This is a genomic window from Streptomyces sp. NPDC058678 (genome assembly GCF_042714835.1).
GTDB lineage: Bacteria > Actinomycetota > Actinomycetes > Streptomycetales > Streptomycetaceae > Streptomyces.
The window spans coordinates 1-56,861 of sequence record NZ_JBHXSG010000038.1; the positions used below are offsets into that span (position 1 = coordinate 1).

General features: G+C 70.2%; 50 protein-coding genes and 3 pseudogenes (1 of these 53 running past the window's edge). 16 read left to right on the top strand and 37 right to left on the bottom strand.

Annotated elements, in window-relative coordinates:
- Positions 1-196: 196 nt before the first annotated feature.
- Entirely contained in the window at positions 197-1,630 is a 1,434-nt protein-coding gene (locus tag ACFWWR_RS29655) for a sensor histidine kinase (RefSeq protein WP_384306316.1), read from the bottom strand.
- A complete protein-coding gene (locus ACFWWR_RS29660; RefSeq protein WP_383875439.1) occupies positions 1,627-2,352 on the bottom strand; it encodes a response regulator transcription factor in 726 nt (241 codons plus the stop codon). Before ACFWWR_RS29660 ends, ACFWWR_RS29655 begins: the two co-directional genes overlap by 4 nt.
- Positions 2,353-2,606: 254 nt before the next feature.
- Here ACFWWR_RS29660 and ACFWWR_RS29665 point away from each other — a divergent pair.
- Positions 2,607-4,224: pseudogene (locus ACFWWR_RS29665) on the top strand (IS200/IS605 family accessory protein TnpB-related protein); the annotation flags it as partial.
- A 101-nt stretch (positions 4,225-4,325) separates the two neighbouring features.
- On the top strand, positions 4,326-5,000 hold the full coding sequence (locus tag ACFWWR_RS29670; protein ID WP_383866880.1) for a PepSY domain-containing protein: 675 nt from the start codon (positions 4,326-4,328) through the stop codon (positions 4,998-5,000).
- 94 nt (positions 5,001-5,094) lie between these two features.
- Here ACFWWR_RS29670 and ACFWWR_RS29675 read toward each other — a convergent pair whose 3' ends face one another.
- The 3 genes from ACFWWR_RS29675 to ACFWWR_RS29685 form a co-directional block, all read right to left on the bottom strand.
- On the bottom strand, positions 5,095-6,303 hold the full coding sequence (locus ACFWWR_RS29675) for an MFS transporter (RefSeq protein ID WP_383866882.1): 1,209 nt from the start codon (positions 6,301-6,303) through the stop codon (positions 5,095-5,097).
- Between the two features lie 160 nt (positions 6,304-6,463).
- Complete coding sequence (gene meaB, locus ACFWWR_RS29680; RefSeq protein ID WP_383866884.1) at positions 6,464-7,420, bottom strand: methylmalonyl Co-A mutase-associated GTPase MeaB; 957 nt, start codon at positions 7,418-7,420, stop codon at positions 6,464-6,466.
- Between the two features lie 54 nt (positions 7,421-7,474).
- Entirely contained in the window at positions 7,475-8,677 is a 1,203-nt protein-coding gene (locus tag ACFWWR_RS29685) for an acetyl-CoA C-acetyltransferase (RefSeq protein WP_384306319.1), read from the bottom strand.
- A gap of 151 nt (positions 8,678-8,828) precedes the next feature.
- Between ACFWWR_RS29685 and mce the strand changes: the two genes are divergently transcribed.
- From mce to ACFWWR_RS29720, 7 genes are all read left to right on the top strand, one after another.
- On the top strand, positions 8,829-9,269 hold the full coding sequence (gene mce, locus ACFWWR_RS29690; protein ID WP_217239327.1) for a methylmalonyl-CoA epimerase: 441 nt from the start codon (positions 8,829-8,831) through the stop codon (positions 9,267-9,269).
- 234 nt (positions 9,270-9,503) lie between these two features.
- Complete coding sequence (gene scy / locus ACFWWR_RS29695) at positions 9,504-13,415, top strand: polarized growth protein Scy (protein ID WP_383866889.1); 3,912 nt, start codon at positions 9,504-9,506, stop codon at positions 13,413-13,415.
- Between the two features lie 183 nt (positions 13,416-13,598).
- Positions 13,599-14,534, top strand: a complete 936-nt coding sequence (locus ACFWWR_RS29700; RefSeq protein WP_383866891.1) for a cellulose-binding protein — start codon at positions 13,599-13,601, stop codon at positions 14,532-14,534.
- Between the two features lie 163 nt (positions 14,535-14,697).
- Positions 14,698-15,654: an ABC transporter ATP-binding protein gene (locus tag ACFWWR_RS29705; protein WP_383866893.1), complete on the top strand. Its 957-nt coding sequence runs from the start codon at positions 14,698-14,700 to the stop codon at positions 15,652-15,654.
- Between the two features lie 2 nt (positions 15,655-15,656).
- Positions 15,657-16,427: an ABC transporter permease gene (locus ACFWWR_RS29710; RefSeq protein WP_383866895.1), complete on the top strand. Its 771-nt coding sequence runs from the start codon at positions 15,657-15,659 to the stop codon at positions 16,425-16,427.
- A 131-nt stretch (positions 16,428-16,558) separates the two neighbouring features.
- The gene (locus tag ACFWWR_RS29715; RefSeq protein ID WP_384306322.1) at positions 16,559-17,830 is read left to right on the top strand and encodes an ABC transporter ATP-binding protein; all 1,272 of its coding nucleotides are present in this window, start codon (positions 16,559-16,561) and stop codon (positions 17,828-17,830) included.
- Complete coding sequence (locus ACFWWR_RS29720) at positions 17,827-18,696, top strand: ABC transporter permease subunit (protein WP_384306324.1); 870 nt, start codon at positions 17,827-17,829, stop codon at positions 18,694-18,696. The genes ACFWWR_RS29715 and ACFWWR_RS29720 overlap by 4 nt, the downstream gene beginning before the upstream one ends.
- A 32-nt stretch (positions 18,697-18,728) precedes the next feature.
- Here ACFWWR_RS29720 and ACFWWR_RS29725 read toward each other — a convergent pair whose 3' ends face one another.
- Positions 18,729-19,070, bottom strand: a complete 342-nt coding sequence (locus tag ACFWWR_RS29725) for an ATP/GTP-binding protein (protein ID WP_383866901.1) — start codon at positions 19,068-19,070, stop codon at positions 18,729-18,731.
- A gap of 219 nt (positions 19,071-19,289) precedes the next feature.
- On the opposite strand from ACFWWR_RS29725, the gene ACFWWR_RS29730 reads away from it, so the two are divergent.
- Entirely contained in the window at positions 19,290-20,318 is a 1,029-nt protein-coding gene (locus ACFWWR_RS29730) for an LLM class flavin-dependent oxidoreductase (RefSeq protein WP_383866903.1), read from the top strand.
- An 83-nt stretch (positions 20,319-20,401) separates the two neighbouring features.
- On the opposite strand, the gene ACFWWR_RS29735 is transcribed toward ACFWWR_RS29730, so the two are convergent.
- A complete protein-coding gene (locus tag ACFWWR_RS29735; protein ID WP_383866905.1) occupies positions 20,402-20,794 on the bottom strand; it encodes an SCO5389 family protein in 393 nt (130 codons plus the stop codon).
- Between the two features lie 245 nt (positions 20,795-21,039).
- Between ACFWWR_RS29735 and nucS the strand changes: the two genes are divergently transcribed.
- Positions 21,040-21,711 (top strand): endonuclease NucS, encoded by a 672-nt coding sequence (gene nucS, locus ACFWWR_RS29740; RefSeq protein WP_053753246.1) that lies wholly within the window; start codon positions 21,040-21,042, stop codon positions 21,709-21,711.
- 85 nt (positions 21,712-21,796) lie between these two features.
- Here nucS and ACFWWR_RS29745 read toward each other — a convergent pair whose 3' ends face one another.
- The 4 genes and pseudogenes from ACFWWR_RS29745 to ACFWWR_RS29760 form a co-directional block, all read right to left on the bottom strand.
- Positions 21,797-24,367, bottom strand: a complete 2,571-nt coding sequence (locus ACFWWR_RS29745; protein WP_384306327.1) for an ATP-binding protein — start codon at positions 24,365-24,367, stop codon at positions 21,797-21,799.
- A 255-nt stretch (positions 24,368-24,622) separates the two neighbouring features.
- Positions 24,623-24,946: an STAS domain-containing protein gene (locus ACFWWR_RS29750; RefSeq protein ID WP_053753244.1), complete on the bottom strand. Its 324-nt coding sequence runs from the start codon at positions 24,944-24,946 to the stop codon at positions 24,623-24,625.
- A gap of 171 nt (positions 24,947-25,117) precedes the next feature.
- Positions 25,118-25,966, bottom strand: a complete 849-nt coding sequence (locus tag ACFWWR_RS29755) for a 3-hydroxyacyl-CoA dehydrogenase family protein (RefSeq protein ID WP_383866909.1) — start codon at positions 25,964-25,966, stop codon at positions 25,118-25,120.
- Between the two features lie 149 nt (positions 25,967-26,115).
- A pseudogene (locus ACFWWR_RS29760) lies at positions 26,116-26,338 on the bottom strand (TetR/AcrR family transcriptional regulator); the annotation flags it as partial.
- Between the two features lie 8 nt (positions 26,339-26,346).
- On the opposite strand from ACFWWR_RS29760, the pseudogene ACFWWR_RS29765 reads away from it, so the two are divergent.
- Both ACFWWR_RS29765 and ACFWWR_RS29770 read left to right on the top strand, forming a co-directional pair.
- Positions 26,347-26,548 (top strand): annotated as a pseudogene (locus tag ACFWWR_RS29765) (ABC transporter permease); the annotation flags it as partial.
- Positions 26,549-26,561: 13 nt separating this feature from the next.
- Complete coding sequence (locus tag ACFWWR_RS29770; RefSeq protein WP_383866911.1) at positions 26,562-27,134, top strand: cob(I)yrinic acid a,c-diamide adenosyltransferase; 573 nt, start codon at positions 26,562-26,564, stop codon at positions 27,132-27,134.
- 2 nt (positions 27,135-27,136) lie between these two features.
- Here the strand turns inward: ACFWWR_RS29770 and ACFWWR_RS29775 are convergent, their stop codons facing one another.
- Together ACFWWR_RS29775 and ACFWWR_RS29780 are read right to left on the bottom strand one after the other, a co-directional pair.
- On the bottom strand, positions 27,137-27,331 hold the full coding sequence (locus tag ACFWWR_RS29775; protein ID WP_383866913.1) for a DUF5708 family protein: 195 nt from the start codon (positions 27,329-27,331) through the stop codon (positions 27,137-27,139).
- Entirely contained in the window at positions 27,328-27,915 is a 588-nt protein-coding gene (locus ACFWWR_RS29780; RefSeq protein WP_384306330.1) for a hypothetical protein, read from the bottom strand. Before ACFWWR_RS29780 ends, ACFWWR_RS29775 begins: the two co-directional genes overlap by 4 nt.
- 152 nt (positions 27,916-28,067) lie before the next feature.
- Between ACFWWR_RS29780 and ACFWWR_RS29785 the strand changes: the two genes are divergently transcribed.
- The 3 genes from ACFWWR_RS29785 (at position 28,068) to ACFWWR_RS29795 (ending at position 31,811) form a co-directional block, all read left to right on the top strand.
- Positions 28,068-29,225 (top strand): sensor histidine kinase, encoded by a 1,158-nt coding sequence (locus tag ACFWWR_RS29785; protein ID WP_383866917.1) that lies wholly within the window; start codon positions 28,068-28,070, stop codon positions 29,223-29,225.
- Complete coding sequence (locus ACFWWR_RS29790; protein ID WP_383866919.1) at positions 29,222-29,872, top strand: response regulator; 651 nt, start codon at positions 29,222-29,224, stop codon at positions 29,870-29,872. Before ACFWWR_RS29785 ends, ACFWWR_RS29790 begins: the two co-directional genes overlap by 4 nt.
- Positions 29,873-29,987: 115 nt before the next feature.
- Positions 29,988-31,811 carry a glycosyl hydrolase family 18 protein gene (locus tag ACFWWR_RS29795; RefSeq protein ID WP_383866921.1) on the top strand — a complete coding sequence of 608 codons (1,824 nt, stop codon included), beginning with the start codon at positions 29,988-29,990 and terminating at the stop codon, positions 31,809-31,811.
- A 9-nt stretch (positions 31,812-31,820) separates the two neighbouring features.
- On the opposite strand, the gene ACFWWR_RS29800 is transcribed toward ACFWWR_RS29795, so the two are convergent.
- The 24 genes from ACFWWR_RS29800 to lysA form a co-directional block, all read right to left on the bottom strand.
- The gene (locus tag ACFWWR_RS29800; protein WP_383866923.1) at positions 31,821-32,267 is read right to left on the bottom strand and encodes a DUF2550 domain-containing protein; all 447 of its coding nucleotides are present in this window, start codon (positions 32,265-32,267) and stop codon (positions 31,821-31,823) included.
- Positions 32,268-32,409: 142 nt separating this feature from the next.
- Positions 32,410-32,784 carry a F0F1 ATP synthase subunit epsilon gene (locus ACFWWR_RS29805; RefSeq protein ID WP_266433771.1) on the bottom strand — a complete coding sequence of 125 codons (375 nt, stop codon included), beginning with the start codon at positions 32,782-32,784 and terminating at the stop codon, positions 32,410-32,412.
- Between the two features lie 131 nt (positions 32,785-32,915).
- Positions 32,916-34,352 carry a F0F1 ATP synthase subunit beta gene (atpD, locus tag ACFWWR_RS29810; protein WP_383866925.1) on the bottom strand — a complete coding sequence of 479 codons (1,437 nt, stop codon included), beginning with the start codon at positions 34,350-34,352 and terminating at the stop codon, positions 32,916-32,918.
- The gene (locus ACFWWR_RS29815) at positions 34,352-35,266 is read right to left on the bottom strand and encodes a F0F1 ATP synthase subunit gamma (RefSeq protein ID WP_383866927.1); all 915 of its coding nucleotides are present in this window, start codon (positions 35,264-35,266) and stop codon (positions 34,352-34,354) included. Before ACFWWR_RS29815 ends, atpD begins: the two co-directional genes overlap by 1 nt.
- A gap of 21 nt (positions 35,267-35,287) precedes the next feature.
- A complete protein-coding gene (gene atpA / locus ACFWWR_RS29820; protein ID WP_383866929.1) occupies positions 35,288-36,883 on the bottom strand; it encodes a F0F1 ATP synthase subunit alpha in 1,596 nt (531 codons plus the stop codon).
- 123 nt (positions 36,884-37,006) lie between these two features.
- Entirely contained in the window at positions 37,007-37,822 is an 816-nt protein-coding gene (locus tag ACFWWR_RS29825) for a F0F1 ATP synthase subunit delta (protein WP_383866930.1), read from the bottom strand.
- Positions 37,819-38,379 (bottom strand): F0F1 ATP synthase subunit B, encoded by a 561-nt coding sequence (locus tag ACFWWR_RS29830; protein ID WP_383866932.1) that lies wholly within the window; start codon positions 38,377-38,379, stop codon positions 37,819-37,821. The genes ACFWWR_RS29825 and ACFWWR_RS29830 overlap by 4 nt, the downstream gene beginning before the upstream one ends.
- A gap of 42 nt (positions 38,380-38,421) precedes the next feature.
- Complete coding sequence (gene atpE, locus ACFWWR_RS29835; RefSeq protein ID WP_004925497.1) at positions 38,422-38,643, bottom strand: ATP synthase F0 subunit C; 222 nt, start codon at positions 38,641-38,643, stop codon at positions 38,422-38,424.
- Between the two features lie 75 nt (positions 38,644-38,718).
- On the bottom strand, positions 38,719-39,543 hold the full coding sequence (gene atpB, locus ACFWWR_RS29840; protein WP_345560838.1) for a F0F1 ATP synthase subunit A: 825 nt from the start codon (positions 39,541-39,543) through the stop codon (positions 38,719-38,721).
- A 225-nt stretch (positions 39,544-39,768) separates the two neighbouring features.
- Positions 39,769-40,203: a hypothetical protein gene (locus tag ACFWWR_RS29845; protein WP_383866935.1), complete on the bottom strand. Its 435-nt coding sequence runs from the start codon at positions 40,201-40,203 to the stop codon at positions 39,769-39,771.
- Between the two features lie 312 nt (positions 40,204-40,515).
- Positions 40,516-41,826 (bottom strand): MraY family glycosyltransferase, encoded by a 1,311-nt coding sequence (locus ACFWWR_RS29850; protein ID WP_383866937.1) that lies wholly within the window; start codon positions 41,824-41,826, stop codon positions 40,516-40,518.
- 129 nt (positions 41,827-41,955) lie between these two features.
- Entirely contained in the window at positions 41,956-43,197 is a 1,242-nt protein-coding gene (gene glyA / locus ACFWWR_RS29855; RefSeq protein ID WP_383866939.1) for a serine hydroxymethyltransferase, read from the bottom strand.
- Between the two features lie 68 nt (positions 43,198-43,265).
- A complete protein-coding gene (locus ACFWWR_RS29860) occupies positions 43,266-43,943 on the bottom strand; it encodes a protein-tyrosine-phosphatase (RefSeq protein WP_383866941.1) in 678 nt (225 codons plus the stop codon).
- On the bottom strand, positions 43,940-44,587 hold the full coding sequence (locus ACFWWR_RS29865) for an L-threonylcarbamoyladenylate synthase (protein WP_030596966.1): 648 nt from the start codon (positions 44,585-44,587) through the stop codon (positions 43,940-43,942). Before ACFWWR_RS29865 ends, ACFWWR_RS29860 begins: the two co-directional genes overlap by 4 nt.
- Before the next feature lie 64 nt (positions 44,588-44,651).
- Positions 44,652-45,497, bottom strand: a complete 846-nt coding sequence (prmC, locus tag ACFWWR_RS29870) for a peptide chain release factor N(5)-glutamine methyltransferase (RefSeq protein WP_217239356.1) — start codon at positions 45,495-45,497, stop codon at positions 44,652-44,654.
- A 46-nt stretch (positions 45,498-45,543) separates the two neighbouring features.
- Positions 45,544-46,620: a peptide chain release factor 1 gene (prfA, locus tag ACFWWR_RS29875; protein WP_383866943.1), complete on the bottom strand. Its 1,077-nt coding sequence runs from the start codon at positions 46,618-46,620 to the stop codon at positions 45,544-45,546.
- Between the two features lie 109 nt (positions 46,621-46,729).
- Positions 46,730-46,951, bottom strand: coding sequence for a 50S ribosomal protein L31 (gene rpmE, locus ACFWWR_RS29880; protein WP_383866945.1), 222 nt, complete (start codon positions 46,949-46,951; stop codon positions 46,730-46,732).
- Positions 46,952-47,109: 158 nt separating this feature from the next.
- Positions 47,110-48,246, bottom strand: coding sequence for an LCP family protein (locus ACFWWR_RS29885; RefSeq protein WP_384306333.1), 1,137 nt, complete (start codon positions 48,244-48,246; stop codon positions 47,110-47,112).
- A gap of 206 nt (positions 48,247-48,452) precedes the next feature.
- Positions 48,453-50,258: a trypsin-like serine protease gene (locus tag ACFWWR_RS29890; RefSeq protein ID WP_384306442.1), complete on the bottom strand. Its 1,806-nt coding sequence runs from the start codon at positions 50,256-50,258 to the stop codon at positions 48,453-48,455.
- A 137-nt stretch (positions 50,259-50,395) separates the two neighbouring features.
- Positions 50,396-52,498, bottom strand: a complete 2,103-nt coding sequence (gene rho, locus ACFWWR_RS29895) for a transcription termination factor Rho (RefSeq protein ID WP_384306335.1) — start codon at positions 52,496-52,498, stop codon at positions 50,396-50,398.
- A 408-nt stretch (positions 52,499-52,906) separates the two neighbouring features.
- Positions 52,907-53,836 carry a homoserine kinase gene (thrB, locus tag ACFWWR_RS29900; protein ID WP_383866951.1) on the bottom strand — a complete coding sequence of 310 codons (930 nt, stop codon included), beginning with the start codon at positions 53,834-53,836 and terminating at the stop codon, positions 52,907-52,909.
- 278 nt (positions 53,837-54,114) lie between these two features.
- The gene (thrC, locus tag ACFWWR_RS29905) at positions 54,115-55,173 is read right to left on the bottom strand and encodes a threonine synthase (protein ID WP_383866953.1); all 1,059 of its coding nucleotides are present in this window, start codon (positions 55,171-55,173) and stop codon (positions 54,115-54,117) included.
- 6 nt (positions 55,174-55,179) lie between these two features.
- Entirely contained in the window at positions 55,180-56,472 is a 1,293-nt protein-coding gene (locus ACFWWR_RS29910) for a homoserine dehydrogenase (protein WP_383866955.1), read from the bottom strand.
- Between the two features lie 148 nt (positions 56,473-56,620).
- Positions 56,621-56,861, bottom strand: the 3' end of a protein-coding gene (gene lysA, locus ACFWWR_RS29915; protein WP_383866957.1) for a diaminopimelate decarboxylase. Its footprint extends 1,151 nt past the window's final position; the window shows 241 of its 1,392 coding nt (coding positions 1,152-1,392); its start codon lies off the right edge, out of view; it ends in the stop codon at positions 56,621-56,623.

A 56,861-nucleotide genomic window follows, 5' to 3' on the forward strand; every position in this document is an offset into this window, starting at 1 on the left:
GTGCGGTGAAGATTCGACACCTCCACCACACACGGAGGCCTTCGCCATGTTCAAGCCCGGTCAGCGTTAACAACGCTCGTGATCAATACACCTAGGGCCTGTCCGGCGGATCATGCCGCAGACGCGGGGCCTGGCACGCCGATCTGCGGCGATGAGGCGCCGCGGATTTCCTGCGACTTGATCCGCCGGACAGGCCCTAGGCGAGTGGCAGACGGAGCTCGAACAGGGCTCCGCCTGTCGGCGCCGCACGGACCGTGAGCGTGCCGCCGTGTCGTGCGGCCACGTCACGGGCGATGGCGAGCCCGAGCCCCGCACCGCCGTCGTCGCGGCTGCGGGCGTCGTCGAGCCGTACGAACCGCTCGAAGATCCGCTCCCGGTCGCCGTCGGGCACCCCGTCCCCGTCGTCGGCGACCCCGGCCACGGCCCACTCCCCCTCCCGCCGCACGCTCACGGTGACCGCCGATCGGGTGTGCCGCCGGGCGTTGTCCAGCAGGTTGGTGAGCACCCGCTGCAACTGCCCCCGCGACCCGGCCACCTCCACCGCCTCGGCCGCCTCCACGCTCACGCCCGGCCGCCCCGCGGTCTCCTCCCGCGCCAGCGCGGCAAGGTCCAGCCGCCCTCCGGTCGGCCGCTCCCCCGCGTCCAGCCGGGCGAGCAGCAGCAGGTCGGCGGCGAGGTGCTGCAGTCGTACGGTGTCCTCGACGGCCCCTTCCAGGTCCAGCAACTCGGGGTGCGCGGCGCCCACTTCGAGCTGGGTGCGCAGGCTGGCGATCGGGCTGCGCAGCTCGTGCGAGGCGTCGGCGACGAACCGGCGCTGCCGTTCCACGGAGGTCTCCAGGGCGGCCAGCGTCTCGTTCGTGGTGCGGGCGAGGCGGGCCACCTCGTCGTGCGTGTCCGGCACCGGGACCCTGCGGCCGAGGTCCTCCGAGGCGGTGATCGCGGCCATCTCGCCGCGGATGCCCTCCACCGGGCGCAGCGCGCGCCGGGTGACCAGCCAGGTCACCACCGCGACGACGGTGAGCAGCAGCGGGAAGCCGATCAGCATCACAGTCAGCGCGGTGTTCACGGCGCTCTGCTCGGCGGACAGGGCCTCGCCGGCGTAGACGGTGAGCAAGCCCTGGCCGTCAGTCTCCACCCGGACGCTCGCGAAGCGGTAGTCGGCACTCTGGTGGTCGATCGTCGCGGAGCCGTTGGTGAAGGTGGCCTTCTCGTCGATCTCGCCGGGGTGGGGGGAGGAGTCGTCGTCCACGTCCACCTCCTCGTCGGCGTCGTCGTCGCTGCCGCCCGTGGGCGTGGGCGTGGGTGTGGGTGTCTGCGGGCGCACGGCGTCGGTGCCCGTACCGCTGATCCGCTCCAGATTCTCGGTCGCGGCGACGAGTCGGCCCTTCTCGTCGACGACCTGGACGGGCTGGTCGTCGTCGTCCAGGGACAGTTGCTCGTACGTCTTCCCGGCGGCGAGGCCGGTGGCCACCGTCCGCGCGGAACGCTCCGCCGCCGTCCCGGCCTGCCCGATCAGGTTGGAGCGCAGGGACAGCAGTACGGCGGTCCCGGCCGCGACCAGTGCCACCGCGACGACGATGGTGGCGGCGAGGGTCGCCCGGGACCGCACGGAACCGAACATGCGTCTCATCGTTGCTCCGTCTCCAGCCGGTAGCCGACGCCGCGTACCGTCCGGATGAGTTCGGCGCGCAGCTTGCGGCGCAGGGTGCTGACGTACACCTCGACGATGTTCGGATCGCCCTCGTACGCGAAGTCCCAGACGTGTTCCAGGATCTCGGACTTGGACACCACCTCCCCGGCCCGCACCACGAACTGCTCCAGGACGGCGAACTCCTTGGCGGTGAGCGCGATCTCGTCGTCCGCCAGGAAGACGCGGCGGGCGGCGGTGTCGACCTTCAGGTCGCCGTGGACGTGCACGGGCGAGGCGCCGGGCCCCTGTGCGCGGCGCCGCAGCAGGGCGTTGATCCGGGCGACGAGGACGACGTACGAGAACGGCTTGGTCAGGTAGTCGTCGGCGCCCGTGTCGAGGCCCTCCGCCTCGTCGTACTCGCCGTCCTTGGCGGTGAGCATCAGGATCGGCACGTCGTGGCCGGCGGCGCGCAGGGCGGCGCAGACGCGGTAGCCGTTGAGGCCGGGCAGCATGATGTCCAGGATCACGAGGTCGTACGTCCCCTCGGTGGCCCGGTGCAGGCCCTCCCGGCCGTCGTGGACCACGTCCACGGCGTACCCCTCGGCCGTCAAACCCTTGGCGAGCGACAGGGCCAGCCGCTTCTCGTCCTCCACTAGCAAGAATCGAAAGGGGTGACGCGAAGCGTCTCGAGCAGGGTGGTGGTGGGCGACGGGTGGGCGCATGCGTAAAGGTTCGCAAAGGGAACCTGAAGATCTCTTCAGGGGGTCTGGAGCTGCTGTCGCTGGAGTGTGTGCAAGAGCGCTCTGGTGAGCGGGAGTGAGTGTCAGGGCTCGTTTCGTGTGTTGCGCCCTCGGCCGTGGGCTCGGTTCTCGGTGGTGAACTGACGTTCTTTCATCGAATGCGTGACCTTCCTGGGGGTGCTCGTTTGCCATGGCGACAGGGTTCTTCGGGTGGGGCCGGGCGGGGGTGTGACGGGGTGGGTGGGCTGAGGAGCGTGGCGGAGCCGTTCGTCGCGTCCGGTCCTGGTGGTGTGGCCGTGCGGACCCGCCTCAAGCACCTGACGCCCGGCGATGAGAGGGTGCTGCGTCTGGTGGGCGCGCATCTGGGATCGCTGGCCTCGAAGGACCTCAAGGTGCGGTGCCGGGACGGTCTGGAGCATTCCGGTGAGGCGTGGGCGGTGCGTAAGCGGGAGCTGACTGCGCTGTCGTCGTCACGGTGGGCGGGCAGTATCACCAAAGCCGCGCACGACCAGTGGGCGCTGGCCCGCCGCTGCCAGCTCGCACACATCCAGAACCTGGAAGCCGGCGTCCGCATTTCGAGGACCGGCTGTCCCTGCCGGTGGGGCAGAAGGGGACGAAGAAGACGCCCGGGGGTTACCGGTCCCAGCGGAATTGCACGCGAAGTCAAGGCGCCTGCGGGTACTTCAGGACCGGCTGACTGCCGCGCGGGCCGACCGTGAGGCCGGCCTCGTCCACGTCGTACGCGGCGGCAAAGCTTTGGCTCGCACCCGGCACCACCTGGACGCCGCCCAGCTGACCGAGTCCGGGTGGCGGGGGCGTTGGGAGGCGGAGCGCTGGTTCTGCCAGGCGGACGGCAAGTCCGGCAAGCGCTACGGCAACGAGACCATCCGCATCAGCCCCGGCGGCGAGGCGAGTATCAAACTCCCCGGACCGCTCACGCATCTGGCCAACGCCCCGCACGGCCGCTACGTCCTCGCCTGCCGGGTCACGTTCGCGCACCGGGGCACCGAGTGGGCGGACCGCGTCGCGGCCGACCGGGCCATCGCCTACCGCATCCACTACGACACCGGCCGGGACCGCTGGTACCTGACCGCCTCCTGGCAGATCCCACCCACCCCCACCCTCCCTGTCGAGGCTGCCCTCGCGCACGGGGTGATCGGTGTCGACATGAACGCCGACCACCTCACCGCCTGGACATCCACGGCAACCCCACCGGCAGCCCACGCCGCTTCTTCTACGACCTGACCGGCACCGCCGAACACCGTGACGCCCAGGTACGGCACGCCCTCACGCGGCTGCTGAACTGGGCCAAGAACTGCGGCGTCAAGGCCATCGCGGTCGAAGACCTCGACTTCCAGGCCGAGAAAACCAGAGAGAAGCACGGGCGCAAGCGCCGATTCCGGCAGCTCATCTCCGGCATGCCGACCGGCAAGCTCCGCGCCCGGCTGGCCTCCATGGCCGACGCCACGACTATCGCGATCATCGCCGTGGACCCGGCCTACACCAGCAAGGGGGGCGCCCAGCACTGGCAAAAGCCGATGGCCGGCCCCAACCGTCAGACCACCCGCCACGACGCAGCCGCCGTGGCGATCGGACGACGCGCCCAGGGGCACCCGATCCGGCGACGGACGACACCGCCCCGTGCACACCAGAGCGATGTGCACGGGCATCGGACCGTCCAAGCCGGACCAGGTGCTCCTGGGCGTGAGGGACCCCGCCCCCGCATCCCCGGATCACGGACACGATCCGTGCCGCCGGACGCGGCGAGTACGCGGGCGACCAGGACATCCAAAACCGTTTCGGGGTGTCCGCAGTGACCAGATATGGGTCCAAGACTCACTCCTGCTCACTGATCAGGAACGGTTTCAGGTTCCTCTCAGCGTCGGTCGTCCAGGGTGGTTGACGTCGCAAGGGAAACGAAGCGACCGAATCAGTACGACTCTGGAGGAAGCCGCATGAAGCGCAACATCGTGATCGCCGCCGTTACGGCCGCCGCTCTGATCGGGGGCGGTACGGCAACGGCCCTCGCGGGGACCGGTGACGGCGAGGGGACGGCGCAGCAGGCGGACGCTCAGGTGAAGCAGGCCGGTGTCCAGGACGACGACGCCCAGGACACCGACGGCGTCGACGACGCCGACGACGCTCAGGACGACGACGCGGCGCGGGTGTCCGGTGACGTGACGGCGGCCGAGGCCATCGCCTCCGCGCTGCGGCACGACGCGGGGACCGCCGTCTCCGTGGAACTCGACGACCAGGACGACGCCGGACCGGTCGTGTGGCAGGTCGGCGTGCTCGGTGGCGACAACACCTGGCACAGCGTGAACGTCGACCCCGGCACCGGCAAGGTCCTCGGTTCCCACACCGAGCAGGAGGACGACACCGCCCAGGTGCGGTCCGCGCTGAAGGGCGCGAAGGTGACGGCGTCGGAGGCCGCCGAGGCCGCGGCCTCCAAGGGCACCGTGACGTCGGTGGACCTGGACGAGGACGGCACCTCGAAGTCCTGGGACGTGGAGACGCGCAAGTCCGGCAAGGCCGAGCAGGACTGGAACGTCGACCTGAAGACCGGCAAGGTCACCGCGGACCGCGCGGACCGCGTGGACGCCTCCGACGACGACGGTGACGACGACTGACGAGACGCTGGGGCGCTGCCCCGACGACTCGCCGCGGGGCTCCGCCCCCTGGACCCCGGGACTTGCCACGGGTGTCCGGGGGCGGGGCCCTCGGCTATGTCCGCGCCGGCGCCGGTGCCCGCACTCCCGCGATCACCGCCGCCCCCACCGACACCCCGCCCGCCACCACGAAGCACACCCCCAGCGGAAGTCGCTCCACCAGGACCCCCATCGTCGCCGCCCCGGCCGAACTCCCCGCGTTGACGGACGTGTTGACCCACGCCCCCGCCTGCGTACGGAACCCGGCCGGGGCGGCTTCGTCGGCGATGAGGTACGCCGTCGTCAGGGCCGGTGCGACGAACAGCCCCGCACAGGCCGCCGCTCCGGCGAGGGTGAGCACGCCGGGGGCCAGAGCGGCGACGGCGAGCGTCACACCCAGGCCCGCCGCCAGCAACGACAGCCGAACCCGGGCCGGTGTGCGCCAGTCCACCGCCCCGTTCAGCAGACCCCCCACCGCACTGCCCGCCGACAGCGCCGCGAGCACCCAGGCGACGGTGTCGTCCCCGAGCTGCCGCTGCCCGGCGAAGGCCACCACCAACAGGTCGACGGCGCTGAGGGACAGGCCGACGCCCCCCGCGACGACGATCGGTGGCATCAGTTCCCGCCCCGGCGTCAGCGAGGCCCGCCGGCCCTTGCGCACACCTCCGCTCCCGCGCATCGCGCCGACCGCCGGCGACATGACGAAGGCCGGGGCCCCCACCCCCATCAGCAGGGCGCCCAGCACCACGCCCACAGCGGGTGCCGTGAAGCCGACCAGCACGCCCACCAACAGCGGGCCGGTGACGAAGAGAAGCTCCTCCGCGACCCCGTCCAGGCTGTACGCGCGTTGCAGCAGGAGCCGGTCTTGGGCGAGTTCGCGCCACACCGTGCGCATGGTGGGGCCGAGCGGCGGCGCGCAGGCGCCCGTGACGGCGGCGATCACGCCGAGCAGCAGGGCGGACGCGCCCGGACGCCAGCAGGACACCGCCAGGGTGCAGAGCAGCCCCGCGTACAGCAGAGCCATCGGCAGCAGGACCCGGCGCGGGCCGTACCGGTCGACCAGGGCCGCCCGGTACGGCGACAGGAAGACGACGGTGGCGCCGAACACGGCCATGACGACACCGGCGACGGCGTACGACCCGGTGGCCCGGGTCACGCTGAGCATCAGGGCGATCGGGATCACGCCGTACGAGAGCCGGGCGACGAGAGCGGCAGCGAAGGTGCGGCGGGCATGGGGGATGCGGAGTACCGCGGCATACGAGGGCCGCGGGGACACAGCGGACACGACAGAGTTCCTCTACTGGAGGCAGGGAAGGGACGCCGAAGTGCCGCGACGGCCACGGCGTGCTGCCGGGTGCGGTCGCGGGCTCGGGCGGGCCCTATGCCAGGAGAAGGAACATGTGGATCAACGTATCAGCGGGTTCACGGCGTGCACCATGGGCCGGTCAGCCCTCCGTCAGCCCCGCGACCAGTTCGTCCGCCGCGCGGTACGGGTCCAGTTCCCCGGCGACGATCTTCTCCGCCAGGGTGCTCAGCCGGCGGTCTCCGTGCAGGTCGCCGATGCGTTCGCGCAGGGCCGTGACGGCGATCGTCTCGACCTCGCGGGCGGCGCGGGTGCGGCGGCGCTCGGACAGCACGCCCCGCTCCTCCATCCAGGCGCGGTGCTTCTCCAGTGCCTCGACGACCTCGTCGATGCCCTCGGCGCGCGCGGCGACCGTCTTGACGATGGGCGGGCGCCAGTCGCCGGGGCCGCGGGACTCGCCGAGGCCCAGCATGTGGTTCAGCTCGCGGGCCGTGGCGTCCGCGCCGTCACGGTCGGCCTTGTTGACGACGTACACGTCGCCGATCTCCAGGATCCCGGCCTTGGCCGCCTGGATTCCGTCGCCCATGCCCGGCGCCAGCAACACCACCGACGTGTCGGCCTGGGAGGCGATCTCGACCTCCGACTGGCCGACCCCGACCGTCTCGACCAGGATCACCTCGCAGCCGGCGGCGTCCAGGACGCGGATCGCCTGGGGGGCGGCCCAGGCGAGGCCGCCGAGGTGGCCTCGGGTCGCCATCGAGCGGATGTAGACGCCCGGGTCCGAGGAGTGCTCCGACATCCGGACCCGGTCACCGAGCAGCGCGCCGCCGGAGAACGGCGAGGACGGGTCGACGGCCAGGACGCCGACCCGCTTGCCCTGCTTGCGGTACGCGGTCACCAGCGCGGACGTGGACGTCGACTTGCCGACGCCCGGCGAGCCGGTCAGACCGACCACGTACGCCCCGCCGGTGAGCGGGGCCAGTGTCGCCATGACCTCCCTGAGCTGCGGGGACGCCCCCTCGACGAGGGAAATCAGCCGGGCCACGGCCCGCGGCCGGCCTTCCCTGGCCTGGGCGACCAGCGAGGAGACGTCCTGCATCACAGCTCCGTTCACGAAGAGACCACGAGAAGAGGGACAGCCGGAGAGCGGTGCTCAGGCCTTGGCCACCCGCACGATCAGCGCGTCACCCTGACCGCCGCCGCCGCACAGCGCGGCCGCGCCCACGCCGCCGCCGCGCCGCTTCAGCTCCAGCGCCAGGTGCAGGACGAGGCGTGCGCCGGACATGCCGATCGGGTGGCCGAGGGCGATGGCGCCACCGTTGACATTCACCCTTTCAGTGGACACACCGAGGTCTTTCATTGACTGGACCGCGACCGCCGCGAAGGCCTCGTTGATCTCGATCAGGTCGAGGTCCGAGACCTCCATGCCCTCCTTCTTGAGGGCGTGCAGGATCGCGTTCGACGGCTGCGACTGCAAAGAGTTGTCCGGACCGGCCACATTGCCGTGGGCGCCGATCTCCGCGATCCACTCCAGGCCGAGCTCCTGCGCCTTGGCCTTGCTCATCACGACGACCGCCGCGGCGCCGTCGGAGATCTGCGAGGCGGAACCCGCGGTGATCGTGCCGTCCTTCGTGAACGCCGGGCGCAACTTGCCCAGGGACTCCGCCGTGGTCTCCCCGCGGATGCCCTCGTCCTTGCTGAAGACGACCGGCTCGCCCTTGCGCTGCGGGATCTCCACCGGGGTGATCTCGGCCTCGAACAGGCCGTTCTTCTGGGCGGCGGCGGCGCGCTGGTGGGACAGGGCCGAGAACTCGTCCTGCTCGGGGCGCTTGATGTCGAGCCGCGTGTTGTGCTTCTCCGTCGACTCGCCCATCGCGATGTTCTCGAAGGCGTCGGTGAGACCGTCGTACGCCATGGCGTCGAGCATCTCGATGGCCCCGTACTTGAAGCCCTCGCGGGACTTCGGCAGCAGGTGGGGGGCGTTGGTCATGGACTCCTGGCCGCCGGCGACGATCACGTCGAACTCGCCGGCGCGGATGAGCTGGTCGGCGAGCGCGATGGCGTCGAGGCCGGACAGGCACACCTTGTTGACGGTGAGCGCCGGGACGTTCATCGGGATGCCGGCCTTGACGGCGGCCTGGCGCGCCGGGATCTGCCCTGCCCCGGCCTGGAGCACCTGGCCCATGATCACGTACTGCACCTGGTCGCCACCGATACCCGCACGGTCGAGGGCGGCCTTGATCGCGAAGCCGCCGAGGTCGGCTCCCGAGAAGGACTTCAGCGAGCCCAGCAACCGACCCATGGGCGTCCGGGCGCCCGCGACGATCACCGAGGTCGTGCTGTTCGATCCAGTCATGAGCTGCGATCCCCTTATCCGGCCTGCACTGGCCGAGGAGTGAACGAGGGTTTACTTCGAATGTACTGAGCGGTAGTCCATGCCGTCATCGGGCTGTGGGTGTGATCGCGCGCACGTTGCGTAACCACCTCCGGAGCGCTGCACTGATTCCATGCTGACGCGAATCGACCACATCGGGATCGCCTGTTTCGACCTCGACAAGACCGTCGAGTTCTACCGGGCCACGTACGGCTTCGAGGTGTTCCACTCCGAGGTCAACGAGGAGCAGGGCGTGCGCGAGGCCATGCTCAAGATCAACGATACGTCCGACGGCGGAGCTTCGTACCTTCAGCTCCTCGAGCCGACCCGGGAGGACTCCGCCGTGGGCAAGTGGCTCGCGAAGAACGGCGAGGGCGTGCACCACATCGCCTTCGGTACGGCGGATGTCGACGCGGACGCCGCGGACATCCGCGGAAAGGGCGTACGCGTTCTGTACGAAGAGCCGCGAATCGGTTCCATGGGGTCACGGATCACCTTCCTGCACCCGAAGGATTGCCACGGCGTACTGACAGAACTGGTCACTTCGGCGCCTGTTGAGTCACCTGAGCACTGACCCCCGTACATATGGGCCGGTAGGGTTGGGGGCGGTCGTCGCTCACAACCAGGGCGACCAGGGTCCTGCCGTCACGGCGGGACCTGGCCGGGGTCCGGGTTTCGGGGGACGAGCGTCGGGGCAGCAGCCCGTGCTCCGCCGTTGATCTGACACCATTCCCCGGGAGCCCCGTTCTGCGAACGGACGGAGCTCGTACGGAGAGACTTGCGACCAGGGGACGGATGGGACCGCGCAGTGCGGGGCTACGAGAGCCAGGAGCGGGAACCGGCGGCTGACGTCGACCACCTCACTCGTTTCGAAGCCGAGATGAAGCGGCTGAAGACCGAGCGGGAAAAGGCGATCCAGCATGCCGAGGACCTCGGCTACCAGGTCGAGGTGCTGCGCGCCAAGTTGCACGAGGCGCGTCGCACCATCATGTCCCGGCCCGCCTTCGACGGCGGCGACATCGGCTACCAGGCCGAGCAGCTGCTGCGCAACGCGCAGGTCCAGGCAGACCAGCTGCGCCAGGAGGCCGAGCGCGAGCTGAGCCAGGCCCGGGCGCAGACCCAGCGCATCCTCCAGGAGCACGCGGAGCAGGCGGCCCGGCTCCAGGCGGAGCTGCACCAGGAGGCCGTCACCCGCCGCCAGCAGCTCGACCAGGAGCTCGCCGAGCGCCGTCAGACCGTCGAGTCGCACGTCAACGAGAACGTCGCCTGGGCGGAACAGCTGCGCGCCCGCAGCGAGCAGCAGGCGCGCCGGCTCCTGGACGAGTCCCGCGCCGAGGCCGAGCAGGCCATGGCGGCGGCCCGCGCGGAGGCCGAGCGGGTGACCTCCGAGGCCCGGCAGCGGCTGCAGAGCGAGGCCGAATCGGCCCGCGCGGAGGCCGAGCAGTTGCTGCGCCGTGCCCGCGCGGACGCCGAGCGGCTGCTGAACGCCGCCTCGACGCAGGCCCAGGAGGCCACCGACCACGCCGAGCAGCTGCGCACCTCCACCACCTCGGAGTCGGAGGCGGCCCGCCGTGAGGCGCAGGAGCTGAGCCGGACCGCCGAGCAGCGCATCCAGGAGGCCGACTCGGCCCTGCGCGAGGCGCGCGCCGAGGCGGAGAAGCTGGTCACCGAGGCGAAGGCCGCCGCCGAGAAGGCGCTGTCGAGCGCGGAGTCGGCCAACGAGCAGCGCACCCGCACGGCGAAGGAGCAGGTCGCCCGGCTGGTCAGCGAGGCCACCAAGGAGGCCGAGGCCACCCGGTCGGACGCCGAACAGATCGTCGCGGACGCCCGCGCGGCGGCGGAGAAGCTGCTCGACGAGGCCGCCGAGAAGGCCCGCACCCTCACGGCCGAGGAGAGCGCGACCCAGCTGTCCAAGGCGGCCAAGACGGCCGAGGACGTCCTCAACAAGGCGCAGGAGGACGCGCGGAACACCACCAAGGCCGCCGCCGAGGAGGCCGAGCGGATCCGCACCGAGGCGGAGACCGAGGCGGACCGGCTGCGGGCCGAGGCGCACGACATCGCCGAGCAGCTCAAGGGCACGGCGAAGGACGACACCAAGGAGTACCGCGCCAAGACGGTCGAGCTGCAGGAGGAGGCCCGCCGGCTGCGCGGCGAGGCCGAGCAGCTGCGCGCCGAGGCGGTCGCCGAGGGCGAGAAGATCCGCTCCGAGGCGCGCAAGGAGGCCGTCCAGCAGATCGAGGAGGCGGCCAGGACCGCCGAGGAGCTGCTGGCGAAGGCCAAGCAGGACGCGGACGAGCTGCGCCAGAAGGCCACCACGGACAGCGAGAAGGTCCGCACCGAGGCCATCGAGCGGGCGACGACCCTGCGCCGGCAGGCCGAGGAGACCCTGGAGCGCACCCGCAAGGAGGCCGAGCGGCACCGCGCCGAGGCCGTCGAGCAGTCCGAGGGCATCAAGGCCGACGCCGAGCGGGCCGCGCTCGAGCTGCACGAGGAGACCGAGCGGGCCATGGAGGCCCGCCGGGCCGAGGCCGCCGAGGAACTGAGCCGGCTGCACAACGAGGCCGAGGAGCGCCTCGTCGCCGCCGAGCAGGCGCTGACCGACGCCCGTGAGGAGGCCGCGCGGATCCGTCGCGAGGCCTCCGAGGAGAGCGAGCGGCTGCGCGGCGAGGCCGCCGAGCGGATCCGCACCTTCCAGCAGCAGGCCGAGACGGAGGCCGAGCGGCTGCGCACCGAGGCCGCCTCCGACGCCTCCGCCTCCCGCGCGGAGGGCGAGGCCGTCGCCGTACGCCTGCGGTCGGAAGCGGCGGCGGAGGCCGAGCGGCTGAAGACGGACGCGCAGGACACCGCCGACCGGGTCCGGGCGGAGGCGCAGGCCGCCGCCGAGCGGCTGGCGACGGAGGCGTCGGAGACGCTGGCCGCCGCGCAGGAGGAGGCCAACCGGCGTCGCCGCGAGGCCGAGGAACTCCTCGGTGCGGCCCGCGAGGAGGCCGGCCAGGAGCGCGAGCGGGCCCGCGAGCAGAGCGAGGAACTGCTGGCCTCGGCGCGCAAGCGCGTCGAGGAGGCACAGGCCGAGGCCGTACGACTGGTCGAGGAGGCCGACCGGCGGGCCACCGAGATGGTGTCGGCCGCCGAGCAGCACGCCCAGCAGGTACGGGACTCGGTCGCGGGGCTGTACGAGCAGGCCCAGGAGGAGATCACCGGGCTGCGTTCGGCCGCCGAACACGCGGCGGACCGTACCCGCCGGGAGGCCCAGGAGGAGTCGGACCGGGTCCGCGCCGACGCCTACGCCGAGCGGGAGCGGGCCACCGAGGACGCCAATCGGGTCCGGCGTCAGGCGGCCGAGGAGACGGACGCCGCCAAGGCGCTCGCCGAGCGCACGGTTTCGGACGCGATCGCGGAGTCGGAGCAGCTGCGGTCGGACGCGTCCGAGCACGCCCAGCGGGTGCGTACGCAGGCGTCGGAGACCATCGCCGAGGCCGACCAGGCGGCGGCGCGTACCCGGGCGGACGCCCGCGAGGACGCCAACCGCATCCGGTCGGACGCGGCGACGCAGGCCGACACCCTCATCACCGAGGCGCGCAACGAGGCCGAGCGGCTCACCACCGAGACGATCACGGACACCGACCGGCTGCGCCAGGAGACGGTCGCCGAGGCCGAGCGGCTGCGGTCGGAGACGGTCGCGGAGGCCGAGCGGGTCCGGTCCGAGGCCCTCGCCCAGGCCGACCAGCTGGTCGGCGAGGCCACCGGCGAGGCCGAGCGGCTGCGCGCCGAGGCCGCCGAGACGGTCGGGGCGGCCCAGCAGCACGCCGAGCGGGTCCGCAGCGAGTCCGCGCGGGTCAAGGAGGAGGCACTGTCGGAGGCCGAGCGGGTCACCACGGCCGCGCGCGAGGAGGCCGAGCGCACCCTCGACGAGGCCCGCAAGGCGGCCAACAAGCGGCGTTCCGAGGCGGCCGAGCAGGTCGACACCCTCATCACGGAGACCACCGCCGAGGCCGACAAGCTGCTCACCGAAGCGCAGCAGCAGGCGCAGAAGACCACCGCGGACGCGGAGGCCCAGGCCGACAGCATGGTCGGTGCGGCCCGCACCGAGGCCGACCGGCTGGTGTCCGAGGCGACGGTCGAGGGCAACGCCCGGGTGGAGAAGGCGCGTACGGACGCGGACGAACTGCTCGTCGGCGCCCGCCGGGACGCCACGGCGATAAGGGAGCGGGCCGAGGAGCTGCGCGACCGCATCACGACCGAGATCGAGAACCTGCACGAGCGGGCCCGTCGCGAGGCCTCCGAGACGATGAAGTCGACCGGTGACCGCTGCGACGCGCTCATCAAGGCCTCCGAGGAGCAGCTCGCCAAGGCCCAGGCGAAGGCCAAGGAGCTCGTGTCGGAGGCCAATTCCGAGGCCGGCAAGGTGCGGATCGCCGCCGTCAAGAAGGCCGAGGGGCTCCTGAAGGAGGCCGAGCAGAAGAAGGCGGCGCTCGTGAAGGAGGCCGAGGACCTCAAGGCCGAGGCGATCCGCGAGGCGAGGCGCACGGTCGATGAGGGCAAGCGCGAGCTGGAGATCCTGGTGCGCCGGCGCGAGGACATCAACGCCGAGATCTCGCGTGTCCAGGATGTCCTGGAGGCGTTGGAATCCTTCGAGGCCCCTGTGGGGGGCAAGGACGGCGTCAAGGCGGGCGCCACGGTCGGCGCCCCTCGTTCGGGTGGCAAGTCGTCAGACGGCTAGAACAAAGTGCGAATTCCGGTGTCTTCTGGGGCCTTTGACCAAGTTTTTGGCAAGTCGTCCGAGGGTTAGCCACCCAAAAGGGGTGTCATTCTCCAGATCAAACACGCATCCGCTCGATGACACACCGCTTCGGCCCCTAGGATTCCCCCTATCACCTCACCGGTCTCATTCGACAGGAACCCCATGAGCGACACTTCCCCCTACGGCTTCGAGCTTGTGCGGCGTGGGTACGACCGCGCTCAGGTGGACGAACGCATCTCGAAGCTCGTCTCCGACCGTGACAGCGCTCTGGCCCGTATCACTGCTCTGGAAAAGCGCATCGAGGAGCTCCACCTCGAAACGCAGAACGCCCAGGCTCAGGTCAGCGACGCCGAGCCGTCGTACGCCGGTCTCGGCGCACGTGTCGAGAAGATCCTCCGCCTCGCCGAGGAAGAGGCCAAGGATCTGCGCGAGGAGGCCCGGCGCGCGGCCGAGCAGCACCGCGAGCTCGCCGAGTCGTCGGCCCAGCAGGTTCGCAACGACGCAGAATCGTTCTCTGCGGAGCGCAAGGCCAAGGCCGAGGACGAGGGCGTCCGGATCGTCGAGAAGGCCAAGAGTGACGCCTCGCAGCTGCGCTCCGAGGCTCAGAAGGACGCGCAGTCGAAGCGCGAGGAGGCCGACGCCCTCTTCGAGGAGACCCGTGCCAAGGCCGCACAGGCCGCCGCCGACTTCGAGACGAACCTCGCCAAGCGCCGCGAGCAGTCGGAGCGCGACCTGGCCTCGCGTCAGCAGAAGGCGGAGAAGCGTCTCGCGGAGATCGAGCACCGCGCGGAGCAGCTTCGCCTGGAGGCGGAGAAGCTGCGCACGGACGCCGAGCGCCGTGCCCGTCAGACCGTGGAGACGGCACAGCGCCAGGCCGAGGACATCGTGGCCGACGCCAACGCCAAGGCCGACCGGATCCGTTCGGAATCCGAGCGCGAGCTGGCCGCCCTCACCAACCGCCGCGACTCCATCAACGCCCAGCTGACGAACGTGCGCGAGATGCTCGCCACGCTCACGGGCGCCGCGGTGGCCGCCGCCAGTACGCCGGCCGACGACGAGCCGATCTCCCGGGGTGTCCCGGCTCAGCAGTCCCGGTAAGCGTGTGACGTAGTACGACTGGGCCCGCATCCCCTGCGAGGGGTGCGGGCCTTGGTCATGTGCCCGGCGAAACCGGCCGCTTCCACGGATGTTGCCGCCCTGGTCGGTGTCCGTTCGCCCCCACGATTGGCATCCGCCGCAAGCCGCCCCTAGCGTGGGTCGCATGATCGAGCTCGAGGGGTTGACCAAGCGGTACGGCGAGAAGGTGGCGGTCAACAATCTGACCTTCACCGTCAGACCGGGCATCGTGACGGGCTTCCTCGGCCCCAACGGCGCCGGCAAGTCGACGACCATGCGGATGATGCTGGGGCTCGACCGGCCGACCGCCGGGGACGTCCGTATCGACGGCAAGCACTACGACCAGCTGAAGGACCCGTTCCGGTACATCGGCGCCCTGCTGGACGCCAAGGCCATGCACGGCGGGCGCAGCGCCTTCAACCACCTGCTGTGCCTCGCGCAGAGCAACGGCATTCCGAAGAGCCGGGTGCACGAGGTGCTGGACACGGTCGGCCTCACCGCGGTCGCGAAGAAGAAGGCCAAGGGATTCTCTCTCGGCATGGGGCAGCGGCTCGGCATCGCGGGCGCGCTGCTCGGCGACCCGCGGATCCTGATGTTCGACGAGCCCGTGAACGGCCTCGACCCCGAGGGCATCCACTGGATCCGCAACCTGATGAAGTCGCTGGCCGCGCAGGGCCGTACGGTCTTCGTCTCCTCCCACCTCATGAGTGAGATGGCGCTGACCGCCGACCACCTCGTCGTCATCGGGCAGGGTCGGCTGCTCGCGGACACCTCCATGGCGGACTTCATCGCGCGGAACTCGCGGGCGTACGTCCGCATCCGCTCCCCCCACCGCGAGCGGCTGCTCGACGTGCTGCACGGCGCCGGGATCACCGCCGTGCAGGCCGGCAACGGCACGCTGGAAGTCGACGGCTGGAAGCCCGAGTACATCGGGGAGCTCGCGGCGCAGCACCAGATCGTGCTGCACGAGCTGAGCCCCCAGCAGGCCTCCCTGGAGGAGGCGTTCATGCAACTGACCGCGGAGTCGGTCGAGTACCACGCACATGCCGACACGTCCCTCGCACCGCAACCGCAGTGGGGCGACGGCTGGAAGGGGAACTGACCATGGCGGCGATCCAGGTCGTCCGGTCCGAGTGGACCAAGATCCGGTCGGTGGCGTCCACGGTGTGGACGCTCTCCCTCGCCGTGGTCGTCACCATCGCGCTCGGCATGCTGATCTCGGCGTTGTCGAAGAACGAGTTCGACGCCATGAGCCGCAGCGACCAGCTGTCCTTCGACCCGACGTTCATCAGCTTCGCGGGCATGAGCCTCGGGCAGCTGGCGATGATCGTGTTCGGTGTGCTCGTCGTGTCGAACGAGTACAGCACCGGCATGATCCGCACCTCGCTGGCCGCCGTACCGCAGCGCGGCACCTTCCTGTTCAGCAAGATCGCGGTCGCGACCGGGCTCTCGCTCGTCGTCGGCATGGCCACCAGCTTCGTCGCCTTCTTCCTGGGGCAGGCGATGCTGGGCACCCACAAGGCGTCGATCGGCGACTCCGGCGTGCTGCGCGCGGTCATCGGCGGCGGCCTCTACATGACCCTGATCGCGATGTTCTCGATGGGCGTCGCCGCGATGCTGCGCTCGCCGATGCTGTCGCTGGGCATCCTGATGCCGTTCTTCTTCCTGATCTCCAACATCCTGGGCAACGTCGACGCGACGAAGAAGATCGGCCGCTACCTGCCCGACCAGGCCGGCAGCAAGATCATGCAGGTGGTCACCCCCATCGACGACGACACACCGTACGGTCCCTGGGGCGGCCTCGGGATCATGGCGCTGTGGGTGGTCGCCGCGCTCCTCGGCGGTTACGTCCTGCTCAAGAAGAGGGACGCCTGAAGACACAGCGGGACGCCTGAGGCTTCGGGCTTTGCTTTCATTTGAGCGGAACCGTCAGCGCCCCGATAAGCTCCTAACCCTTACGGGGGGCGTGTGCCCCGCTGTCCTGAACCTTGCGATGGGTGCGGAGCATGATCGAGGCAGTCGGCCTGACGAAGCGCTACGGCGACAAGACCGCTGTGTACAACCTTTCCTTCCAGGTGCGGCCCGGGGCCGTCACCGGCTTCCTCGGGCCCAACGGCTCGGGCAAGTCGACGACGATGCGCATGATCCTCGGCCTGGACAACCCCACCTCGGGGCAGGTGACGATCGGCGGCTATCCGTACCGCAAGCTGCCCAACGCGCCCCGCCAGGTCGGTGCGCTGCTCGACGCCAAGGCGGTGCACGGCGGCCGGGCCGCCCGCAACCACCTGCTGTGTCTGGCCCAGCTGTCCGGCATCCCGGCCCGCCGGGTCGACGAGGTGCTCGGCGTGGTCGGCCTCCAGGACGTGGCGAGAAAACGCTCCAAGGGCTTCTCCCTCGGCATGGGCCAGCGACTCGGCATCGCCGCCGCGCTGCTCGGTGACCCCCAGGTGCTGCTGTTCGACGAGCCGGTCAACGGCCTCGACCCCGAGGGCATCCTGTGGGTGCGGAACCTGATGAAGGCGCTCGCCGCGGAGGGCCGCACCGTCTTCGTCTCCTCACACCTCATGAGCGAGATGGCGCTGACCGCCGACCACCTGATCGTGATCGGACGCGGGCAAATGCTCGCCGACATGAGCATCAAGGACTTCATCTCGGCCAACTCGGCCGACTTCGCGCGCGTCCGTACACCCGACACCGACCCGCAGCTGCGCGAGAAGCTGTCGTCCGCGCTCACCGAGGCGGGCGGGCACGTGATGCCGGAGCAGGACGGCGGACTGCGTGTGACGGGGCTGCCGCTGCCGCGCATCAGCGACATCGCGCACGACACCGACGTACGCCTGTGGGAGCTGTCGCCGCACCAGGCCTCGCTGGAGGAGGCGTACATGCGGATGACGCAGGGCGCCGTCGACTACCGCTCGACCGTCGACCAGAGGGCCGGGCTCCAGCAGCCGCTGCCGCCGGGTGCGCAGCCGCCGATGCCGATGCCGGGGCAGGGCCAGCCGGGCTGGTACGCACCGCCGCCGCCCCAGCAGGGCGGGCAGCCGTTCTCGATGCCGCAGGGGCAGCCGCCCGCGGGCCCGTACGGCGCTCCCGTCGCCGTGCCGGGCCCCGGTGCCGGTGCGCCCAACCCGTACGCCCCGCAGGCGCCGTACGCCCCGCAGGCCCCGGCCGCCGCGCGGCCCGCCGCGCCCGCGGCCCCCGTCTTCGCCCCGGGAGCTCCTGCCCCCGCCTCCTCCGCCCCTGCCGCCGACCTGAACAAGCCCGAGGACGCCCGATGAGCACCCCGCAGCCCCAGACGCCGCAGGCCGCACCCACCTGGCAGGCGGCACCCGGACCGTCGCACCCCACGTACACCTCGCCGATCCCCGTCGTGCGCACGCACCTCGGGCACGCGATCGCCTCGGAGTGGACGAAGATCAGGTCGGTGCGCTCCACGATGTGGACGCTCGGCGTGTTCGTGCTGCTCGTCATCGGCATCGGCCTCGCGACCGGCGCGCTGGTCGCCGCCAACTCGGACGAGGAGAGCCTCGCGGGCGAGAACCCGCTGTCGTTCGGCTTCTTCGGGCTGCTCCTCGGCAGCATGTGCGTCATCACGCTCGGCGTGCTGACCACGGCCGCGGAGTACAGCACCGGCATGATCCGGACCACGATGGTGGCATGCCCCTCGCGCGGCCGGGTCCTCGCGGCGAAGGCGATCGTGTTCTTCTCGGTCGCGTTCGTGGTGACGCTGGTGTCGGCCCTGCTGGTCGCGCTGGCGGACGTCGCCATGCTGGAGGGCGCCAAGGAGCCGTCCGGCCAGGAGTGGCTGAAGGGCACGGTCGGCATCTCGCTCTACATCGCGCTGCTCGGCCTGCTCTCGCTGGTGGTCGGCTCGATCATCCGGCACTCCGCGGGCGCGATCACCATCATGATCGCCCTTGTGCTGGCCCCTCTGGTCATCGCGCTGTTCATGCTCTCGGCGTCCCTGGAGAACCTGCGCCAGGCTCTGTTCGAGTACTCGATCCCGAACCAGCTCAGCGTCTTCTACTCCAACTCCCTCACCGAGACGGGCCCATCCGGCTGGGACCCGCTGTGGATCGCCGTCGGCGTGACGGCCGCCGCCTTCGCGGGCGCGTTCGCGCTGCTGGAGCGGCGGGAGGTGTAGCCGAGGGATCCGACGTGTGGACCGAGGGGTTCCTAGAACCTCGGCGCGTTCCGGGACCGCTGCACCCGCGTGGTGCGGCGGTCCTTCGCGTTCCAGCACGCCTTGTGCCAGTGGCGGCGCTCGTCGACGCCCGAGTGCTCGGGCCAGGCGACGACGTGCGGGACGCCGTCCGGGATCAGCTGCTCGCAGCCCGGGCAGCGGTACGCCTTGCCCTGGGCGCTCGCCCCGGCCACATGACGCACGCTCCACTGCTCGCCCCGCCAGTCCTCGGCGGACTGGAAGCCGCCGTAGCGGCCGGAGCGGTCGTCCTCGGCGCTCCGGCCGGACGAGCCTGACGAACCGACTCCCTTGGGTCGGTTGCGACGCGGGGACACGGGACACCTCACGGGGCTATACAGGAAGCGGGCCGCGTCCAGCCTACGCGGCACGGACGGGGGTACGCGTACGGCACCAACCCCCACAAGTCCCCCTCCCGGGCGCCCATTCTGCAGACAATCCGCAAATCTCTTCGCCAGGCCGTGTCCTCGGCACGTGTCAGACGGTTATGCCGGGTGGGGGAGCTCCGCGTCGGAGCCAAGGAAGCAGGAAGAGCGATGCACGTAGGAAGTTTCGTGTTGGCTGCCCAGTTCCCGGGGCAGGGCCAGGGGGAGGCGCTGCACCGCGCGGTCCGCTCGGCCGAAGTGGCCGAGGAGGCCGGGCTGGACGCGGTCTGGCTGGCCGAGCACCACTTCGTACCGTACGGCACGTGCCCGTCGGCCATCACGCTGGCGGCGCTACTGCTCGGCCGCACCCGCCGCATCCAGGTCGGCACCGCCGTCAGCGTGCTGCCCACCACCCACCCCGTGGCGCTCGGCGAACAGGCCGCGCTGCTGCACATGACGAGCGGCGGGCGTTTCTCGCTCGGCGTGGGGCGCGGCGGGCCCTGGGTCGACCTGGAGGTGTTCGGCTCGGGCCTCGAGGCGTACGAGTCGGGGTTCCCCGAATCACTCGATCTGCTGGTGCGCTGGCTGCGCGAGCCCTCGGTCTCCGCCTCGGGCGAGCGGTTCGCCTTCCGCGAGGTCCCCGTCGTCCCGAGGCCCTCGGAGGCGCTGACGGACACGGCGGGCCCGGAGGTCGTCGTCGCGTGCACCTCTCCGGCGAGCGTGCGGCTGGCCGCCGAGCGCGGGCTGCCGATGCTGCTCGGGATGCACGTCGGGGACGAGGAGAAGGCCGAGATGGTCGCGCTGTGGCGCAGGCACGCGCGCGCGTCCGGGCATCCCCCGGAGCAGGTCCTCGGGGCGGCCCATGTGTCGGCCGGCGTCTGCCAGATCGCGGACCGGCGCCAGGACGCGGTCGAGACGCTGACGAAGGCGATGCCGGGCTGGCTGAAGCAGGGGCTCGGCGCCCATGTCACGGTCGACGGCCGCGAGCGCTCGATGCGCGATCCGCTCGCCTACACCGAACTCCTCTGCGGACTGCACCCGGTGGGCACTCCGCGGCTGTGCGCCGACCGCCTCGCCGCGACCAGCGAGCGGACCGGCGTCTCCCGGTTCGCCCTGCTCACGGAGGGCTCGGGAGACCTGGCGGCCACCGAGGAGAACATCCGGCGGCTGGGTGCCGAGGTCATCCCGCACCTCGGCTGAACGGCCCTGTCCGGCAGGGAGCTTGCCGCCCCGGTACTGAAGCACCTCCCGCGTACGGAGCGGCAAGCCAGCAGCTCACTGCGTCAGCAGTCCCGAAGCTCCGGGGACTGGTTCAACAGCTGGTTGCGCGCCGAGGTGAAACGGGCCAGCGTCTCGTCGACGGAGGAGTCCAACGGGAACACCGCCACCCGGTGGCAGTTCTGGAACGCCAGCCGCACGCCGAAGTGCCGTTGCAGCGCGCCGCGTATCGCGTCACTCGCAAGCGCACGCAGCAGCTGACCGCGTGCCTGCTCGTCCGGCGGAGGCGTCTGGTTGTCGGCGAACTGACCGCCGTCGACCTTCAGCTGGGCCACCAGGGAGCTGATCATCTCCCATGCGTAGGGCAGGGAGGTCCGGACGCAGTCGACGAAGGCAGCTTCGTCGACCTCGCCTCGCTCGGCCTGTTCGAGTAGGGCCGGTGAGACGTCGAGCGACATGGGTTCTCCTCTCGCACCCCCGATCAACAGGGGTTGCCGGACAGATAAAGGGAGTTCGCGATATCGAACACGCTGTGTACACAACTCGCGACCTCCCGTTTACTACCGTAAGCAACGGACGGTGACGGCACCAGGAGAATGCGTACATGCGGAGACCTCATTAGGCACACAATCGGCCACAACCGAACAGGTATGTTCCGGGCCGAATCGCGTGCACTGGGGCCCGTCGAGTAGCGTTGCCGACCATGCGTCTCGTCATCGCCCGGTGCTCCGTCGACTACGCCGGCCGGCTCACCGCCCACCTCCCCTCCGCCCCCCGTCTCATCCTGGTGAAGGCGGACGGCAGCGTCTCGATTCACGCGGACGACCGGGCCTACAAGCCCCTGAACTGGATGTCGCCGCCCTGCACGCTGAAGGAGGGTTCCGGCGAGGAGGAAGGCGTCTGGACCGTCATCAACAAGGCGGGCGAGAAGCTCATCATCACGATGGAGGAAGTTCTCCACGACTCCTCGCACGAACTGGGCGTCGACCCCGGCCTGATCAAGGACGGCGTGGAAGCGCACCTCCAGGAGCTCCTCGCCGACCGCATCGAGACCCTCGGCGAGGGCTACACGCTCATCCGCCGCGAGTACATGACGGCCATCGGCCCGGTCGACATCCTGTGCCGGGACGCGGACGGCCGGACCGTCGCGGTGGAGATCAAGCGGCGCGGTGAGATCGACGGGGTCGAGCAACTCACCCGCTACCTGGAGCTGTTGAACCGCGATCCCCATCTCGCCCCGGTCCGCGGCGTCTTCGCCGCCCAGGAGATCAAGCCGCAGGCCCGCGTCCTCGCCACGGACCGCGGCATCGGCTGCACGGTCCTCGACTACAACGCCCTGCGGGGCATCGAGGACGACAAGCTGCGGTTGTTCTGACGCTCACGTCGCCACGACGTGAAGGGCCCGGTCCGTTTCCTCGGACCGGGCCCTTCCGTGCTGTGCCTGCGCGCCTGTACGGGCGTCAGATCACCGACTCCGCGCTGCTCGGGGAGCCGGCCTCGCTGGTCTCCGGGGCGCCGGCGGAGCTGCTCGTCTCCACCGGTGAGGACGCCGGGCCGCCGCTGGCCGAGTCGGAGGTCGCCGGGGAGGAGGCCGGCGGGCTCGTCGGTGTCGGCGGCGTCGACGGGGACGTCGAAGTCGACGGCGGCGTCGACGGGGACGTGGAAGTGGTCGGCGGCTTCGTCGGCGAGGTCGTCGGCGGGGACGAGGACGGCGGCTTCGTCGTCGACGGCTTGGACGGCGAGCTCGACGAACCGCTGCTCGGCCCCTGCGTCCCGCTCGGCCGGTCGGACGGCTCTGCCGGGTCCGTGGGCGTCGGGTCGTCGGAGGTGCCGTACGTGCCGTCCGGGCCCGGATCGGTCGGGCGGCTGGTGGCCGCACCGGTGTCACCGGAGCCGTCGTCGTTCTTCGGCACGTCCGCGCCCAGGCTGCCGTCGTTCAGGCCCTGGCTGGCCGACGGGTTGACGCCGACCTGGTCGGACGGGTTGTTGGGGTCGTTCTCCGAGGTCGCCCCGAGCGTCACCACCGTGCCGAGCACGGCCACCAGCAGCGCGCCCGCGCCGGCCGCCACGAGGTTGCGCCGGGCGAGGCCCTTGAGGCCGCCCCGGGCCTTGTGCGACGCCCCTGACGGAAGCGGTGCCGGCGACGACGTCTGATAGGTGACCAGCGTGGAGCTGTCGGCCGGCCGCTGAAGCTGGGGAAACGCCGCCGGGACGCCGCCAGGAGGCGACTGCGACTCCTCGTACCGGGCGTCCGGCACCTCCTCCCCCGCCATCGCGGCGAAGGCGGGCACGGTGCCCGAGCGGTCGGCGACCAGGGCGAGGGCCCGGCGCCCGGCGACGGCGCCGCGCTTGTCGGCGAGGGTGCCGCGCAGGCCGATGGAGGCCTCCAGTTCGGCACGGGCCCGGTCGAGCTGTCCTCCGCAGAGCGCGAGGATGCCCAACTCGTGGTGGAAGTAGGCCTGTTCCCACACGTCCCCGGCGAGCCGGGCGGCCTCGGCGCCGGAGCGCAGCGTCCGCTCCCAGGCGCTCCAGTGCCCACCCGCGGCGAACGCGGGTGCCGCCGTGCGGGCCAGCTGCACGGTGGCGCTCTCCTCGTCCTCGGCGGGCGGTGTCGTGCCCGGCGCGAGGAGAGCGAGGGCGGCGAGCAGGGCGTCCGCCTCGGCGCACACCCGCTCGGGGGTGACCGAGGGGTGACCGGCCCACCAGGCGTAGTGCCGGGCGGCTGTGCGGGCGCCGGCCTCGACGTCGTCGCCGTAGCCGGCGGCCTCCAGCTGGGTCTGCACGCCGGCGGCGAGGCGGTAGCGGGAGCCGACCGGGGAGACCAGGCCGCAGGAGACCAGCTCGCCGAGGGCGGCGTCCGCGTGGGTGTCGCCGACGAGGGCAGGCAGGTGCGCCTGGTGGGGTACCTCGCCGCCGAGCGCGACGGCGAACCGCAGGGTGGCACGCGCCGAGTCGCTGAGCCGGGTGGCGAGCAGCGGGGCGGGCGCGGCGGCCTCCCCGAGCGCGGGCAGGGGTACGTTCTCGCCCTCGTCCGGGGCGGAGGACGGGTCCGCGGATGTGCCGAAGGGCGCGTCGACCGGTGTGGCGTCGGCGAAGACGCCGAACTCGCCGGCGGCACCGGCTCCGGCCCGCAGTCGGTCGCGGTGCCGCAGCAGCGCCCCGGCCTGGACGAACCGCAACGGCAGGCCCTCGGACTCGAACCAGAGGTCGCCGGCCCAGTTGGCTTCTTCCTCCGTGAGGACGCGGTCGACGGCGCGTTCCAGGAGTTCCACGCCGTCGGCGCGCTCCAGTCCGCCGAGGAAGACCTCTTCGAGGGCGGAGTCGGCGGACGGGGCGGGCACGTCGGGCGTGGCCGCGACCAGGAAGGCGCACTCGGGCGTGGCGTCCAGCAGCTCGTCCAGGGCGGCGCCGCCGAACTCGATGTCGTCGAGGACGACGACAGCGCCGATCTCACGGACGTAGGAGAGCAGTTCGTCCCGGTCCGGTCGGTGCAGGGGCGCGTCGTGAACGGCGTAGAACAGGTCGTGGAGCAGGTCGCTCGACGTGCGGCGGTAGCCGCTCAGGCGGACGACGCCGTCGGGGGCGAGGTCCGCGCAGTCCTCGGCGACGACGTCGAGAAGGCTGGTGCGGCCGGAGCCGGCCGGGCCGGTGAGGCGTACGGAGCGGCCGCGGGCGAGCAGCCGTACCAGCCGCTCGCGCTCCTCCTGGCGGGCCAGGAGCGGCAGCTCCGGCCGGGTCGGGCCGGGCGGCACCGGTGGTCTGGCCGCGCGGGCGACCTCTGCGCGTTCGGCCGCGCCGAGCTTCTCGGGACGGCCGGGGCGCTCGCCCGGCGGGCAGGCCTCTATCTCGCTGCCGTCGACCGGGTTGACGGTGAGCAGGTAGTCGCCCGCGACGAGCTGCACCGTGCGGGCGAGTGCGGGCGCGTGCTGCCCGAAGTCCGATGTGAGGGAGTCCCTGGGCGGCCTCCGGCTCGACGCGTGGGCGTCACCGTCGTGGCCGTACTCCTCGGGCTCCCGGTTGTTCGGGTCCATAAGGTCAAGCCCCCCAAAAGCGTCGTGTGCCAGCTCCGGCCCCTCCCGGCCTGTTGCACACCGCGCTGTCGCTTCTGGTCCGGGCCCGCTCGAGGGTAGTCAGCAGCGGGCGACCGAACCCTAAACCTTTGCACAGTATCTACGACAGCCCGGGGTCCCGCGCCGTCCGAGACGTCACAGTCTCATGAGGATTGCGCACGACGTGTGTTTCGCAACCGGAAACTCCCGGCCGCCTTGCCCCACCTGTACCGGACGTCACACCCGGGGCAGTGACTCCACCCCGATACCGCCCTCGATCGCGAGGATCCGGTGCAGTCGCGTGGCGACCAGCAGGCGCTGCATCTGCGGCGGTACGCCGCGCAGCACGAGCCGTCGGCCGCAGCGGCCGGCGCGCCGGTGTGCCCCCATGATCACTCCGAGGCCGGTGGCGTCCCAGGAGTCCAGCTCGGACAGGTCGAGCACCAGGTCGCCGACTCCGTCGTCGACGGCCGTGTGCAGGACCGTACGGGCGTCCGCCGCGCTGCGGACGTCGAGGCGGCCCCCGACGACCAGCTCGGCGTGGTCGCCCCTGATGTACATATGCGCTCCCCGTGCGTCGTCTCGTGCTCCGCGGAAGTGAAAGGCCGGTGATGCAACCTCTGACTGCGTTGGACGGTCAGAGGTTGCCGTCCGTAAGCGAACCGATACCGAATTCACCCGGGGGTGTGATGCCCCAGGGGCCTGTGCGGTTTCGGGTTGATCGGTGCTTGATCAGTGCTTGTAGAAGCCCTGCCCGCTCTTGCGCCCGATGTCACCGGCGTCAACCATCCGGCGCATCAGCTCCGGTGGGGCGAACTTCTCGTCCTGGGACTCGGTGTAGATGTTGCTGGTGGCGTGCAGCAGGATGTCGACGCCGGTGAGGTCCGCCGTGGCGAGCGGCCCCATCGCGTGGCCGAAGCCCAGCTTGCAGGCGAGGTCGATGTCCTCGGCGGTGGCCACGCCCGACTCGTACAGCTTCGCCGCCTCGACGACGAGCGCCGAGATGAGACGGGTCGTCACGAAGCCGGCCACGTCACGGTTGACGACGATGCAGGTCTTGCCGACGGACTCGGCGAACTCCCGTGCGGTGGCGAGGGTTTCGTCGCTCGTCTTGTAGCCGCGCACCAGCTCGCACAGCTGCATCATGGGGACCGGCGAGAAGAAGTGCGTGCCGACCACGCGCTCCGGGCGCTCCGTCGCGGCCGCGATCTTGGTGATCGGGATGGCGGAGGTGTTGGAGGCGAGCACGGCGTCGTCCCGCACGATCTTGTCGAGGGCGCCGAAGATCTCGTGCTTGACCTCGAGCTTCTCGAAGACGGCCTCGACGACGATGTCGGCGTCGGCCACGGCGTCCAGGTCGGTGGTCGTGGTGATCCGGGCGAGGGCGGCGTCGGCGTCGTGCGCCTCCAGCCTGCCCTTGCTCACGAACCTGTCGTACGAGGCCTTGATGCCGTCGGTGCCACGCTTGAGTGCCGCCTCGGTGACGTCACGCAGGACGACGTCCCAGCCCGCCTGCGCGGAAACCTGGGCGATACCGGAACCCATCAGGCCGGCGCCGATGACGGCAAGCTTCCGTGCCACTGTGCGACTCCCCTTTGAATGACTGCACACGAGCGCTTACAGGCTGTTGACGATTGCCTCTCCGGCGGACCCTAGCGAAGGTGAGGGGCTGTGTGACCGGTAAGTAATGCGCGTCACGTCTCATCTGACGGACATCACACCGGCACGGCTCAGCGCTCTCCTCGTACGGCGTAGTTGAGCACCTTCTCGCCCAACAGGTCCTCGATGTCGCCGAGAAGCACGAGCACCTCTCGTGACACTTCGTCCGGATTGCGCCCGGCCACCATCTCACGGCCGGCGGCGACGAGGACGGTCCGGCCGATCCGGCGGATCTGACCGGCGATCAGGCCCGGCAAGCGGGTCCTCGGACGTCGCACCGACGTCCTCCCTGAGCGCCCCAGCTGTCGATGACGCCGGCGCCGGGCAGGTTGGACCTTTTGTCGCACTTCATGCCGTTCCGTCGTCCGGCGGACGCTGTGCGGGAGGCGTACGCCGGCTCGGGCGCGTCGGCCGCCCGAGCTTTACGGCGTCCTGGTGGCCCTCGGCCTCGCCGCGTCGGCCGTGACAGTGGGCACACGGGTCTTCCGGACGTCCGGAGCGTAATTAGGCTGACGTCATGGTCAATCTGACGCGCATCTACACGAAGACCGGCGACAAGGGCACCACCAACCTCGGTGACATGAGCAGGGTCGCCAAGACCGACGTCCGGATCACCGCGTACGCCGACGCGAACGAGGCGAACGCGGTGATCGGCACGGCGATCGCGCTGGGCGGGCTGGACGAGGAGATCGTCAAGGTCCTGACCCGGGTGCAGAACGACCTGTTCGACGTGGGCGCGGACCTGTCGACGCCGGTGACGGAGAAGCCGGAGTTCCCGCCCCTGCGGGTGGAGCAGTTCTACGTCGACAAGCTGGAGGCGGACTGCGACCGCTTCAACGAGCGGCTGGAGAAGCTCCGCTCCTTCATCCTCCCGGGGGGAACCCCGGGTGCGGCCCTCCTCCACCAGGCATGCACGGTCGTACGGCGGGCCGAGCGGTCCACGTGGGCGGCGATGGAGGTGCACGGCGAGGTGATGAACCCGCTCACCGCGACCTACCTCAACCGCCTGTCCGACCTGCTGTTCATCCTGGCGCGGGCGGCGAACAAGGACCAGGGCGACGTCCTGTGGGTGCCGGGCGGCGAACGCTGACGTCAGCCGCCGGCCGGCGGCCGCAGCGCCTGGACCAGTCCCACCAGGACGAGCGCTCCCCCGACGCACATCATCACCACGCCGACCTTCGTCAAGGTCACGACCGAGGTCTGGACATCCCCGGTGAACAGCCACAGCACCAGGCCGACCCCGAAGGTGCCGACGCCCTCCAGCAGGTTCTTCATCGCCTTGCTCATCGCCGGGCACTCTCCTTCATAAGGCTGGTCCGGTGTTCCGGCTGGGTTCCCGCCGGTGCCTTCTTCGGCCAGATCAGATACGCCAGCGCGACCAGGCCGTGGATGCCGGCGGCCCTGAGCGCGGCTCCTTGGAAGGCGCGCAGGGACGAGACGTCACCGGAGTCGCCGACGTACCAGACCGCTCCCTGGAGCAGGGCGCACGCCACCGCCGCGGCCAGGAGCGTCCGCAGCCAGAGGCGGCCCTCGTGCCGGGCCCGCGCCATGCCGTACCGCGGAGGGCCCACGGGCTTCGGCGCGCCGCCGAGGCGGTGGGCCGCGTGGCCGTCGAGCCAGCGGATCGTGTAGTGGCCGTAGGCGACGGTGTAGCCGATGTAGAGCGCCGCCAGACCGTGTTCCCAGCTCGGTTCGGCGCCGTTCTTCAGGTCGATCGCCGTCACGACGAACAGGACCAGCTCCAGCACCGGCTCGCACAGCAGCAGCACCACGCTCGTCCGGCGCCTCTTCAGCAGATAGCGGACGGCCAGGCCCAGCGCCAGCAGCACCCAGAATCCGACCTCGCAGGCGATGATCAACGCGACGATCACGGTTCGCTCCCTTCGGTCACCTTTCCAGGCTCCCGGCGGGATCCGGGCGAGGCGTCGTCGGCGGTGACGAAGTCGCGGTACATCGAAGGATGCAGTACGGGACCGTCCCCGGGAAGCACGCGTGCGGCGCGCGGGCCGTGTTGGATGGAGCCATGGCCCCGCGACCGCCCCGACCGCACCGCTTCGACGTGTGCGTCGCCGGCACCGGACTGCTCTGCGGTGTGCTGGTGTGGGCGCTCGGCCTGTACTCCAACCCCGGACGGACCGTGCCCGGAGCGTGGGTGCTCGCGCCGCTCGCCGTGATGTCCGCGCTGGAGCTGCTGCGCCGGACCAGGCCCCAGCTGGCCCTCTCCGTCGGGACCGTCATGGTGGTCGCCGACCAGTTCACCCGCGGCAACATCGTGACGGTCACCATGTACACGGACCTGATGTACGCGGCCGCCCTGTACGGCAGTCCGTCCGCCGCCCGCCGCCTGCCCGTCACCACGGGACTGGTCACGGTGGGCGTGACGATCGGGTTCGTGGCCTGGTGGCGGGTACCGGAGGCGTTGCTCATCGGGTTCGTGACCGGCGTGGTGTCCTTCGCCCCGGCCGCCACCGGCGCCCTGGTCCGCTCTCACCGCGACGCCGCCGAGACGGCCCGGCTGCGCGCCGACCAGACCGCGCTGCTCGCCGAGATGGACCGCTCCCAGGCGGTCGTCGCCGAGCGCTCCCGGATGGCCCGCGAACTGCACGACCTGGTCGCGGGCCATCTCTCCGCGATCGCCATCCACTCCACGGCCGCGCTCTCCCTGAACGACCCCGCGACCTCCCGGGACGCGCTCGGTGTCATCCGTGAGAACAGCGTCGAGGGGCTGGCCGAGATGCGGCGGCTCATCGGCATCCTGCGCGACAGCAGCGGCGACCTCGAACCGGCCGCCGCCCCGACGCTCGACGGCCTCGGCTCCCTGGTCGAGGGCGCCCGCGCCAACGGCCTCGACATCACCCTCGACACCGAGTACGGCCCGCTGCCCGCGCCGGTCGAACTCGCCGCCTACCGCATCGTCCAGGAGTCGCTGACCAACGCCCTCAAACACGCCTGCCCCGGCCGCGTCACCGTGGCGCTCGCCCAGCGGGACGGCTCGCTGACCGTTGCGGTCACCAGCCCGTACGGCGACCGGGACGGCCCGCGCGCACCGGGCTCGGGCGCCGGACTCGTCGGCATGCGGGAGCGGACGGCGCTGCTGGGCGGCACGTTCGAGGCCGGCCCCGAGGACACGCTCTGGACCGTACGCGCCACGCTTCCCCTCACTCAAGGAGACCCCGCATGAGCCGACCCGTCCGGGTCCTTGTCGCCGAGGACCAGTCGGCCGTCCGCGCCGGACTGGTCCTCATCCTGCGCAGCGCCCCCGACATCGAGGTGGTCGGCGAGGCCGCGGACGGTGAGCAGGCGGTGGCACTGGCCCGCGAACTGCGGCCCGACGTGGTGCTGATGGATGTTCAGATGCCGCGTCTGGACGGGGTGTCGGCGACCCGCCGGGTCGTCGCGGAGAACCTTGCCGACGTGCTGGTGCTGACCACCTTCGACCTCGACGAGTACGTCTTCGGCGCGCTGCGGGCGGGGGCCGCCGGGTTCCTGCTGAAGAACACGGAGGCGAAGGACCTCATCGAAGCCGTCCGCACGGTGGCCCGCGGCGAGGGCATCGTCGCACCGGCCGTCACCCGGCGCCTGATCGCCGAGTTCGCGGCGAAGCCGGTACGGGAACCGGGGGCCGACCCGGCGATCCTCGACTCCCTCACCCGCCGGGAGCGCGAGGTGCTGTCCTGCCTCGGCGAGGGGATGTCCAACGCCGGCATCGCGGCGCGCCTCGACATGGCCGAGGCCACGGTGAAGACGCACGTCAGCCGGCTGCTGGGGAAGCTGGAGCTGCGCAGCCGGGTCCAAGCGGCCGTGCTCGCACAGGAGTTGGGCATCTGAAGCCACTTCAGGAGTACTGGTCCAGACCTATTGACCTATGGTCCAGACCTTTCTATTCTCGCGGCACCGTGGGCGTGAAGGCTCAGTCGCGCCCCCAACCCAGAGGAGGCGCCGCATGCGCTTCAGACACAGAGCCGCGGCAGCGTTCGCGACACTGATGCTCCCCTTCGCCGGCCTGGTCGGCCTCGCGAGCCCCGCCCAGGCCGCGACGTCCGCCACCGCCACCTACACCAAGGCCTCCGACTGGGGCACCGGCTTCGAGGGCAAGTGGACGGTGAAGAACACCGGCACCACCTCCCTCAGCTCCTGGACCGTCGAGTGGGACTTCCCCTCCGGTACGTCCGTCACCTCCGCCTGGGACGCCGACGTCACGTCGTCCGGCACCCACTGGACCGCCAGGAACAAGTCCTGGAACGGCACCCTCGCCCCCGGCGCCTCCGTCTCCTTCGGCTTCAACGGCACCGGCTCCGGCTCCCCCGCCAACTGCAGGCTCAACGGGGGCGGTTGCGACGGCACCACCGTCCCCGGCGACGCGGCCCCCTCCGCCCCCGGCACCCCTACCGCCTCCGACGTCACCAACACCTCCGTGAAACTGGCCTGGAGCGCGGCCACCGACGACAAGGGCATCAAGAACTACGACGTCCTGCGCGACGGTGCGAAGATCGCCACCGTGACGACGACCTCGTACACCAGCACCGGCCTCACCGCCGGCACCGCCTACTCCTACTCCGTCCAGGCCCGCGACACCGCCGACCAGACCGGCCCGGTCAGCGGCGCGGTCGCCGTCCGCACCACCGGCGGCACCACCGACCCGCCGCCCACCGGCTCCAAGACCAAGCTCGGCTACTTCACCGAGTGGGGCGTCTACGGCCGCAACTACCACGTCAAGAACCTGGTGACCTCGGGCTCGGCCGCGAAGATCACCCACATCAACTACGCGTTCGGCAACGTCAAGGACGGCAAGTGCGTCGTCGACGACACCTACGCCGCCTACGACAAGGCCTACACCGCCGACCAGTCCGTCAGCGGCACCGCCGACACCTGGGACCAGCCGCTGCGCGGCAACTTCAACCAGCTGCGCCAGCTCAAGGCCAAGTACCCACACATCAAGGTGCTGTACTCCTTCGGCGGCTGGACCTACTCCGGCGGCTTCGCCCAGGCCGCCGCCAACCCGGCCGCCTTCGCCGCCTCCTGCAAGGCCGTCGTGGAGGACCCGCGCTGGGCCGACGTGTTCGACGGCATCGACATCGACTGGGAGTACCCGAACGCCTGCGGACTGACCTGCGACACCTCAGGCCCCGCGGCCTTCAGGAACCTGATGCAGGGCCTGCGCTCGGCGTTCGGCTCGAACTACCTGGTCACCGCCGCCATCACCGCCGACGGTTCCTCCGGCGGCAAGATCGACGCGGCCGACTACGGCGGCGCCGCCCAGTACCTCGACTGGTACAACGTGATGACGTACGACTACTTCGGCGCTTTCGACGCGGACGGCCCGACCGCCCCGCACTCGCCGCTCACCTCGTACTCCGGCATCCCGGCCGCGGGCTTCAACTCCGCCGACGCGATCGCCAAGCTGAAGTCGAAGGGCGTCCCGTCCGCCAAGCTCCTGCTCGGCATCGGCTTCTACGGCCGAGGCTGGACCGGCGTCACCCAGTCCGCCCCCGGCGGCACGGCGACCGGTGCGGCACCCGGTACCTACGAGGCGGGCATCGAGGACTACAAGGTGCTCAAGACGTCCTGCCCGGTCACTGGCACCGTCGCGGGCACGGCGTACGCGCACTGCGGCAGCAACTGGTGGTCCTACGACACGCCCTCGACGATCGCCGGGAAGATGACCTGGGCCAAGAACCAGGGCCTGGGCGGCGCGTTCTTCTGGGAATTCAGCGGTGACACCGCGGGCGGCGAGCTGGTGAGCGCCATCAACAACGGGCTGTCGTAAAGAGGCTCGCTAGGCGACGTTGACGCGCTGTCCGGGCGGGGCTGCCTCCAGCCACGCGAGGAAACCGGTCAGCGCGTCCTCGCTCATGGCGAGCTCGAGACGCGTGCCCCGGTGCAGACAGGTGAGGATGATCGCGTCGGAGAGCAGTGCCAGCTCCTCCTCGCCCTCGGGGAGGCGGCGGCCCGCCACCTCGATCAGGGAGCGCTCCAGGACGCGGCGCGGGCGGTAGGCGTAGGAGAAGACGCGGTACCACTCGACGCGGTCGCCGTTGTAGCGGGCGACACCATAGCTCCAGCCCTTGCCGCTGGTGTCCGGCTTCTCGGAGACGTCCCAGCGCAGGGAACAGTCGAAGGTGCCGCCGGAGCGCTGGATGAGCCTGCGACGCAGACCGAAGACGAACAGCCCCAGTGCCACCAGGGCCACGACGATTCCGCACACAGTCAGAGCGAGGACCATCGACACCGACCTCCTCGTCTCCTAGGTACCCGGAAAAGGTAACGGAACGGAAAAAACATCCATATCTGCCTCAGCCGCGGTCGGCTCCGGATTGCTCCGGTGCCGGCCGCGGCTGAGTGACGTCATCGCATCCGCGCTGGGATCAGCGCGCCGCCGCCGCTCGCAGTCGAACGTCCGCACGACGCTCGGCGTGGGCGTCGCCCTCCGCCTTCGCGCGCTCGAGCTCGCGCTCCGCGCGCTGGACGTCGATCTCGTCCGAGAGCTCGGCGATCTCGGCCAGCAGCGACAGCTTGTTGTCGGCGAACGAGATGAAACCGCCGTGCACCGCGGCGACGACCGTTCCACCATCACTCGTACGGATGGTCACCGGGCCCGACTCCAGCACACCGAGCAGCGGCTGGTGACCGGGCATGACGCCGATGTCGCCGGACGTGGTGCGCGCGACGACCAGGGTGGCCTCGCCGGACCAGACCTCTCGGTCGGCCGCGACCAGCGCGACGTGCAGCTCAGCAGCCAAGGTGGCTCCTCGGGTCACCACCCGGCGGGTCTGCCGGGTGTTGGTTACAAGTCTAGTGGGCGTGGATGAGGGGGCGGGACGCGCCCGCCCCCTCATACGAACTCAGAGCTCAGAACTCTTCAGGTCCGAGTTCAGGAGACGCCCAGCTCCTTCGCGTTCTTCTTCAGGTCCTCGATGCCACCGCACAGGAAGAACGCCTGCTCCGGGAAGTGGTCGTACTCACCGTCGATGATCGCGTTGAAGGCCGCGATCGACTCGTCCAGCGGGACGTCCGACCCGTCGACGCCGGTGAACTGCTTGGCGACGTGGGTGTTCTGGGACAGGAAGCGCTCCACGCGACGGGCACGGTGGACGGTGAGCTTGTCCTCCTCGCCCAGCTCGTCGATACCGAGGATCGCGATGATGTCCTGAAGGTCCTTGTACTTCTGAAGAACCGACTTGACGCGCATCGCGGCCGCGTAGTGGTCCGCCGCGATGTAGCGGGGGTCCAGGATGCGGGACGTGGAGTCCAGCGGGTCCACGGCCGGGTAGATGCCCTTCTCGGAGATCGGACGGGACAGAACCGTCGTCGCGTCGAGGTGGGCGAAGGTGGTGGCCGGGGCCGGGTCGGTCAGGTCGTCCGCGGGGACGTAGATCGCCTGCATCGAGGTGATCGAGTGACCACGGGTCGAGGTGATGCGCTCCTGGAGGAGACCCATCTCGTCGGCCAGGTTCGGCTGGTAACCCACCGCGGAGGGCATACGGCCGAGCAGGGTCGAGACCTCGGAGCCGGCCTGCGTGAAGCGGAAGATGTTGTCGATGAAGAACAGCACGTCCTGCTTCTGCACATCGCGGAAGTACTCCGCCATGGTCAGACCGGCCAGGGCCACGCGCAGACGGGTGCCCGGGGGCTCGTCCATCTGACCGAAGACAAGAGCGGTCTTGTCGATGACGCCCGACTCGGACATCTCCTCGATGAGGTCGTTGCCCTCACGAGTGCGCTCGCCGACACCGGCGAACACGGAGACACCGTCGTGGTTGTTGGCGACGCGGTAGATCATCTCCTGGATGAGCACCGTCTTGCCGACGCCGGCACCGCCGAACAGACCGATCTTTCCACCCTTGACGTACGGGGTGAGAAGGTCGATGACCTTGACGCCGGTCTCGAACATCTCGGTCTTCGACTCGAGCTCGTCGAAGCGCGGGGCCTTGCGGTGGATGGACCAGCGCTCGCCCTCGTACTGCTCGTCGACGTTCAGCACCTCACCGAGAGTGTTGAACACCTTGCCCTTGGTGAAGTCGCCGACCGGAACGGTGATGCCCGTGCCGGTGTCGGTGACCGCGGCCTGGCGGACCAGACCGTCGGTGGGCTGCATCGAGATGGTACGGACCAGGCCGTCACCCAGGTGCTGGGCGACCTCCAGGGTCAGCGTCTTCTTCGCACCGTCCTGGGCCGGGTCGGCCACCTCGACGTGCAGAGCGTTGTAGATCTCCGGCATCGCGTCGACGGGGAATTCCACGTCGACGACCGGGCCGATGACCCGGGCGACGCGGCCCGTGGCAACGGCCGTCTCAACTGTCGTCGTCATTACCTGTCACTCCCCGCGGTCGCGTCGGCCAAGGCTGCGGAGCCACCGACGATCTCGCTGATTTCTTGGGTGATTTCGGCCTGGCGGGCCGCGTTGGCAAGTCGGGAGAGCGTGGTGATGAGATCTCCCGCGTTGTCGGTGGCCGACTTCATCGCGCGGCGCGTGGCGGCGTGCTTGGAGGCGGCCGACTGGAGCAGCGCGTTGTAGATACGGCTTTCGACGTACCGCGGCAGCAGGGCGTCGAGGACGTCCTCCGCCGACGGCTCGAAGTCGTACAGCGGAAGGATCTCGCCCTGGGGCGCTTCCTCCGCGACCTCTTCGAGGCGCAGCGGCAGCAGTCGGCTGTCGATCGCCGTCTGCGTCATCATCGAGACGAACTCGGTGTAGACGATGTGGAGTTCGTCCACGCCGCCCTCGGCCGTGTCCTTCTCGATGGCCTCGATCAGCGGACCCGCGACCTTCTTCGCGTCCGCGTAGGTGGGCTGGTCGGTGAAGCCCGACCACGACTCCACGACCTTGCGCTCGCGGAAGTTGTAGTGGGCCAGACCGCGGCGGCCGACGATGTACGTGTCGACCTCCTTGCCCTCGGCCTCGAGGCGGGCGGTCAGCAGCTCCGCCGCCTTGATGGAGTTGGAGTTGAAGGCGCCGGCCAGTCCGCGGTCGCTCGTGAGGAGCAGCACCGCGGAACGGCTCGCCGTCTCCGCCTCCGTGGTCAGCGGGTGCTTGGTGTTCGAGCCGGTACCGACCGCCGTGACCGCGCGGGTGAGCTCGGTCGCGTACGGCGTGGAGGCCGCCACCTTGCGCTGCGCCTTGACGACGCGCGAGGCGGCGATCATCTCCATCGCCTTGGTGATCTTCTTGGTCGCGGTGACGGATCGGATGCGACGCTTGTAGACCCGGAGCTGGGCTCCCATGAGTCAGGTCCCTTCCTTACGTCACTTGGAGACGTTGACGGCCGGGGCGTCCTCGCCGAGCAGCTTGCCGTCCGAGGTCTCGAACTGCTTCTTGAAGTCGGCGATGGCGTCGGCGATGGCCGTCAGCGTGTCGTCGGACATCTTGCCGCCCTCCTTGATGGAGGTCATGAGGCCCTGCTCCTTGCGGTGCAGGTACTCCAGGAGCTCCTTCTCGAAGCGGCGGATGTCGACGACCGGTACGTCGTCCATCTTGCCGGTGGTGCCGGCCCAGACGGAGACGACCTGGTCCTCGGTCGGCATCGGCTGGTACTGAGCCTGCTTGAGCAGCTCGACCAGGCGCTGACCGCGCTCCAGCTGCGACTTCGACGCGGCGTCCAGGTCGGAACCGAAGGCGGCGAACGCCTCCAGCTCACGGAACTGGGCGAGGTCCAGACGCAGACGGCCGGAGACCTGCTTCATCGCCTTGTGCTGCGCGGAACCACCGACTCGGGAGACGGAGATACCGACGTTCAGCGCGGGACGCTGACCGGCGTTGAACAGGTCCGACTCCAGGAAGCACTGGCCGTCGGTGATGGAGATGACGTTGGTCGGGATGAACGCCGAGACGTCGTTGGCCTTGGTCTCGACGATCGGCAGACCCGTCATCGAACCGGCGCCCAGGTCGTCGGAGAGCTTCGCGCAGCGCTCCAGCAGACGGGAGTGCAGGTAGAAGACGTCACCCGGGTAGGCCTCACGGCCCGGCGGGCGGCGCAGCAGCAGCGACACGGCGCGGTAGGCGTCGGCCTGCTTCGACAGGTCGTCGAAGATGATCAGGACGTGCTTGCCCTCGTACATCCACTGCTGGCCGATGGCCGAGCCGGTGTACGGCGCCAGGTACTTGAAGCCGGCCGGGTCAGACGCCGGGGCGGCGACGATGGTCGTGTACTCCAGCGCGCCGGCCTCGTCGAGGGCGCCACGCACGGAGGCGATGGTCGAGCCCTTCTGACCGATGGCGACGTAGACGCAGCGGACCTGCTTCTTCGGGTCGCCCGAGCGCCAGTTGTCACGCTGGTTGATGATCGTGTCGACGGCCAGGGCGGTCTTGCCGGTCTGGCGGTCACCGATGACCAGCTGACGCTGGCCACGGCCGATCGGGGTCATCGCGTCGACGGCCTTGTAGCCGGTCTCCATCGGCTCGTGCACCGACTTACGGGCCATGACGCCCGGGGCCTGCAGCTCAAGGGCGCGTCGGCCGCTGGTCTCGATCTCGCCGAGGCCGTCGATCGGGTTGCCGAGCGGGTCGACAACGCGGCCGAGGTAGCCCTCGCCGACGGCCACGGACAGGACCTCGCCGGTGCGCGTGACCGGCTGGCCCTCCTCGATGCCGCTGAACTCGCCGAGGACGACCGCACCGATCTCACGCTCTTCGAGGTTCAGCGCGAGGCCGAGGGTGCCGTCCTCGAACTTCAGCAGCTCGTTCGCCATGGCCGAGGGCAGGCCCTCGATCTTGGCGATACCGTCGCCGGCGACGGTGACCGTTCCGACCTCCTCGCGCGAGGCCGCGTCCGGCTTGTACGACTGGACGAAGTTCTCCAGCGCGTCCCGGATCTCCTCCGGCCGGATCGTGAGCTCCGCCATCTGGGTTCCCTGCTCTCCTTGTTGGGCCCGAAGTTTCACTTTGGGGTCTGGGGGCGACCCCCAGGATTCTTCTGCACGGCCCAACACGGGCCGTAATAAGTACGTACTGCTATTAAGTTGCCGCTAGCCCGCCATGCGGCGGCCGGCGTCCTCGATACGGTCCGCGATGGAGCCGTTGATGACCTCGTCGCCGACCTGCACCCGGATCCCGCCGAGGACCTCGGGGTCCACGTCGATGTTGAGGTGCATCGGGCGGCCGTAGAGCTTCGCGAGGGCGGCACCCAGGCGCTGCTTCTGCGGGTCGCTCAGCGGTACCGCCGAGGTGACGACGGCCACCATGCGGTCCCGGCGCTCGGCGGCGAGCTTGGACAGGGACTCCAGTCCCGCTTCCAGGCTACGTCCCCGCGGCGCGGTAACAAGGCGCGTCACCAGACGCTCGGTGGTCGCGGTGGCCCGGCCGCCGAGCAGGCTGCGCAGCAGCTCGCTCTTGGACGAGACGCCCGCCTTGCGGTTGGTCAGCGCGGCGCGCAGCTCGGTGGCCGAGGCGACGATCCGGCCGAACCGGAACAGCTCGTCCTCGACACTGTCGAGCGTGCCCGCCTTCTGCGCGGCGGTGAGGTCGGCGAGGGCCGCCAGCTGCTCCAGGGCGTCCACCAGGTCGCGCGACTGCGACCAGCGGGAACGCACCAGGCCGGACACCAGGTCGACGGTCTGACCGCCGACCTGGGAGCCGAGCAGGCGCTGGGCCAGTTCGGCCTTGGCCTCGCCGGACTGCGCCGGGTCGGTCAGGACCCGACGCAACGACACCTCGCGGTGCAGCAGCGCGGTGACGGCGGCCAGCTCGTCGGCGAGCGAGCCGGCGTCCACGGACGTGGAGTCCGTCAGCGCGTCGAGACGCTCGCGTGCGGCTGCCAGGGCCTCGCGGCTCGCTCCGTTCATCGCGTGGCCTCGGCCTTCGAAGCCGCGTCGTCGAGCCCGTCGAGGAAGCGGTCGATCACACGGCTCTGCCGGGCGTGGTCCTCGAGGGACTCGCCGACAAGCTTGCCGGCCAGTTCGGTCGCGAGCTTGCCGACGTCCTGGCGCAGCGCGGACGCGGCGGACTTGCGGTCGGCCTCGATCTGGGCGTGACCGGCGGCGACGATCTCCTCGCGCTGCCGCTGGCCTTCCGCGCGCATCTCGGCGATGAGCGTGGCACCCTGCTCCTGCGCCTCCTGGCGCAGGCGCGCGGCCTCGTGGCGGGCCTCGGCGAGCTGTGCCTTGTACTGCTCAAGGACGCTCTGGGCCTCGGTCTGTGCGGCCTCGGCCTTCTCGATACCGCCCTCGATGGCCTCGCGACGCTCTTCCAGAACCTTGTTGATGGTCGGGAGGAGCTTCTTGGCGAGGAAGCCGAAGACGATGACGAAAGCGATGAGGCCGATGACAACTTCCGGCCACGGCGGGATGAGGGGGTTCTCCTTCTCACCCTCAGCCGCCAGGAAAACCAGGGCGGATGTCACATCAGTGCCTTTCGTCGACAGGTTCGGTCGTCAGGGTTCGTCTTAGTAGACGAACGGCATGACGAGACCGATCAGGGCGAGCGCCTCACAGAACGCGAAGCCCAGGATCTGGTTGGCGCGGATGAGGCCGGCCGCCTCGGGCTGGCGGGCGAGGGCCTGGGTGCCGTTACCGAAGATGATGCCAACGCCGACGCCGGGGCCGATGGCCGCAAGACCGTAACCGACGGAACCGAGGTCACCGGTGACAGCAGCAAGGTTGGACATGCCAGTTCTTCCTTCTCTTTACGGACCGGTGGGGGTTGGCCACCGGACGACTCTGGGGGTTCGAAAGCGGGGTGCTCAGTGGTGCTCGGCGAGCGCGCCCTGGATGAAGGTGCAGGTCAGGAGGACGAAGACGTACGCCTGAACCGCCTGGATGAAGAGCTCGAAGGCCGTCATCACGATGACCATCACGAACGAGACGGCGGAGTAGGCGATGCCGATGCCGTTCAGCATGTACCAGCTGGCGATCGTGAAGAGCAGCAGCAGGGTGTGGCCGGCGAACATGTTCGCGAACAGTCGCACCGCGTGCGTGAACGGGCGGACCAGCAGGTTCGAGAAGAACTCGATGGTCATGGCGAGCGGGAGCACCGGGCCCAGCGACTTGTCGTAGCCGGTGAAGTTCTTGAAGGCGCCCACGAAGCCGTGCCGCTTGAAGGTCAGCGAGACCCAGGTGATGTAGACGATCAGGGCCAGGATCGCCGGGTAGGCGATGATCGACGTCACCGGGAAGGCGGCGACCGGGATGATCGACCAGAGGTTCATCATCCAGATGAAGAAGAACAGGGAGACGGCGAGCGGAACGTACTTCTCGCCTTCCTTCTTACCGATCGTCTCGTAGACGATGCCGCGGCGTACGAAGTCGTAGCCGGCCTCGGCGACCATCTGGAGCTTGCCGGGCACGAGCTTCGGCCTGGCGAACGCGGCCCAGAAGAAGCCCACGATGATGATGGATCCCAACAGGGCCAGCAGCATCGGCTTGTTGAAGTAGAGGCCGTTGCCGTCGGCGTCGCCCAAGAGCGGCTCGAACAGGAACGAGTGCAGGCCCGGAGCCGGGAAGCCACAACCGTCGAACAGGTGGCAGTCGGTCTCGAAGGCGAGCGTCTGCGTCGGGTCAGCACTCACCGCGGGCTCCTTCAGCGTGGCGCATAGGTACGGCAACCTCGTTGTGTCGGCGCGGCGCGCAGCCGCGGTTCGGCACGGGACTGGTGTTTCGGATGTGGGGGCGGCTGGGGGGCATCTCGCCTCGCGATTGAGCAGGCGTCAGCTCAGATGCCCGCGCCCGCGATGCCGCAGTTGGCACCGGACGATAGCAGCATCTCTGTAGCGCCCTTATCCCGGCCCTACCCCTCACGACGAGTGCCCCGTCTTTTCGGGCTTGTCGCCCGAAGACTCGGGCTCCACGTAGAGGATCTTGGCCTTCATGTGGGCGCGCGTCTGTGCGGCGATCCATACGAGGGTGCCGACGACGAGCGCGATCGCGAAGGCCCGGGCGTTGAACAGCGTCGTGTTCTTGAAGGCCGCGAGGAAGATGAACAGCAGCAGGATCTGTGCCGCGTACAACATCAGGCCCATGGCCTGGAAAAGGTGCGGAAGCGATTTGGCAGTGCGCTGCAGAACGTAGAGGCCGATCCCCATGAAGAGGATCACGATCAGCGTCGCGACGCCCGCCCCGATCGCTCCCTTACCACCGGCGACCACACCACTGACGACGGCGGCTACAGCGCCGACGGCAGCTGTGGGCACAGCGGCCTGGAGCAGGATCCGGACGTCGTTGGACGGCATGGCGGCAACTCCGCTTTCACAGGGGGGCAGGGGTGTCGTCATGGACGAGCGTAGTCCCGGGCTGAGGGTGTACCTCACGCCAATGGACCGTCGCACTGCGGTCCTTCGGCTCTATCCGGGGTTCTCGTGAACCGTATCACAAACTATTTGATGCGGTCTTTACCAAGTGGGTGTGCCTGCTGTCACACATGAGAGTGACAGTGCGCGTCTGTGCAGGAACCGGGGCGACTTGTCTGGTATTGGGGAACTTTGCTTCCACTTTGCTTCCCCACGACTTGGCAATGCTCTAGTCAGATTCTTACCTTGTCCCTGTCAGCGCGACGTCCCGGCCTTGCGCCCGTCCAGAAGACGTGCACGGCCACCGAGGGCGGTCGCTCCGTTGACGCCCGACACCCCGGCGGCCACGGGAGCGCGGCTCTCCCCCTCCACCACGGCCGTCGGCGCGGGCTCCTCGGCGTCCGCCCGGCGGCGGTAGCGCGGCGGCACGAAGTGCTGGGCCCAGCGCGGGGCGCGCGGCGTGAAGCGGGGCAGCAGGAGCAGCAACAGCCCGATCGCGCTGAGGAACACGACACCGAGCACGATCCACATGGACGCCGAGTTCACCGAGTAGGCGAGCGCGCCGAAAGCGATCAGCGCCGACCAGAAGTACATGATCAGGACGGCCCTGCTGTGCGAGTGGCCGACCTCCAGCAGGCGGTGGTGCAGGTGGCCGCGGTCCGCCGCGAACGGCGACTGGCCGCGCCAGGTGCGGCGCACGATGGCGAGGATCAGGTCGGCGGCCGGGATCGCGATGATGGTCAGCGGCATCAGCAGCGGGATGTAGATCGGCACCATCTGGTGCACCGCGCTGCGCTCGGACCCGCCGAACAGGTTGTCCGGGTCGACCTGACCCGTGATGGAGATCGCGCCGGCGGCCAGCACCAGTCCGATCAGCATCGAGCCCGAGTCGCCCATGAAGATCCGCGCCGGATGCATGTTGTGCGGCAGGAAGCCCACGCACATGCCCATCAGGATCGCCGCGAACAGCGTGGCCGGGGCGGCCGCCTCGATGCCGTACGAGTACCAGATGCGGTAGGCGTACATGAAGAACGCGGCCGCCGCGATGCACACCATGCCGGCGGCGAGGCCGTCGAGGCCGTCCACGAAGTTGACCGCGTTGATGGTGATGACGACCAGCGCCACCGTCAGCAGGGTGCCCTGCCACTGGGTCAGCGCGACCGTGCCGACGCTCGGGATCGGCAGCCACAGGATCGTCAGACCCTGCATGACCATCACGCCCGCGGCGATCATCTGGCCGCCCAGCTTGATCAGGGCGTCGATCTCGAACTTGTCGTCCAGGACGCCGATCAGCCAGATGACAGCCGCTCCGGAGAGCAGCGCGCGCGGCTCGTTCGACTTCTCGAAGACCTGGTTCAGATTGGTCAGGTGGTCCGCGACCAGCAGGCCCGCACACAGCCCGAAGAACATCGCGATCCCGCCGAGCCGCGGAGTGGGTTCCCGGTGCACGTCACGCGCCCGGATCTCCGGCATCGCCCCGGCCGCGATCGCGAACTTCCGTACCGGCCCTGTCAGCAGATACGTCACCGCGGCCGTGACGCAGAGCGTCAGCAGGTATTCACGCACGGGCTTCCCCACAGGTCTCGCTGGCCATCTCAGTCCCACACCCTAGCGATGCGCGCATAGGGGTGAGGACTTCCGGGTAGCGACGATGGTTGCACGTGTGGCTGTGCACTGATCAGCGCCTACCCAGGTTCAGCCGGGATACGGCGGAAATCCCCCGGCCAGCTCCCGCACTTCTCCACGGGCCTTCTGGCTCTCCACGTCACCCCTGAGGACCTGCGCGAACAGTGCGGCGATCCGCACCATCTCCGCCTCCCCCATGCCCTGCGTGGTCACGGCCGCGGTGCCGAAGCGCAGGCCGCGGACGTCGGCGTGCGGCAGCGCACAGCAGTCCAGCACCATCCCGGCCGCCGCGAGCCGGCCGCGCGCGGTGCGGCCGTCGACGCCGAGCGGCGCCGGATCGGCCGTCACCAGGTGGGTGTCGGTCCCGCCGGTGGTGACGACGAGCCCCTCGGCGGCGAGCCTCGCCGCCAGCACCCGGGCGTTGGCGACCACCTGATGGGCGTACGCCGTGAAGGCCGGTGTCGCCGCCTCGCCGAACGCGACGGCCTTGGCGGCGATGGTGTGCATCTGGGCGCCGCCCTGGGTGAAGGGGAACACCGCGCGGTCGACCCGCTCGGCGAGATCGGCGCCGCACAGGATCATGCCGCCGCGCGGACCGCGCAGCACCTTGTGGGTGGTGGCGCACACGACGTCGGCGTACGGCACCGGGTTCGGCGCCGCTCCCCCGGCGACGAGACCGATGGGGTGGGCGGCGTCCGCGATCAGGTAGGCACCCACCTCGTCGGCGACCTCCCGGAAGTAGGCGTAGTCGATGTGCCGGGGATAGGCGATGGAACCGCACACGATCGCCTTGGGCCGGTGCGTACGGGCGAGGGTGCGTACCTGGTCGTGGTCCATGAGCCCGGTCTCCGCGTCCACCCCGTACCCCACGAAGTCGAACCAGCGGCCGGAGAAGTTGGCGGGCGAGCCGTGCGTGAGGTGGCCGCCGTAGGGCAGCCCGAGGGCGAGCACGGTGTCGCCGGGGCGCAGCAGGGCGGCATACGCGGCCAGCACGGCCGACGAGCCCGAGTGGGCCTGCACGTTGGCATGCTCGGCCCCGAACAGCGCCTTCGCCCGCTCCACGGCGATCCGCTCGGCGACGTCGACGATCTCGCAGCCGCCGTGGTACCGGCCACCGGGGTACCCCTCCGCGTACTTGTTGGCGAGGGGCGAGCCGAGGGCGGCCAGCACGGCCGGCGAGGAGAAGTTCTCGGCGGCGATCAACTGCAGCGTCGTCGACTGCCTGTCGGCCTCCCCGAGCAGGATCTCGGCCAGCTCGGGGTCCTGCCGCCGCAGGACGTCGGCGGTCTCAGGGGCATGGGTGACCGACATGGTGGGCTCCGGGCGTCGACGGGGACGTACGTCCAATGTAGGCCCGGGACGGGTGGGGTGCTCGGTCGTTACGCCTTTGCGGGGACGCCCGTGAGCGCCGTGACGACCGGATCCAGCGCCTGGTTTATCTCGTCCCCGATCGACCGGAAGAACGTCAGCGGGGCGCCGTACGGGTCGTACACCTCGTCCGCCTCGGCCGTCGGGGCCAGCAGCCACCCGCGTAGAGCCGCTGCCGCACGGACCAGGGCGCGGGCGCGGGCCACCATGCCGTCCTCCAGGGGAGGCAGGGTCGCGGGGTCGATCGCCTTCACCAGGCGGGTGAACTCCTTCAGGGTGAAGGTGCGCAGGCCCGCGGAGTGGCCCATGGAGATGACCTGGGCGCGGTGGTCACGGGTCGCCGTCAGGACCAGGTCGGCCCTGATGACGTGTTCGTCGAGCAGTTCGCGGCCGGTGAAGCCGGAGGCGTCCGCGCCGAAGTCGGCCAGCACGGTCTCCGCGTTGGCCTCCATGGGCGCGCCCTCGTGGCCCCAGGTGCCGGCGCTCTCCACGATCAGCCCGCCCCACCGGGGGTCGCCGAGCCGGTCCGCCAGGGCATGGCGAGTCAGCCGCTCGGTGATCGGTGAGCGGCACACGTTGCCGGTGCTGACGTGGAGGATGCGGAAGCTGTCGAGCGGGAGGCCCTGTTCGAACAGGCTTCCCGCCCCTTCCCCGTTGCCTATGCCACGCCCCGCGTCAGGGGCCGTCAATTCGCCACCTCGAGGTCGGGTACGACCTTGCGCAGCTCGTCCGCCGAGATCGCGCCCGCGCGCAGCAGCAGGGGCACCTCACGCGTGACGTCGACGATCGAGGACGGGACGTTGCCGGGCGTCGGACCGCCGTCCAGGTACACGGAGACCGAGTCGCCGAGCATCTCCTGCGCCGCGTCACAGTCCTCCGGCGCCGGGTGACCCGTCAGGTTCGCGGAGGAGACGGCCATGGGGCCGACCTCGGTCAGCAGCTCGATGGCGACCGGGTGCAGCGGCATGCGCACGGCGACCGTGCCACGGGTGTCCCCGAGGTCCCACTGGAGGGACGGCTGGTGCTTGGCGACCAGCGTGAGCGCGCCCGGCCAGAAGGCGTCGACCAGCTCCCAGGCCAGCTCGGAGAAGTCCGTGACCAGGCCGTGCAGGGTGTTCGGGGAGCCGATGAGGACAGGGGTGGGCATGTTGCGGCCCCGGCCCTTGGCCTCCAGCAGGTCGTGGACCGCTTCCGAGGAGAACGCGTCGGCGCCGATGCCGTACACCGTGTCGGTCGGCAGCACCACGAGCTCGCCACGGCGGACGGCGGACGCGGCCTCGCGCAGACCGGTCGAGCGGTCGGTCGCGTCGTTGGTGTCGTATCGCCGTGCCATGTCTAGCGGGCCTCCTCGTACACGAAGTACACGTACTGCTGCGGGTCGAAGATGTGCGGGGCGCTCACGGCGTCGCCTTGCGGGCGGTCGCGAAGCGCGGGCGGTTGTTGAGGTCGGGGTGGTCGGCCGCGTCGGCCCAGCCCCGCTCCTCGGTGAAGATCCACGGCACCTGGCCGCCCTGGGTGTCGGCGTGTTCGATGACGACGACACCGCCCGGGCGAAGGAGCCGGTGTGCGGTGCGTTCGATGCCGCGGATCAGGTCGAGGCCGTCCTCCCCCGAGAACAGGGCGAGTTCGGGATCGTAGTCCCGCGCCTCGGGAGCGACGTACTCCCATTCGGTGAGCGGGATGTACGGCGGGTTGGAGATGACCAGGTCGACCTGGCCGTCGAGGTCCGGGAAGGCGTCCAGGGCGTTGCCCTGACGCAGGTCGACCCTGGACCCCTCCATGTTCTTCCGCGTCCACCTCAGGGCGTCCTCGGACAGCTCCACGGCGTGCACACGCGAGCGCGGGACCTCCTGGGCGAGGGCGAGGGCGATCGCGCCCGACCCGGTGCACAGGTCGACGATCAGCGGCTCGACCACGTCCATCGCGCGTACGGCGTCTATGGCCCAGCCGACCACCGACTCGGTCTCGGGACGCGGGACGAACACCCCTGGCCCGACCTGGAGTTCCAGATACCGGAAGAAGGCCCGGCCGGTGATGTGCTGCAGCGGTTCGCGCTGCTCACGCCGGGCGATGACCTCCCAGTAGCGGGCGTCGAAGTCGGAGTCCTTCACGGAGTGCAGCTCGCCCCGCTTCACGCCGTGCACGAACGCGGCGAGCTCCTCCGCGTCGTTGCGCGGCGAGGGCACGCCGGCGTCGGCCAGCCGCTGGGTGGCCTGGGCCACCTCTGCGAGCAGCAGGTTCACGCAAGTCCTCCGTGTCGTCCTCGTGCGTGGGTGTGTCCTTACACGCTTACGCGGCCGCCAGCTTCGCTGCCGAGTCCGCGTCGACGCAGGCCTGGATCACCGCGTCGAGGTCGCCGTCCAGGACCTGGTCCAGGTTGTACGACTTGAAGCCGACGCGGTGGTCCGAGATGCGGTTCTCCGGGAAGTTGTACGTGCGGATCTTCTCGGAGCGGTCGACGGTGCGGACCTGGCTGCGGCGGGCGTCGGCGGCCTCACGCTCCGCCTCCTCCTGCGCCGCGGCAAGCAGCCTGGAGCGCAGGATACGCATCGCCTGCTCCTTGTTCTGCAGCTGGCTCTTCTCGTTCTGGCACGAGGCGACGACTCCGGTGGGAATGTGCGTGATGCGCACGGCGGAGTCGGTGGTGTTGACGGACTGGCCGCCGGGACCGGAGGAGCGGTACACGTCGATACGAAGGTCGTTCGCGTTGATCTCGACGTCGACCTCCTCGGCCTCGGGCGTGACGAGGACACCGGCCGCGGAGGTGTGGATACGGCCCTGGGACTCGGTCGCCGGCACCCGCTGCACGCGGTGCACCCCGCCCTCGTACTTCATCCGGGCCCACACGCCCTGCCCGGGCTCGGTGGCACCCTGGCCGCCCTTGGTCTTCACGGCGACGTGGACGTCCTTGTAGCCGCCCAGTTCGGACTCGGTGGCGTCGATGATCTCGGTCTTCCAGCCGACCCGCTCGGCGTACCGCAGGTACATCCGCAGCAGGTCACCGGCGAACAGGGCCGACTCGTCGCCGCCCGCGCCCGCCTTGATCTCGAGGATGACGTCCTTGTCGTCGCTGGGGTCGCGCGGGACGAGGAGGAGGCGCAGCTTCTCGGTCAACTGCTCGCGCTGCTTCTCCAGTTCCTTGACCTCGGCGACGAAGTCCGGGTCGTCGGCGGCGAACTCGCGCGCGGTCTCGATGTCGTCGCCGGTCCGCTTCCAGGAGCGGTACGTGGCGATGATCGGAGTGAGCTCGGCGTACCGCTTGTTCAGCTTGCGCGCGTTCGCCTGGTCCGCGTGGACCGACGGGTCGGCCAGCTTCTTCTCCAGGTCGGCGTGCTCACCGACGAGGTCCTCGACGGCCTCGAACATCTCAGGGCTCCTGTTACTGCGGGTGAAAGGGAAGGCGTGCGACCAAAAACGCCGGTCCCGGTGCGCCCGGATGAGGGGGCGCGACCGTGGACCGGCGAAATGGGGCTCGCTACTTCTTGGAGCCGGCGGCCTTGCCGAAGCGGGCCTCGAAGCGGGCCACACGGCCACCGGTGTCGAGGATCTTCTGCTTGCCCGTGTAGAACGGGTGGCACTCGGAGCAGACCTCGGCACGGATGGTGCCGGAGTCGATGGTGCTGCGAGTGGTGAACGACGCGCCACAGGTGCAGCTGACCTGCGTCTCGAAGTACTGGGGGTGGATGTCGCGCTTCAAGGTGTCTCCTAGTTTCGGGAGGGCGCCGGGTCGCAGCCGCGGGATGCGGAGGCGTGAACCGGAGCCGACGTACCAGTCTGCCAGGACTGGCGCCATCCCCCAAAACCGGGGGGCGGGGCGATCTATTCCCAAGGGCCCGCGAGGGGCGGTACGGCCTGCTACGAAGAGGTCACCACACCGTCGGCGTCGCCGGTGGCGGTGCCCTCGGTGGCCGACTTCGGGATCGCCTTGTCGTTCTCGAGGGCGGTCCACACCTGCTTGGCCTTGGCCTCCTTGACGATCACACGGTTCGGGTTCGCCGGGTCGTACTGGACCGGCATCGTGACCATGTGCATGTTGGAGGCGCTGATGCCCTTCAGGCCCTTGGCGAAGGACATGAGCGAGTTGATCGAGCCCAGGTCGGAGTCGGTCGTCACGGCCTTGGTGGCGGCGTTGGCGAGGTCGTACAGCTTGGTGCCGTCGCCGAACAGGTCGATGTTCTTGACCTGGTTGATCAGCGCCTTGATGAAGGCCTGCTGGAGCTGGATGCGGCCGAGGTCGGAGCCGTCGCCGACGCCGTGCCGGGTACGGACCAGGCCGAGGGCCTGCTCGCCGGTGAGCTTGTGGGTGCCGGCGTCCAGATCGAGGTGGCTGTCGTCGTCCTTGATGTCCTTGGTCGTGGTGACCGTGACTCCGCCGAGCTCGTCGATGATCTTCTCGAAGCCGCTGAAGTCGACCTCGAGGTAGTGGTCCATGCGGATGCCGCTGATGGACTCGACGGTCTTCACCGCGCAGGCGGCGCCCCCGGTCGAGTACGCGGAGTTGAACATCACCTCGGACGCGGCGTCGTGCGTGTCGCCCTTGGTGTCGGTGCACTCGGGCCGGTCGATGATGGTGTCGCGCGGTATGGAGACCACGCTGGCCTTCTTGTGGCCCTCGTAGACGTGCACGATCATCGCGGTGTCGGAGCGGGCGCTGCCGTCGCCGGTGCCGCCGCCGAGCTTCTTGTTGCTGCCGGAACGGGTGTCCGAGCCGAGGACGAGGATGTTCTCGGAGCCGTTGTCGACCTTGGTCGGCCGGTCGGTGCCGAGGGCCGAGTCGATGTCGACGCTCTTGATGTTGCCGTTGAGCTTGAAGTAGAGGTAGCCGGCTCCGCTGCCGCCCAGGACGACGATGCCCGCTGCCGTCCAGGCCATGATGAGGACGCCCTTGCGGCGCCTGCCTCGGGGCTTGCGGCGGCTGCCCTTGGCGCGGTGGCGGCCTGTGGTACCGGGCTCACCCGATATGCCGGACTCCGGCTTGCTCTCGGCGGACATGTTCTCCTCGAATCTCGTCCGTTCGGTTACCCCCTGCTTTCAGGGTCAGGCGCGGTCACGCGAAGTCACGGACCGCACCACTGTTGCTCCGCCCGGTCAGACGGCGAAACCCGGGAAAGGGTTGCACAACGCACTGTGACCACCCTGTGCATCGGTGGCCACAGTGCGTAACGGGCCATTCGGGGCGAACCCCTCTCACCAGCGGCTCAGCCGAAGATGTCGTACTGCTTGAAATCGGTCCCCACGGAGATCCTTGTGGCGAAGATCTCGCTGGTGGCCTTGCCGGTGCCCTTGTACAGATAGAGCGTGCCGCCGGGCGTACGGGCCAGGAAGTCGGCCTTGCCGTCGCCGGTGACGTCGCCGACCGCGTCGAAGGCGTTGTACGTCGCGCTGCTCCAGGTGCGCACCTTGACCCTGGCGGAGAAGGCTCCGCTGCCGGACTTGCCGGTGCCCTTGTACAGGTAGATGTAGCCGTTGCTCCTGCCGCGGGCGATCAGGTCGGTCTTGCCGTCGCCGGTGAAGTCGCCGTGGCCGCGCAGGGAGTCGTACTGGTTCCAGCCGGAGCCGAACTTCACGCGGGCCGCGAAGGTGCCGTTGCCCTTGCCGGGGTAGATCCACAGGACGCCCGCGGAGTCGACCGAGAGCAGGTCGGGCAGGTAGTCGCCGGTGACGTCGCCGGGGGCGAGGATGCGGGTGCGGGTCTTCCAGTTGTCGAAGATCTGCTGGGGGTCGGCCCAGCTCTCGGTGGCCGGGACGTAGCGCCACCAGTAGACGTCGCCGGTCGTGCTCTCCCGGTACACGAAGTCCTGGTAGCCGTCCCGGTTGAGGTCGGTCTGCAGGACGACGTTGACGCCGCTCCAGTTGCCCCAGGACTGGCGGGCGCCGAAGGCGGAGCCCGTGGAGTCCTTCTCGTAGCCGGTCTTGGTGGAGGCGTTGCGCACCCACAGGTCGGCCTTGTGGTCGAAGCTCAGGTTGGTGTCATCGACGCGCGGATAGGCGGCGCCGACGTACGTGCTGACCTTGGTGAAGACGCTGTACGCGCCCTTCGTCACGCAGTTCGGCACGCCCCACGAGACGACGCCGACGATCCGGTTGTTCACGACCAGCGGGCCGCCGGAGTCGCCGTTGCAGGCGGACGTCGTACCGGTGTCGCTGCCGGTGGCGGGCGTGCCCGCGCAGACCATGCGGCCCTTGACGAAGTCGGCGCCGTAGTAGCCGGCGCAGGTGGCGTCGGACTTGATCGGCAGCGTCGCCGTCTTCAGCGTCTGGGAGACGGCCTTGGTGGTGGAGCTGGTACGGCCCCAGCCGTAGAGCTTCGCACCGGTGCCGGCGGCGTACGAGGCGGTGTCGCCGGACGTCGTCATCCGTATCGGCGTCGCCTTGACCGGGCGGGCCAGGGTGAGCACCGCGATGTCGTTGCTGAGGGTCCGCGCGCTGTAGTCCGGGTGGTTCCACTGCCGCAGGACCCCGCTGGCGGTGCCGCCGTGCAGGTCGTCCGACGAGGGCAGCTGCGAGGTCCCGGTCACGACGGCGCCGCCGGCATGCCAGTCGTAGCCCTTCACGCAGTGCGCGGCGGTGAGGATCTTCGTCGGCGCGACCACGGCACCGCCGCAGAAGAAGTCGGTGTCGTCGCCCTCGTCGACGGTGCCCTGGTCGTCGGTGTACCAGAGCTGCGCCATCCACGGGGCGGTGGTGATGGTGGTCGTCGTACCGCCGATGACCTGCGGGTCGACGGTGGCCGTGCCGGCGTCGGTGCTCGCGCTCAGCGAGGTCTTGGCCGCCGTGCCGCCCGGGGTGCCGTCACCGGCCATGGCATCGGCGATCCGCTGCTCCAGCTCGGCGAGCGAGGGCTGCGCGACGGCGGCCCTGACCGGCGGTTTCGGCGTGGCGACGGTGGCGGCGCCCGCGGACGACGTCAACAGCGCGGCGGCCACGGCGGCGGCCACACCGGCCGCGGCGACAGGCAGGGCGATCTGTATTCGCCGTCTGTGCCGGCCGCCGCCCCCGGACATGGGTGTACCCACGTAAGTCCCCCCTCGGGATCATGAGTTCGCGGTCGGGAAGTCGACCGAAGAGCGTGATCGTATCCCGGGCACACAGCACGAAGGGCCACCCCTGGCACAGGGGTGGCCCTTCGTGGAAGGTGACGTCAGTCGCCGTTGCCCGGCGTCGGGGTCGTCTTCTGGATCTGCAGCAGGAACTCGGCGTTCGACTTCGTCTGCCTCATCTTGTCGAGAAGCAGCTCGATCGCCTGCTGCTGGTCGAGCGCGTGCAGCACCCGGCGCAGCTTCCAGGTGATGGCGAGCTCGTCGCTGCCGAGCAGGAGCTCTTCCTTACGGGTGCCGGACGCGTCGACGTCCACCGCCGGGAAGACACGCTTGTCGGCGAGCTTGCGGTCGAGCTTGAGCTCGGCGTTGCCGGTGCCCTTGAACTCCTCGAAGATGACCTCGTCCATGCGGGACCCGGTGTCCACCAGGGCGGTGGCGAGGATGGTCAGTGAGCCGCCGTCCTCGATGTTGCGGGCCGCACCGAAGAAGCGCTTCGGGGGGTACAGGGCGGTCGAGTCGACACCACCGGACAGGATGCGGCCGGAGGCCGGGGCGGCGAGGTTGTACGCACGGCCCAGACGCGTGATCGAGTCGAGCAGCACGACGACGTCGTGGCCCAGCTCCACCAGGCGCTTGGCGCGCTCGATCGCCAGCTCTGCGACCGTGGTGTGGTCCTCGGCCGGACGGTCGAAGGTCGAGGAGATGACCTCGCCCTTGACCGACCGCTGCATGTCGGTGACCTCTTCCGGACGCTCGTCGACCAGGACGACCATCAGGTGGCACTCGGGGTTGTTGTGCGTGATCGCGTTGGCGATCGCCTGCATGATCATGGTCTTGCCGGTCTTCGGCGGGGCCACGATCAGACCGCGCTGGCCCTTACCGATCGGCGCGACGAGGTCGATGATGCGGGTGGTGAGGACGCCGGGGTCCGTCTCCAGACGGAGGCGGTCCTGCGGGTACAGCGGCGTCAGCTTGTTGAACTCCGGCCGCCCGCGCCCGGATTCGGGCGCCATGCCGTTCTGCGAGTCCAGGCGGACCAGCGCGTTGAACTTCTCGCGGCGCTCACCCTCCTTCGGCTGGCGTACGGCACCGGTGACGTGGTCGCCCTTGCGCAGGCCGTTCTTGCGGACCTGGGCGAGCGAGACGTACACGTCGTTGGGGCCCGGCAGGTAGCCCGACGTACGGATGAAGGCGTAGTTGTCGAGGATGTCGAGAATGCCCGCGACGGGGATCAGGACGTCGTCGTCGGCCAGCTGCGGCTCGGGGCCGCTCATCTCGTCACGGCCGCGACGACCACGGCGGTCGCGGTAGCGGCCGCGACGGCCACGGCGGCCGCCGTCGAAGTCGTCGTCGTCCTGCGGGCCGTTGTCGCGCTGGCGGTCCTGACGGTCCTGTCGACCGCCGCCGCCCTGCTGCTGACGGTCCTGGCGGTCCTGTCGGTCCTGTCGGTCCTGGCGCTGCGGCTGGCCGCCGCCCTGACCGCCCTGGCCGCCCTGACCGCCCTGACCGCTCTGGCCGCCCTGCTGCTCGTCGCCCTTGCGGCGATCGCCGCGGTCACGGTCGCGGCCGCGCTCACGGCGGTCGCGACGACGGCCCTCGCCGCCGTCGGCGTCGCCCTGCGCCTGCGGGGCGGGCGTCTCGGCCTTCGGCTCGCTCTTGGCCTCGGCGGTGACCGTCTCCGGGCTGCCCGCCTCGGCGGTGGCACGGCGACGGCGGCGCTCGGTGGGAGCGTCGTCTCCCCCGGCCTCACTCGCGCGGGAGGGGCCGCCGGCCGGCTGGCCGGGGATCTCGATCTGCTGCTGGGCCACGGCCTTCTCGGCGGGGGCCTCGGACTTCGCGGCCGCCTTCTTCGCGGCGGCGGGAGCGGCCTCGTCGCCCGTACGGGCCTTGGAGGTGGCACGGCGCTTGGGCTTGGTCTCGGCAGCGACGTCCCCAGCGGGACTCGCCGTCTTGGGAGCAGCGCCACCTCCTCCGGCCTGCGCTTCCTTGATGACCTCGATCAGCTGGCTCTTGCGCATGCGCGCAGTGCCCCTGATGCCGAGGCCCGAGGCGACCTGCTGCAGCTCGGCCAGCACCATGCCGTCGAGGCCGGTACCGCGGCGCCGCCGGGAGCCGGCACCGGTGGCAGGCGCGGAGGCGTCCGTGGCGGGCGCGGCAGCGGTCTCCTCGACACGTGCGCCCATCAGATCGGTGGTGTCGCTCACGAAGGGTCCTTCCCTGGAGCGGACGTCGGCCTGTCTGGCTCGGCGACCGGTTGTGCTGTCCGGCTTCGGTCCTTGCTGTGTGGACCGTGCCGGGGCGGTGGTCCGCCTGAACGGCGGAGGAATGTGGTGACGGCGCTTCCGAAAGCCGTGGCACTGAGTGTCCGTGTCACGTGACTTGGTCGCACCGGTTCCGGAGCGTGCCCGGCAAGTCGCTCAGTGCCCGCGTACGAGGTACTGCCCGCGTACGTCGTACGAAACACAGTGCGGCTTGGGAGGCTCCCGGAAGAGTGTCTGTCCCGGACGGGGACGTGAAGCACCTCGCCATGGTGGGGTCGGGTGCAGACTTGAGGTTAACACTACCGGATCCAACAAACATTCCCCCTCTCGAAATCCGGCAAGCGCCGGACTTCAGATGTCACTGGCGGGCGCCAGTGGCAGCACGCTCGCCCCGTGGGCGTCGAACTTCAGACGGTTCGCCGCCCAGCCCCCGCCTGCCAGATGAGCGACCTTGTCGGCGCTCTCGCCGTCGACCAGCGCGAGCACCGTGGGGCCCGCGCCGGAGATGACTGCCGGGACCCCGTCGGCCCGCAGCCGCTCCACCAGCGCCGCGCTCTCCGGCATGGCCGGCGCCCGGTACTCCTGGTGGAGACGGTCCTCGGTGGCCGGCAGCAGCAGCTCGGGGCGCCTGGTCAGGGCCTCGACGAGCAGGGCGGCACGGCCTGCGTTGGTGGCGGCGTCGACGTGCGGCACGGTGCGCGGAAGCAGTCCGCGCGCGGTCTCCGTCAGGACCGGCTTACCGGGCACGAAAACCACCGGAACGATGGAATCGGCGGGCTCCATCCTGATCGCCCGGGCGGCACCGGCCTCCATCCAGGAGAGCGTGAAACCGCCGAGCAGACAGGCCGCCACGTTGTCGGGGTGACCCTCGATCTCGGTCGCGAGCTCAAGCAGGGCGGTGTCGTCCAGCCTGGCCTCGCCGCCTATGGTCACGGCGCGCGCGGCGACGATGCCGGCGCAGATGGCGGCCGAGGAGGAGCCGAGGCCCCGGCCGTGCGGGATGCGGTTCGCGCAGACGATCTCCAGGCCGCGCGGCTGTCCGCCGAGCAGGTCGAAGGCGGTGCGCAGGGACCGTACGAGAAGGTGGTTCTCGTCACGCGGGAGCGTCTCGCTGCCCTCACCCGCGATGTCGATGTGCAGTCCGGAGTCGGCCACCCGGACGACCACGTCGTCGTAGAGCCCGAGCGACAGGCCGAGGGCGTCGAAGCCCGGGCCGAGGTTGGCGCTGGTGGCGGGGACGCGCACTCGGACGGCGGCGGCGCGGAAGGCTGGACCGGCCATCTCTCGATGACTCTCCTTGAGCTGCGGGACTGTCGAAGACATTCGATACGTACGTGAGGTTCCCTGGGGTGTGAGGACCCTGGGGACCGCTTCCGGGCCGCGGAGACGGCGCGGCACCCGGCCATATGCGGAGGCATATGCGGCGGGCGGGTTCGGTACAGCCTATCGAAGGAAGGTTCCGTGGCGACATAGGGCGCACAGGAGGCGCACGATGCGTGTCGTAAGCCCCCTGTGCACCTTCTCTGGGGATTACCCGATCCCAGAGGTTGTCGCGCAGGTCAGACGAGGCCGAGGCGCTCGGCCGCGGTGGCCGCGTCGACCGGGACGGTGACCGGCTGCGGGGCACCGGCGACGGCCCAGTCGGGGTCCTTGAGGCCGTTTCCGGTGACGGTGCACACGATCTGCTGCCCCGGGTCGACCTTGCCCTGTTCGGCGGCCTTCAGCAGGCCGGCCACCGACGCGGCGGAGGCCGGCTCGACGAACACACCCTCCTGAGCGGCCAACAGCCGGTAGGCACGCAGGATTTCACGGTCCGTCACCTCGTCGATGAAGCCGCCGGACTCGTCCCGCGCCGCCAGGGCGTACTGCCAGGACGCGGGGTTGCCGATCCGGATGGCGGTAGCGATGGTCGACGGGTCCTTGACGATCTCGCCGCGCACGATCGGGGCACTGCCGGACGCCTGGAAACCCCACATGCGGGGGGTCCTGGTGGCGATGCCGTCGGCGGCGTACTCCTTGTAGCCCTTCCAGTACGCCGTGATGTTGCCCGCGTTGCCGACCGGCAGGACGTGGATGTCGGGTGCGTCCCCGAGCATGTCCACGATCTCGAACGCGGCCGTCTTCTGGCCCTCGATACGCACCGGGTTGACCGAATTCACCAGCGACACGGGGTAGTTGTCGCTCAGCGCGCGAGCGAGGGTGAGGCAGTCGTCGAAGTTGCCGTCGACCTGGAGGATCTTGGCGCCGTGCACGAGCGCCTGCCCCATCTTGCCGAGCGCGATCTTGCCCCGCGGGACCAGGACGGCGCAGACCATCCCGGCGCGCACGGCGTACGCGGCGGCACTCGCGGACGTGTTGCCGGTGGAGGCGCAGATGACCGCCTTCGCGCCCTCCTCCTTGGCCCGCGTGATGGCCATGGTCATGCCGCGGTCCTTGAAGGACCCGGTGGGGTTGGCGCCCTCCACCTTGAGGTGGACCTCGCAGCCGGTGCGCTCGGAGAGCACCTGCGCGGGCACGAGGGGCGTGCCGCCCTCGCGGAGCGTCACGACCGGAGTGGTGTCGGACACCGGCAGCCGGTCCCGGTACTCCTCGATGATTCCGCGCCACTGGTGGGTCATTGCTGGTTACTCTCCTTCAACCCGCATGATGCTGGCGACACCACGCACGGTGTCGAGCTTGCGCAACGCCTCGACGGTGCCGCCCAGGGCGGCGTCGGACGCTCGGTGCGTGACGACGACGAGAGAGGCCTCGCCGTCCTTCCCCTGCTGGCGAACGGTATCGATCGAGACACCGTGCTCGGCGAACACGGTGGCGACCTGGGCGAGAACACCCGGTTTGTCCGCCACGTCGAGGCTGATGTGGTAGCGCGTGACGACCGCGCCCATGCCCGACACGGGCAGCGCGGCGTACGAGGACTCACCGGGGCCGGTGGCGCCGTTGAGCCGGTTGCGGCAGACCGCCACCAGATCGCCGAGGACGGCGGAGGCGGTGGGGGCGCCGCCGGCGCCGGGGCCGTAGAACATCAGCTGCCCCGAGGCGTCGGACTCGACGAACACGGCGTTGTACGCGCCGCGCACGGAGGCGAGCGGGTGGGTCAGCGGAATCATCGCGGGATGCACGCGCGCGGTGACGGATCCGCCGTCCTCCGCCCGCTCGCAGATGGCGAGCAGTTTGATGGTGCAGCCCATCTCCCTCGCGGAGGCGAAGTCGGCTGCTGTGACCTCCGTCATGCCCTCGCGGTACACGTCGTCGAGACGCACGCGCGTGTGGAAGGCGATCCCGGCGAGGATGGCGGCCTTGGCGGCGGCGTCGAAACCCTCGACGTCGGCGGTCGGGTCGGCCTCGGCGTACCCGAGGGCGGTGGCCTCGTCGAGGGCCTCCTGATAACCCGCGCCCGTGCTGTCCATCTTGTCGAGGATGAAGTTCGTGGTCCCGTTGACGATCCCGAGCACCCGGTTGACCTTGTCGCCGGCGAGGGACTCGCGCAGCGGCCGGATCAGCGGGATGGCACCGGCGACGGCGGCCTCGTAGTAGAGGTCCTTGTTGTTCGCCTCCGCCGCCGCGTGAAGGTCGGCGCCGTCCTGGGCGAGGAGGGCCTTGTTCGCGGAGACGACGGAGGCGCCGTGCTCGAAGGCGGTGGTGATGAGGGTGCGAGCGGGCTCGATACCGCCGATGACCTCGACGACCACGTCGATGTCACCGCGCTTGACGAGGGCGGTGGCGTCGGTGGTGACGAGGGCGGGGTCGATGCCTTCGCGGACCTTGGAGGGCCGTCGTACGGCCACACCGGCGAGCTCCACGGGCGCACCGATCCGCGCGGCGAGGTCGTCGGCGTGCGTCGTCATGATGCGCGCCACCTCTGAGCCGACCACTCCACAGCCCAGCAGCGCCACCTTCAGCGGACGCGTACGCATCATCCGACCTCGTTTCCTCATACCGTCACGGTGGGACCAGTCTCACTCACCGGACGGGAGTTTCTATCCCATGTCCGGATCGTGAGACATCGATTTCATTTGTACGGGGCGGGAAGACAGGAGATCTTCCACCCCCTGTTTTCCGGGGTGCTCACCCCACATCGAGGCGCAGCAGGTCCTCCTCCGTCTCACGGCGGACGATCACCCGGGACTCGCCGTCGTGGACCGCGACGACCGGCGGGCGCAGCACGTGGTTGTAGTTGCTGGCCATGGACCGGCAGTAGGCACCCGTGGCCGGTACGGCGATCAGGTCACCCGGTGCCAGGTCGGCCGGCAGGAACGCGTCCTTCACCACGATGTCACCACTCTCGCAGTGCTTGCCGACGACGCGG

What these genes read in the sequence shown, in the direction of transcription:
- ACFWWR_RS29865 (WP_030596966.1), bottom strand. Translation starts at nt 44,587, where the DNA reads ATGGCACGGCGATACGACACCAACGACGCGACCGACCGCTCGACCGGT.
- ACFWWR_RS29670 (WP_383866880.1), top strand. Translation starts at nt 4,326, where the DNA reads ATGAAGCGCAACATCGTGATCGCCGCCGTTACGGCCGCCGCTCTGATC.
- ACFWWR_RS29885 (WP_384306333.1), bottom strand. Translation starts at nt 48,246, where the DNA reads ATGTCCGCCGAGAGCAAGCCGGAGTCCGGCATATCGGGTGAGCCCGGT.
- thrB (WP_383866951.1), bottom strand. Translation starts at nt 53,836, where the DNA reads ATGGCCGGTCCAGCCTTCCGCGCCGCCGCCGTCCGAGTGCGCGTCCCC.
- ACFWWR_RS29890 (WP_384306442.1), bottom strand. Translation starts at nt 50,258, where the DNA reads ATGTCCGGGGGCGGCGGCCGGCACAGACGGCGAATACAGATCGCCCTG.
- ACFWWR_RS29825 (WP_383866930.1), bottom strand. Translation starts at nt 37,822, where the DNA reads ATGAACGGAGCGAGCCGCGAGGCCCTGGCAGCCGCACGCGAGCGTCTC.
- ACFWWR_RS29790 (WP_383866919.1), top strand. Translation starts at nt 29,222, where the DNA reads ATGAGCCGACCCGTCCGGGTCCTTGTCGCCGAGGACCAGTCGGCCGTC.
- atpD (WP_383866925.1), bottom strand. Translation starts at nt 34,352, where the DNA reads ATGACGACGACAGTTGAGACGGCCGTTGCCACGGGCCGCGTCGCCCGG.
- ACFWWR_RS29795 (WP_383866921.1), top strand. Translation starts at nt 29,988, where the DNA reads ATGCGCTTCAGACACAGAGCCGCGGCAGCGTTCGCGACACTGATGCTC.
- thrC (WP_383866953.1), bottom strand. Translation starts at nt 55,173, where the DNA reads ATGACCCACCAGTGGCGCGGAATCATCGAGGAGTACCGGGACCGGCTG.
- ACFWWR_RS29685 (WP_384306319.1), bottom strand. Translation starts at nt 8,677, where the DNA reads ATGACTGGATCGAACAGCACGACCTCGGTGATCGTCGCGGGCGCCCGG.
- ACFWWR_RS29730 (WP_383866903.1), top strand. Translation starts at nt 19,290, where the DNA reads ATGCACGTAGGAAGTTTCGTGTTGGCTGCCCAGTTCCCGGGGCAGGGC.
- nucS (WP_053753246.1), top strand. Translation starts at nt 21,040, where the DNA reads ATGCGTCTCGTCATCGCCCGGTGCTCCGTCGACTACGCCGGCCGGCTC.
- ACFWWR_RS29705 (WP_383866893.1), top strand. Translation starts at nt 14,698, where the DNA reads ATGATCGAGCTCGAGGGGTTGACCAAGCGGTACGGCGAGAAGGTGGCG.
- atpA (WP_383866929.1), bottom strand. Translation starts at nt 36,883, where the DNA reads ATGGCGGAGCTCACGATCCGGCCGGAGGAGATCCGGGACGCGCTGGAG.
- ACFWWR_RS29785 (WP_383866917.1), top strand. Translation starts at nt 28,068, where the DNA reads ATGGCCCCGCGACCGCCCCGACCGCACCGCTTCGACGTGTGCGTCGCC.
- ACFWWR_RS29845 (WP_383866935.1), bottom strand. Translation starts at nt 40,203, where the DNA reads ATGCCGTCCAACGACGTCCGGATCCTGCTCCAGGCCGCTGTGCCCACA.
- ACFWWR_RS29735 (WP_383866905.1), bottom strand. Translation starts at nt 20,794, where the DNA reads ATGTCGCTCGACGTCTCACCGGCCCTACTCGAACAGGCCGAGCGAGGC.
- ACFWWR_RS29745 (WP_384306327.1), bottom strand. Translation starts at nt 24,367, where the DNA reads ATGGACCCGAACAACCGGGAGCCCGAGGAGTACGGCCACGACGGTGAC.
- ACFWWR_RS29655 (WP_384306316.1), bottom strand. Translation starts at nt 1,630, where the DNA reads ATGAGACGCATGTTCGGTTCCGTGCGGTCCCGGGCGACCCTCGCCGCC.
- ACFWWR_RS29750 (WP_053753244.1), bottom strand. Translation starts at nt 24,946, where the DNA reads ATGTACATCAGGGGCGACCACGCCGAGCTGGTCGTCGGGGGCCGCCTC.
- ACFWWR_RS29710 (WP_383866895.1), top strand. Translation starts at nt 15,657, where the DNA reads ATGGCGGCGATCCAGGTCGTCCGGTCCGAGTGGACCAAGATCCGGTCG.
- ACFWWR_RS29775 (WP_383866913.1), bottom strand. Translation starts at nt 27,331, where the DNA reads ATGAGCAAGGCGATGAAGAACCTGCTGGAGGGCGTCGGCACCTTCGGG.
- ACFWWR_RS29720 (WP_384306324.1), top strand. Translation starts at nt 17,827, where the DNA reads ATGAGCACCCCGCAGCCCCAGACGCCGCAGGCCGCACCCACCTGGCAG.
- ACFWWR_RS29800 (WP_383866923.1), bottom strand. Translation starts at nt 32,267, where the DNA reads ATGGTCCTCGCTCTGACTGTGTGCGGAATCGTCGTGGCCCTGGTGGCA.
- meaB (WP_383866884.1), bottom strand. Translation starts at nt 7,420, where the DNA reads ATGCAGGACGTCTCCTCGCTGGTCGCCCAGGCCAGGGAAGGCCGGCCG.
- prfA (WP_383866943.1), bottom strand. Translation starts at nt 46,620, where the DNA reads ATGTTCGAGGCCGTCGAGGACCTCGTCGGTGAGCACGCCGACCTGGAG.
- ACFWWR_RS29770 (WP_383866911.1), top strand. Translation starts at nt 26,562, where the DNA reads ATGGTCAATCTGACGCGCATCTACACGAAGACCGGCGACAAGGGCACC.
- mce (WP_217239327.1), top strand. Translation starts at nt 8,829, where the DNA reads ATGCTGACGCGAATCGACCACATCGGGATCGCCTGTTTCGACCTCGAC.
- atpE (WP_004925497.1), bottom strand. Translation starts at nt 38,643, where the DNA reads ATGTCCAACCTTGCTGCTGTCACCGGTGACCTCGGTTCCGTCGGTTAC.
- glyA (WP_383866939.1), bottom strand. Translation starts at nt 43,197, where the DNA reads ATGTCGGTCACCCATGCCCCTGAGACCGCCGACGTCCTGCGGCGGCAG.
- ACFWWR_RS29700 (WP_383866891.1), top strand. Translation starts at nt 13,599, where the DNA reads ATGAGCGACACTTCCCCCTACGGCTTCGAGCTTGTGCGGCGTGGGTAC.
- ACFWWR_RS29815 (WP_383866927.1), bottom strand. Translation starts at nt 35,266, where the DNA reads ATGGGAGCCCAGCTCCGGGTCTACAAGCGTCGCATCCGATCCGTCACC.
- ACFWWR_RS29715 (WP_384306322.1), top strand. Translation starts at nt 16,559, where the DNA reads ATGATCGAGGCAGTCGGCCTGACGAAGCGCTACGGCGACAAGACCGCT.
- ACFWWR_RS29660 (WP_383875439.1), bottom strand. Translation starts at nt 2,352, where the DNA reads ATGCGCCCACCCGTCGCCCACCACCACCCTGCTCGAGACGCTTCGCGT.
- ACFWWR_RS29910 (WP_383866955.1), bottom strand. Translation starts at nt 56,472, where the DNA reads ATGATGCGTACGCGTCCGCTGAAGGTGGCGCTGCTGGGCTGTGGAGTG.